The organism is Microcystis sp. MC19, assembly GCF_003019735.1.
In the GTDB taxonomy this organism is placed as follows: Bacteria; Cyanobacteriota; Cyanobacteriia; order Cyanobacteriales; family Microcystaceae; genus Microcystis.
In genome coordinates, this window is record NZ_CP020664.1 from 1,087,672 (window position 1) to 1,143,449 (window position 55,778).

Here is a 55,778-nt window from a genome sequence, read left to right on the forward strand (position 1 = left end):
GGCAGCGGCTCGATAACCTTGTTCTAGGAGAGCTGCAATTAAATCTTCCCTTTTGGGTAGATCTAATTTGCCCCTTCTACCAATTTCCCCAAAGCTATAAAAATAGGGAGGAAAATCGTTTTCTTCCCTCATTATTTCTAACAATTTAACTACCTTTTTCCACTGCCATTGATCGGCTAAATCTGCCATTTTTTCTAGATAAAAGCGATCATGTAAACTGCCTAACCACAAAGGTCCAGTTAAGGTTAAAGGTTGCCCGTCCCCAGAACAAACTATTTTGCCTAACTTTGGCCAAGGCACTGATTGATATTCCCCGCAGCTATGACAATAACCGAGAAAACCGTAGTTATGACTATTTAATTGTCTATTAGCCGTTAACCGCACCATCACCCGATAACTTTGACCAAAAAAGAAGGAAAAAATCGGCGTAATTCCTAAACCTAACCGGGCCGATTCTAATTGCAAACCGGCGATAATTAATCTTAATCCCTGTTCGTGGGCAGCCGGATGATTGCGAGCAGATGCTCCATAATCAGCTAAACTATTTTCTAGATTATGACCCGTCAACGTCCGTCCATCGGTATTAGTCAGATAAATTAAACCCCCGATTTTAGTGGCTAAAGGAATAGCACTAAACAGAGATGCAGGGGAACCAAAAGCATCAATATCAACTAGATCATAATGGTCTTTTTCAAGATAACATTCTAGGAGAACTTCTTGAGCAGATTTATAGGTTATCTTCCCTTTTTTCTGTTGTAATAAACTCTCTAAGTTAGCGTCTAAAGTTGGCTTAATTTCTGGATTACCATCATTAACCCACAGCCAATCCGCACCACTTTCTAACCAATACCTGAGCGCTCGCACACCAGAGCCGCTCATTACTTCTAAAACGCGCAAACTGCCCCGCTCTTTTTGGGCAATTGCCGCCCCTAAAACTCCTAAATCTCGGACGATTTTACTCTCTGGTCGATAAAAAGTATTGTTGATATTAAATATCGCTTTTTCTTCCTGCATCGCTCATCTCATAATTAGGGTTTGCTGAAAAAGTTTTTCTTGGGGGCAGGGTGTGGCCCCCCAACCCCCCCGACATCGGGGGGGCAGGGTGTGGGGTGTAGGGTTTTACCGATTTTGAAGGGGTCAATTACCTAATTTTCAGGGAAAAAGTCCCTGAATTTTCCCCCCGATCACTCCCATATCTGGTACTTTTTGATTTACAAAAACTCTAAAAGTCTTAACCCACAAGGGTTTTACCATTATTCAGCAAGCCCTAATTAGCACTCGATCGCCTCTTTTGTATTTTCACGATTCCCTAGGAGAGGAAAGGGTCAACCACTGCCAAAACCGATCAGACATCAAGATAGCAGATAAATCTAAAGATAGTGTGAAATTAGCAAAAATTGCCGATTTTTTTAGTATTATATCCCTGAAAAGCTGATAGTTTCCCTGTGAGAACGGCAAATTAAAGGTAAAAAAACAGTTATTTTTTTACATCTTATAAGTAGTTAAGTAGGTAGGCACAATTATTTGTAGGATGGGTTAGCGGTAGCGTAACCCATGCGGGCGTTGGGTTTCATGCTTCAACCCAACCTACGTTCATTTTATATTTAATTCCACCCACCTACTTAGATGTTAAAAACTATCAGTTCCCCCCTTATCAAGGGGGGATTAAGGGGGGATCGAACCCAACATCTATCTTAGATGCCCAGAGTTACCGCTAAAGTTTGATTGCTTAAAGAGTCAAGTGCTGATGGCGATTCCTGTGGGGTCGCTATTTTTTTCCTCCCCACCGACAAAATTGAGGAGCGCTCCTCGTCCCTGAGCGCCTCGATCGAGTAAAGTAATCTCTAGATAATTTTCCGGCAAAAAAGTTAAACGTTCTGACCATTCGATCGCCACTATCCCTAAATCCACCTCGATTCCCTGCCAATAATTTTCTAGGTACAGGGCCTCGATATCTTGACCCTGCAAACGATACAAATCCAAATGATACAAAGGAAGGCGGCCTTCGCTATATTCGTTAACGAGGGTGAAGGTAGGACTAGCTATAGGCTCTTGAATGCCCAATCCTAGGCCAATTCCCTGTACTAAGGTGGTTTTTCCCGCTCCCAAATCACCTTTTAATAAAATTACACTGCCGGGGGCCAAGGTTTGCCCCAGTTTTTCCCCTAAATTGACAGTAGCTTCTCGATCAGGCAAGTCGATAATCATTTTTTCCCGCTAGGATGCCAATTAACCACTGATTTTAATATAGCGATCAGAGCAGCTTTCTGACATCCTTGGCTCTGGGGGGCAAAATTTGGTCTTTTGATCGAGAAAAATAAAAGCAGTTAAACTAATCTCTTAAGTAGTCGTGCAAAATTAATTTCCTAGTGAAGATAGGCAAGAGGCAAAAGGCAATAGGCAAGAGCGGGGTTAGATATGTGTAATTAATTTTGCTTAGGTACTTATCTCTTAGTCTTACCTTTGGTCAAATGGTCGTTATCAAGACAGAGATAAGCGATCGGCGAAACCTTCTGGTAGATTAGACTAAATGGGAGTTGGTTAACTGCTTTTATAAAATTGATGGTTCCCTAACCATCAGCATTGTCTAGGGTCGAAGGTAATAAAACAACCGAAGTTTAGGACTTTAAGCTAGAAGTTAAGAAAAACAGTGAAATTATTATTTTTGAGTAATGGCCACGGTGAAGATGAGATCGCGATCCGGATTATCAAAAGACTGCAATCATCTCCCCACTGTCCGGATATTACTGCTTTACCCCTAGTGGGTAACGGTTATGCTTATACTCGTCTGGGGATTCCCCTTCTCGATCGAGGTCAAAAAATGCCCTCTGGGGGTTTTATCACTGGGGATGCGAAACAATTATGGCGAGATCTGCGGGAGGGATTATTAGGATTAACCTCCCGTCAATACCGTCTGGTCAGAAATTGGGGCCAAGAAGGAGGAAAAATTGTCGCGGTGGGAGATATCTTACCCCTTGCCCTTGCTTGGTTGAGTGGGACAGATTATGCTTTTGTGGGAACGGCTAAATCGGAATACTATCTCCGGGATGAGCAGGGATGGTTAGATAGTAGCTCGATGATCGATCGCCTCTGGGGTTCCTACTATTATCCCTGGGAACGCTGGTTAATGGCTCATCCTCGCTGTCGGGGGGTTTTTCCCCGGGATAGTTTAACTAGCAAAATTTTACAACAGTGGTCAATTGCCGTTGTCGATGGGGGTAATCCGATGATGGATGACCTTTTACCCGCAATAACGGGCGATTTTCCCCAAGATTGCCTAACTATTCTGCTACTACCCGGTTCGCGCTTTCCCGAATCTCTCCACAATTGGCAGCAAATTCTCGCAGCTGTGGCGGCCATTATCGGCCGTTTTCCCGATTACAAGCTGGAATTTTTGGCGGCGATCGCTCCTTCTCTCCCCCCAGAATCTTTTACGGCTGCTTTAACTTCCCAGGGTTGGGGAGAACATAGCACAAATAAGTTTATTTGTCAAGAGGTATTTATAACTATTTCTCAAAGGGACTACGCCGAATATTTAGGCCGTTGCCATTTAGCGATCGCCATGGCGGGAACTGCCACGGAACAGTTCGTCGGTTTGGGTAAACCGGCGATCACAATTGCGGGATCTGGACCACAGTTTACTGCTCATTTTGCCACACTGCAACAGCGTTTATTAGGCTGTTCAATTCTCTTGGGCGATAGTGCCGAGTCAGTGGCAGACAAGTTAGAATATTTATTACAAAATCCCCCAAAGTGGCAAGAAATCGCCTTTAATGGTCGTCAGAGAATGGGAGCGGCCGGTGCCTCCGATCGCATTGCCCAATGGTTACTAGGCAATTTTTGCCCTTAAACGAAAGTATCGGTCTGATTTTCGCCGCTAGTGGGCCCCTCAAAAATAGTTTCTAGGGCAATTTTTTGGGCGCTTGGTTGTTGTCCGTAGCTGAAAAGATAGGGAATTTCTCCGCTTTGTTGACGAAACCACTGGAAAACGTAGGGACTACCATAAATAATCAATGCTTGAATTTGTCCAGTTTTCAGCAAAGCTTGATAGATAGCTTTCGTTTCGTCGCTTAATCCGGCACTACCCCGAAAAGGATTACCACGGATAAATACTTGTAGGAGAGTCGTTTCTGGGGAGACGAGGGACTGATTAAAGGTACTACGGTCGATTATTTGGGTTTGATAACCCCATTGTCGGGGAATTGTCACCGCCGGACAAGAGCGATCGAGAAAGTCACAGTTGAGTAAATCATCGATAATGATTAAATTGCGGCCTTGAGTGGCTTTAATCGGTAAATTACCGCTAACTGTTTGGGAATCTTTTAAAATATCCCTGACAATCTCTAGAGCTTGCGGTGCCGCTAAACTGCTTAAGGATTCTAAGAATGGCTGTCTTTGCCCTAATTTCTCTTTTGCTCGTTGAATACGCTGCCAAGAATCATTAATTCTCGCTTCGCTAATTGTACCCGCTTGCACGGCACTATACACCGCTTCGATCGCTTCGATCGGATCGGGAGGCATTAACAGTATATCGGCCCCCGCCTGTACCGCCCTCACTGCTAGGGCGGCAGCGCTGGCAATTTTGGTTACTCCTCCCATAATCAGGGCATCGGTGACGATTAAACCCTGAAAACCGAGATTTTGGCGCAGTTTTTCCCCGAGAATTTTCGAGGAAAGAGTGGCGGGAAATTCGGCATCCCAAGCGGGAATTAACAGATGGCCTGACATAATACTATCAACCCCCGACTCGATCGCTGCTTGAAAGGGCGGCAATTCGATCGCTTCTAGGCGATGATGATCGTGGTTGATGATGGGAAGATCGAGATGGGAGTCATTGCTGGTGTCACCGTGGCCGGGAAAATGTTTGGCCGTGGTCAAAACTGGATAGGAATTCGCCCCTAAAATAAAAGCTTGAGCCAGATTAGCGACGATTTCGGGAGTTTCAGCGAAGGAACGAATATTAATAACGGGATTGTCGGGATTATTGTTCACATCGACAATTGGGGCTAAAATCCAGTTAATCCCGATCGCTAGTGCTTCCTTAGCGGTAATTGCTCCCATTTCTCTAGCATATTCTGTGGCTTTTGTCAAGCTTTTTTCGGCTATTTTTCCTAAAGCCATCGGGGGGGGAAACCAAGTAGCGCCGGAAAACCTTTGGCCGACTCCCTCCTCGATATCGGCGGCGATGAGGAGAGGATTATCGCCGGACCAACTTTGTAATTGTTGGCTGCGGAAAGCGATTTCGGCGGCGCTGCCTCCTAAGAGAATCACCCCACCGAGGTGGAGGGTTTCTAACCAATGTTTCAGGGTGGCGTTGACGGGTTCCCAAGCAGGATAGCGGATTTGTTGGTCAAAGAGATAGCCGGAAGCGCGGACTACTATCATCTGACCAATACGTTCTTTTAGGGATAAAATGCGATCGCTCACTATTCAGTTATCAGTTATCAGTTATCAGTTATCAGTTATCAGTTATCAGTTATCAGTTTCTGAAGGCAAGAGGCAACAGACAAGAGGCAAAAGGCAGAATCTGGCAATTCTCCTAGCTAAAAAGAAAGTTAGAAACTAAGCACATCAGAGATTTTAGCCTAACCAATTAGGTTTTAGTTTCTGGAAATTTATCAGGTTTAAGTTTTAAGTTGCCAGTTTTGCCTAAATTTAGTTATCCTCTACTGATCACTGTTCACTGGTCACTGATATCGGAATCGTCATCTTCTGGGGGTCGATCGCTTTTAATATGATCAAGAAGGTGTAACATTCGATCGCCGCGTTCGAGGGAAGAATCTTCTAGAAAGACCACTTCGGGGGTACGTCTCAGACGGATACGTTGGCCTAGTTCACGCCGGACGAATCCCGCGGCAGCTTTTAAACCGGCCATAGTTTCGGCCTTTGCATCTTGGTTGCCGTAGATAGACACGAAAATCCTAGCGTGTTGTAGGTCGTGGGAGAGATCCACATCGGTAACGCTCACCATACCGGCACCGACGCGATCATCTTTAATTTCCATTAATAACATTTGGCTGACCTCGCGCTTAATTAGCGAGGACACGCGAGATACTCGACGGTCGTTAGCCATAATTTTTGTCCCCTAAAAACAGCGAAACCCCTACCATTGTATCAAGCTAATCCGAGCATGGCTTTGAGGGTGAAATAAAGAAAGGCGAAAGTTCCCCCCAGAAAACCCACAAGTGCGATCGCTGTGAGGGGATTTTTTAATAAAGGGGCTAACCAGCCGAAAAAGGCGAAGAAAATCCCTAAACTAAAGCTAATCAGATAGCGGGGGTAACGGCTCACGTTATCAAAAAAGTCGCCCATAAATTTTGTTTATTATCTTTGTCCGTAAGTAAGTATAGCAGTAAGCTTCGATCCTGAGCTACCATTACCAGTAAACTTAAAATCCTATCTCTCATTAATTTCTCATGATTTCCCCGGAGATATTTTAAGGGAGTAAATCAAGTATGTGTTAAGTATTGAATTAATTTTCTACCATTTGAGGAATTGCCAAGGCTGATCACTGATATTGAAGGCGTAAGTCGGGATTCTCCTCTTTTCTCGGTCGTTGCTTAGAGCGCATTTTCACTGACTCACCTCCGACTTCTCCGTCTGGTTTTACCGTTTTTTATTTCCTTTCTCTGGGATGATCAGCTACTCTTGATAATTAAGCTTCTTGCTGAAGTTGACACCAATGACTGCCTTCCTCCTATCGTAGCTGAGGAATGCTATGATCAAAAATTAATGATCTTGAGATGGTAATTTGCGTGATCTTGCCTGTTTTGCTACCCATTGCCCAAACTCCCCCTAGTGTAGAAATAATTCGACCGGCCCAGGTGCGTCCTTTACCGAATCAACTAGATCAAGTTCCCGTTTTTAATAGCAATAGTCCCGAATTATTGCTAGGAGAAGGGATTTTACTTTCCACTTTTCCCCCCCAAGAGAAAAGTTTTCCCTCGGCCCATTTAAATTATGCTTTTCAGGGACGCTTTGATATTTTTGCCCACCATGTAGCTAGGGGGAATTTCCCCGATAATTTACGCAGCCTTTATTTGGGGATATTACTCCACAATCCTAGTTCTAATCCAGTCACCGTTAAAATTCTGCAAGGGGCTAGTTATTTGAGTCAACCGGATGCAGCTTTTATCGATTTACCTGCACAAGTGGAAAATAATCAGGGGACGGTTTTTGCCGGTCCAGGAAGTCGGGTAATGGGGGATATTTTAATGGGGCAGCGTCAGGATATTTTTCCCGATAGGATTATTATTCCCCCTGGGGAGAGTTTTATGGTCTTAAATGCGGCGATTCCCGTGCGCGATTTGACTCCACCCTTAAACGGTAGATCCACTTATCTCCGTCTGGAAAGTGACGGTCTTCTCTACGCTGCTAGTTTAGCTCTTTATGCAGCCCTAGACGAAAATGGGCAAGAAAGACCCCCAAATCTGACAGAATGGGAAAATCTGCTGGAAAAAGGCGATTTATCGACTCCGCGCGATCGAGCGCCCACTCCTCCCAATAGTCAAGGACAGATAATTTATGGACGGGTAGCGGGGGTGTCCCAAGGTTCAGCCTGGCCCGCCCGATTGGTCGATCGAGCTTCTTTATGGTTAAATATTCCTGATTCTGGTCAATCTATAGCCTATGGGATTAGTACCCTACCCGGAGGCAAACTGGGAACGGAACAAAATCAAAGTGCTAGTATGTTAGTTCGCTATCCCGATACGGCCTATCAAGCTCATGGTAATTACGGTGTGGAATATAGGTTAAGTTTACCTCTATTTAATCGAAGTGATGAGGCGAAAACGGTGACTATTGCGCTAGAAACACCGATTAAAGAGAATGTTATCGGTCAGGGTTTGCGTTTTCTCGATCCGGCTGCCCCACAAGTGTTTTTTCGGGGAACAGTAGCCGTCAATTATAGCGATGACCAAGGACGGGCAGAAAGCAGATTTTTCCATCTCGTCCAAAGACGCGGACAAGAGGGAGAATCTTTAGTGACTCTGACTATTCCTCCGGGGGATTGGCGTGTAGTACAGGTAAATTTTTTATATCCACCAGATGCCACTCCTCCGCAGGTTTTAACGATTAAGACCGAGTAGAACAAGTTTAAAATTGGCCGTTAACGATGGCAATATTCCATTGACCGTCTTGGTTGGTTTCAAAGGCAATTTGGCGACCATCACCGCTAATGGTGGGATTACGCACGCTTCCCCGCAGGTTAGCGGTTAATAGGGTTGCACGGGACTGGGAACGATCATACACCATGACATCACTTTTACCGCGTTCGCTGGAGATATAGGCAATTAAACGACCGTCAGCATTCAGAGATGGCTGATCTTGGCTAGAATCGCCACGATTTAGGTTAGGAAGATTAACTAGGCGCTTTTCTTGCAGATCGAATAAATATATACTACGACGACCTGAGCGATCGGAAGCGAAGGCTAAATAGCGACCATCAGCACTATAACTGGGAAATTGATCGGGGGCAAAACTATTTAAACCACCGACGGGAACTTGAGGAGTAATCAAAAGAGGGGAATTACAGCCACTTATTCCCGATAAAAGTCCAAAAGAGGCCAAAAATCGCCCCAGCCAGATAAAAAATTTTTTTTCTTTCATCTTGACTTTTGACCCCAAATGTGCTAGTAACTTTCTTCCTTGCCGACGGTTTTGAGGGTAAGTAGTTGATTGCCTTGACTGAGACTATCGGCGATCGCTTCTCGAATCGGCAGGTCAATACTGGTTTCAGCGAGGATTTCTTGGGCTTTTTGTCGCAAATCTGCTCCAGTATCGGCATCTACTTGGTCTAGATCGAGTAATTCCTGCGATAGCTGTTCGATCGAATTCGGGTTAGTCATAGCTCAGGCTCCCAACAAGCTTAATTACAATCCCATTGTAAAGAGGGTTCGGTCCCTAATTGGGGATTTTTTGGCTTTAATTCAGTATTGATAAGCTGTTCGTAATTTAAATTGCTTGTTGAGATCAGGCGGTCGGCAGGAGGCAGGAGATTATTTTTATTTATTCTCCCCACTCCCCTCTCCCCCCGCAACGGCTCGCAGTGGTCTCCCCCCACTCCCCAATTCATAATTCCTCCTCTCCCCACTTCATAATTCATCATTCATAATTCATAATTCCCTCTCCCTCAAAAAAATTTTCCTGGAGGTGCTTGACATAACCCTGATGATGAAGTTACAATCAGAATTGTCGCAAAAATGGGATTGTAGTTCAATTGGTTAGAGCACCGCCCTGTCACGGCGGAAGTTGCGGGTTCGAGCCCCGTCAATCCCGTAGAAATCTAGATTAGAGTCGCTCAAGGCTGGTTATCCTGTGGGCAGTAGGATCGATGAAGACGCTCCCACTGCCTAGATTGGTTCTAATTTACCGATAAACCGGCATTAGCTTGAATATAATCGGGTAATTCAATCTTTACCGGTTGTACCCGCCAGATTTCCTCGCAGTATTCCCGAATCGATCGATCGCTAGAGAATTTACCCATGCGGGCTACATTAAGAATCGCTAAACGACTCCAATGTTCTTGATCTTGATAGGCACGACCGACTCCTTCCTGACAATCGATATAGGACTGATAATCGGCCAGTAACATATAGGGATCATTGTAGATAAGATTATCCACAAGCGGGCGGAATAAACTACTATCACCCCGGCTAAAAAATCCCGAACCAATGAGGTCTAATACTGCCCGCAATTCTTCGTTATGGTAATAGTATTCTTGGGGATTATAACCGGCGGCTTTCTTAGCATAAACCTCCTCGGTTGTCAATCCAAAAAGAAAGAAATTTTCCGCCCCCACCTCTTCACGAATTTCGATATTTGCCCCATCGAGAGTGCCGATAGTTAAAGCCCCATTCATAGAGAATTTCATATTACCAGTTCCCGAAGCTTCTTTCCCAGCCGTGGAAATTTGTTCGGACAAGTCGGCAGCTGGATAAACCCGTTGACCGAAGGTGACATTATAATCGGGGAGGAAAACCACTTTTAAACGTCCTCCAATCGTCGGATCATTATCGATCACTTCCGCCACAGAATTAATCAATTTAATGATTAATTTCGCCATAAAATAACCCGGGGCTGCCTTCCCACCAAAAATAAAGGTACGGGGGGTAATATCGAGATTGGGATTATTTTTGAGGCGATGATAGAGAGTGACGATATGTAAGACGTTGAGATGTTGCCGTTTATATTCGTGAATGCGTTTTACCTGCACATCAAAGAGGGTACTAGGATCAACTTTAATGCCGACTTTTTTATCGATATAATTGGCTAAATCTGCCTTAATATCGTATTTAATTTGTCGCCAAGAGTCCCGAAATCCCCCATCATCCACATAGTTTTCTAAACCGCGTAAATCCTCCAGATGTTTAATCCAATTTTCGCCGATTTTTTCGGTAATTGCAAAAGTCAAGCGGGGATTACTAGAAACTATCCAGCGTCGGGGAGTAACCCCATTGGTTTTGTTGCTAAACTTTTCGGGAAAGAGTTCATAGAAATCGCGAAGAACATCTTTTTTTAGTAATTCTGTATGGAGAGCTGCCACCCCATTAATTGCCTGGGAACCCACACAGGCGAGGTGAGCCATACGGACGTATTTTTCGCCGCTTTCATCGATTATAGACAAACGGGACATTTTGCCATCATCATGGGGATAAATAATGCGAATTTTATCCAAGAAACGATGGTTAATTTCGTAGATAATTTCCATTAATCGCGGTAAAAGACGACCAAAAATACTCAAAGGCCATTTTTCTAAAGCTTCTGGCAAAAGAGTATGATTGGTATAAGCGAAGGTATTTTGAGTAATAAACCAAGCTTTATCCCAATCGAAATGATGTACATCAATTAACAAGCGCATTAACTCAGCTACCCCCACAGAAGGGTGAGTATCATTCAATTGTACCGACCATTTTTGATGAAAATTATCGAGACTGGGGTTCTCATGTAAGTGAATACGAATCAGATCCTGTAGGGAACAGGAAACAAAGAAATATTGCTGTTCTAAACGCAGTTCTTTGCCTTGAATTGGTTCATCGTTAGGATAGAGAACTTTACTGATATTTTCCGAGTGAACTTTATTATCCACCGCGCCATAATAATCGCCACGATTAAAGCGACCAAAATCAAAAGATTCACAAGCTTCTGATTTCCAGAGACGCATGGTATTAGCGGTGTTAACTCGATAGCCGAGAATTGGGGTATCGTAGGGAATTCCTTTGACTACATAATCGGGAATCCAATGACTGCGATAATTACCATTTTCGTCGATGTAGGATTCGGTATAACCGCCAAATTTTACCTCTACCGATGATTCCGGTCGGGCAATTTCCCAGGGATTTCCATACTGTAACCACTTATCGGTTATTTCCACCTGCCAACCGTCGTGAATTTCTTGATCAAAGATACCAAATTCGTAGCGAATACCGTAACCAATAGCTGGAATTTCTAGGGTAGAAAGGGAATCGAGATAACAGGCCGCTAAACGACCTAAACCACCATTTCCTAACCCCGGTTCTTCTTCCTGAGCAATTAATTCTTCTAGTTTTAATCCCGATTCGCTGACAGCTTTCTGCACTTGTTCGTAGATACCGAGATTAATTAAATTATTAGCCAAATGGGGGCCGACTAAAAATTCGGCCGAGAGATAACAAACGGTTCTGACATCTTTTTTTAGATAGGTTTGTTGGGTGGTTAACCAACGCTGCAATAAACGATCGCGGATGGTATAAGCTAGGGCCATGTAAAGATCGTTTTTGCTGGCTAATTCCGGTAATTTACCTTGAATATAGAGTAAATTATCCCTTAAAGCCCGTCGGATAGTTTCTGTGTCTAATCCTGTTCTGTCGTCTTCGATGATAATCGGACAAACAAAACTCGTGTCTGAAGATGTATCCATAGGAGTGTTTTTACTGAAGATTGGCTGCTCTTAGTTTAAGATAACCAGACCCAAAATTATATCAAGAAAAGCTTAAATCTTGACTAAGATTAAGGTATAGTAATAATAAAGTTAAGGTGATTAAATGTCAGTTACCGATAGGAAGCGAAAATAGGGGAAAGTTTGAGCAATGCGTGCTTTTGTGACGGGTGGAACGGGTTTTATCGGGGCGAATTTAGTGCGATTGCTTTTAGTCGAAGACTACCAAGTGCGCGTCCTCGTCCGTCCCCACAGTAATCTCAGAAATTTGTGGGGTTTAGATATCGAAATTGTCTGGGGTAATTTAAATGATGAGAACTTATTTAAATTAATGGTCGGATGCGAAGTTCTCTTTCATGTAGCGGCACAATATTCTCTCTGGCAAAAGGATAGACATCAACTCTACCAAAACAATGTTTTAGGTACAAGAAATGTTCTAGAATCGGCGCATCTAGCGGGAATTACCAGAATAGTTTATACCAGTTCCGTGGCCGCTATTGGAGTGGGTAAAAAGGGTGAAAGTGTCGATGAAACTTATCAAAGTCCCGCCCATCAATTAGTGGGTTATTATAAAAAATCGAAGTATTGGGCAGAACAGGAAGCATTGAAAGCAGCACAAAGAGGACAGGATATCGTTATAGTTAATCCTAGTACGCCCATAGGAGCCTTTGATATTAAGCCTACACCCACCGGCGACATTATTCTCCGTTTTTTGCGACGAAAAATGCCCGCTTATGTGAATACGGGATTAAATCTAATTGATGTGCGCGATGTGGCCTGGGGACATTTATTAGCTTTAGAAAAGGGCAGAACTGGCGAAAGATATATTTTAGGTCATCAAAACACTTCTTTAAAAACTTTGTTGACAGAATTAGCCAAAATTACCGGCATAAATGCCCCGAAAATTGTTTTACCTTTTTGGATTCCTTTACTAATAGCTTGGTTAGATGAAAAAGTTCTTCCTGTCCTCGGAAAATCCCCCTCTATACCCCTTGATGGCGTGAAAATGTCAAAACAGTCCATGTACTACGATTCCTCGAAGGCAGTGCAAGAACTAGGCTTACCCCAATCGCCGATTAGACAAGCTTTAGCCGATGCCATCGATTGGTTTCAAACCAATGGAGACATTACTTATTAACACTGAGTAGGAAAGGAAAAAAATGGTCTCAATTGTGCTGAGATGCTTAAGTAGTTAGGTGTTAAAAGTTGTCAGACATCCCCCTTATTAAGGTAGTAGGGTTGATTCATGAATCAACCCTACTATGAATCAACCCTAGGGGCAGGGCTCTCCCAGCTTTGGTGGGTAAAATGTATTCTAAGATACATTTCTCAAGAGCGAGGGGGTGGAACGAACCACAAAGACACAGAGGACACAAAGATCGATCGATCCTATGTCAATTAAACTTATCACACAGAACCTAGAAGAGCCGGGGCAGGGGGCATCTGATGCAAAATCTATTTAATAACTCATCTAGGAAACCCCGTTCTTGCTAAAATAACTCCAATTTTAAGCGCCATCATCCCCCCAAGAACACTGCCCAACCAGTAAATTAAACTGAAAGTCACGTTTCCCTGCTCTAAAAACTTGTTAACCTCCAAACTATAGGCGGAAAAAGTTGTATAGGAACCACAAAAACCCGTGGCAATCATCAATCCTAATTCTGGGGCAATTATGCGAATATTTTCCTTAACCATAGTAAAAATATAGGCAATAATTAAACAACCAGAAACATTGACAAAAAATGTTCCCAAAAATCCCCATTCTTGACCGAAAATACTGTCAATTAATTCTCCGATATAAAAACGACTCAAAGCCCCAAAAATAGCCCCAATCGCCACGAATAAACTATAACGTCCCCTGAAAAAATTCATGCTGTCTCTCCTGTCCTTCAATAGTCAATAAATTGGAGAATTAAGTAGCTGGTTATAATTAAATTTAAAATGGATTTTAGGTTCGATCTCCCCTTAATCACCCCTTGATAAGGGGGGGCATCTGATAGTTTTTAACGCCTACCTACTTAACCTAGAAAAAATTGGGCAATAGCTGCCCCGATTCTCACGGCAATCAATCCGAAAATGATACTAGCAACGGCAAAAAAAAGACTGAGAAAATTTTGCTGATTGCGCCAGAGGATCAATATATCTAAACTATAGGTAGAAAAGGTGGTATAAGCTCCTAAAAATCCCGTTCTCACCATTAAATCTAGTTCGTGGGAATAAAAGGGAACACTGGGTAAAATAGCCCAAAAAAAGCCGATAGCTAGACAGCCAGTTAAGTTAATAATAAAGGTTCCAGATGGAAAGCGCAAGCCGAATTTTGCTTTTGTCCATTCGGTAATATGATAACGAGATAACGCCCCCGGAACCGCTCCGGCTACAATTGCGAAAACATCGTTCAAATCTGACATTGTATCTAATTTTTTTGCTATCTTTGTCTAGGCTCTATGATAATTGATGCGGTTATTGATCGCATGGCCCATATTTTCAGGGGTGTTATTGTCGAGGACAACCCTCTGACTTTAAAATAGAGGGATGAAAATTCAACCGCGTAAACGTTTTGGACAACATTGGTTAAAAGATGAATCGATACTCGATCGCATCATCGGCGCTGCTAATTTACAATCAGAGGATCGGGTATTAGAAATCGGCCCTGGTACAGGCATTTTAACCCGTCGTCTTCTCGATGGCGCTCAATTGGTTGTCGCTGTAGAAATCGATCGAGATCTATGGACAATTTTAAATAAAAAATTTGGCCAACAAGATAACTTTCATCTCATCCCGGGGGACTTTCTTAGCCTTAAACCCGAGCAACTGCCGCCAGTTAATAAAGTAGTGGCTAATATTCCCTATAATATCACCGGTCCGATCCTCGAAAAGCTGCTCGGTTCGATCGCCCATCCCTTCACCCCCCCGTACCAGAGTATTACCCTCTTAGTCCAGAAAGAAGTCGCCGAAAGATTAGTCGCTGTCCCCTCCAGCAAAGCTTACAGCGCTCTCAGCGTCCGCATTCAATACCTTGCTGATTGTCAATGGATTTGTGACGTACCCCGGCGGGCCTTTTCTCCACCTCCCCAAGTGGATTCGGCGGTAATTCAGCTTTTACCCCGTGTTTTGCCTAATAATGTCAGTAATCCGGCTTTTTTATCCACTTTAATTAGCTGGGGTTTTGCCAACCGGCGCAAAATGTTACGCAATAATCTAAAAAATTGTCTAGATAGCGATCGATTAAGCCAAATCCTGACACAATTAGAAATTAATCCCCTCGCTCGCGCCGAAGATCTCAGTTTATCGCAATGGATTGACTTGGCGGAAAAATTAGGTCAATTGCCAAAATTTTAGATTTTTTTCCTTGACAAATGCACAGTTATACCCTTCTAGCCCCCGCTAAAATTAACTTATATCTAGAAATCGTTGGCGATCGCCCTGATGGTTTCCACGAGTTAGTCATGGTGATGCAGACGGTGGGATTATGCGATCGCATCACTCTCCGGCCGAACGGATTGCAGGAATTCCGTCTCTTTTGCTCTCATCCCCTCGTCCCCCAAGATAGCAGTAATCTCGCCCATCGGGCTGCCACTTTGATGGCGAAGGAATTCCCCCGCGTCTTTGCCAATTACGGCGGCATCGATATCACCATCGAGAAATATATTCCCGTGGCTGCCGGTTTAGCGGGGGGTTCCACCAACGCGGCGGCGGTGTTAGTCGGTATCGATTTAATCTGGGAATTAGGCTTAACCCGTCCGGAATTAGAAACTTTAGCGGCAAGATTGGGGTCCGATACTTCCTTTTGTGTGACAGGAGGAACGGTTATCTGTACGGGAAGGGGAGAAATTCTCGATCCGATCGCTCCTCTAACCGGATTATGGGTTATTTTAGCTAAATACGATCATTTATCCGTTCCTACACCCTGGGCCTACCAAAGCTATCGGCAAAAATTTCAGGATACCTATCTGTCTTCTCCAGAGGACTTTCATCACCGTCGTCAGCAGGTGAGTTCCGGGGCTTTGGTACAAGCGATCGCACAGAAAAAACCAGCCGCTATCGGCAAATTTATCCATAATGACCTCGAAAAGGTGGTTTTACCCGAATTTCCCCTCGTAGCCGAGTTAAGACAGGTTCTAGGGGATTTAGGCGGCTTGGGAACGATGATGTCAGGCTCTGGCCCGACGGTTTTTACTCTCTGTTCATCTCAGGAAGTGGCGGAAACTATCGTTAAAGAGGCCCGGGAAATTCTCGTCGCTCCCGATCTACAATTTTGGATAGCCCCAATCACCGATACAGGCATTCAAGTGACTTGAGAAAATGACAATTAACCGCCTTTACCAAGATAACCAAACTCGCGGAATAATTGCCTCTCGATCGCTTATTTCTCGTCTTAAAATTTGCCAAACCTGCTGAAACCATTGTCGCACCTCACCGCTAGAATTGCCCCGATAACGACATAAAAGACCATCTCCTAAAGTGCTAGTAACTCCCATCTCTCCTTCTAGGGAAAAATCTCTCACTTTCTCGATTAAATTTCTTCCCACCGGTTGACCGATATAAACTAAAGTACCGATCATGGCACTATTATTTAAACCAGAAAATCCCTCGATCATTTTACCACCCAACAGGAAGGATCGATCAATCCATAAAGGTTGTCCCGATCGCCAAATTTCCCAATTAGAATGCCATTCTCCCGCTAAAAATTTCTCGCCTCGCGCACTGCGGCCAAAACGGGTAATTTCCCATCCCAGCCAACTGCTATTTTCCCCTAAATCCACTCGTAAATGTTGGCGAAATGCTGCACCATTAAAGATAATTGTTTCTTGGGGTAGCCATTCTAACCCGGCATTGTCATCGATTTTAATCTCGATTAATTGCTGTGCCATCTGACCGTTACTCTGGTAAACTTTTCCAGCAGAAGCAGTGGTAATCAGGGCATTAGTAGCGGCTTGGAGATGAATTTTTTGTTGCAGAACATCACCCCCAACTATTCCCCCCGCCGTGTGTAAAATCACCGTATGACAAAGGTTTTTTCCTTCGGGATAAAAAGGTCTTTGTACTTTTAAAGGGGCGGTAGCATAGACGTGATTAATCTCGGTTGCGAGATTTTTTTGCTTGTAAATTAGTTCTAGGTTTCCCTGCCACATTATTTATTGATCCTCGGTCATGGTTTCTAGAAATTGCCGATAATTTTCGGGACTGAGATTAATTTTAACTTCTATTTGCTGTTCTTTATCCCTGATCAGTAAAATATATTCACTTTCCGCTTTTTTGCCGACTAGGAGAGGATTTTTTAGCTCGAATTTTTGATAAACTGGATGGGGTTTCGTCACCCGAATAACTAAACTAGGTTGGGATTGAGGATAAATGTCTAATTGCTCCCGTTCCCGATCTAAAATTAATTGTTTAGGTGTCATGCTTCTTTCGTCAGCAAAAGTAGATTTATGCCAATAGAGGGTAATCCCCCGAATTTGAGGCATTTGGATGCTAAACTTTTCATCAAAACCTTGCTGCTCCCAATTAATATCTTCCAGAGAGCCAGTATCGGGAATTAAACGCTGTTGCCAGAAGACTTCCTTAAGATTTAAATCTTGCCACCATTGGCTAATAATTTGGAAATTCTCCAGATTATCGGGGTGGGGATTGACACTTTGCCAGAGGAGAGGAGTAAGCATTTTGGGGTAATTTTTGCGCTGGGAAAATCAGGTTAATAGTCTTCGCTGGAGTTAAGGGATCATTAATCTCAATTATCATCGATTCTTGAGCTGCCGATCGGGCCATGGTATTAACTCTCGATCGCATTTTTATTTTATCCTAAATTATCGAGGGAAAAACTGCTAAAAGTGGTCTTCAGATGCGATCGCCAGCCACCAGCCCAGAAAACTGAGGGAAGATCAGATAGATTGGATATAATTAACTAATAAAGCCCTGTATAGTCCCAAAAACTAGAATTGTTTTAATATGAACCAGCCTAGACTATTATCTTTTACCCTCGATGGTTGGGGTGTGCTAGGTGGTCCAGTTTCCCTATCCCTAGTTAACCAAGTTGGGGTATTAGTGGGGAGAAACGGTGCGGGGAAATCCGCTATCCTAGAAGGATTTGAAGCCATCTCATCCTGTGCTATCGGTAGATCGATCGGCTCTCGGATGATTGATAGTGATAGCATTCCCTCAATTTTGCAGGTTGAAATTCTAACACCGACTAACCGGCGCTTAGGATACAGGTATGAGCTAATCATCCCCTTTTCTATGGACGATCTAGATACAGACATAGATGATACCACTAACGATAATTCCTTGGAAAATTCCTTTTCTTGGAATGATTATTGTCAGTATATTGATGGAGATCAAGAACTTCTCTGGAAAACCGAATTTGGACTAACAAGCTTTAATAATAATGGTGAGCCAATATTTGCTATTCTTGGCAATACTACCTCGCTGCGACAGTCAAATATACCTGGAAATTCATCGCTAAATTTACCTCCAGAAATGCAGTGGGTTTATGCTATTTTCAAAGGGATTCGTCTTCTTGGCAAAGCTCCTATCCGTCGCACATCAAGACGACAGCCTTCTTTATTAAAGGTGACAAGTAAGAAGATTTCTGCCAGTCGATTTGATCTAGCAGATACTCTAGCTCGGAGAATATTTCGTTGGGTGGGTACGGATGATTTTGATGAACTAGAAAATGTTTGTCAACGAATAAGACTTGCCAAGAAAATCACTGTGCAGAAGTTTGTTTTGAGTGAGCATTCTGGACAGACAGTCCAAGGTAAAGACGAAGAGTACATCGCTTCAGTATTATTAGATGGAGTCAATATTGGATTACTCTCCGATGGCACCTTGCGAGTTTTATCAATTCTGATCGAAATAATTGCTCACCATCCTAATGCAACAACCATAATTGAGGAGCCAGAAACACAAATACATCCCGCAATGTTAGCAAAATTATTAAATGAAATTAAATCCTATACTTGGGATGAAAATTTAATTATATCAACTCATTCACCACAAGTAGTAGCTTGGACAAAGCCAGAAAATATTAGCTTAGTTTATCGTAACCAGGGACGGACAAGTGTTAGGAAACTAGAAGAAGGAGAGATTGAAAAAGTTGTCGAGTACCTCTGTGAAGAAGGAGATTTAGGAGACTGGATTTACAGTGGTATTCTCGATGAGTAGTAACTTGATCGCCATAATTGCCGAAGATGAGACGGACTGCGATGTGTTTCGTCAAATTATCCATCGCGTGCTGGGGACAAATACTAGGACAAAATCTTGGGCATCTAAATCCTCTAGTACATTAAAGAGAAAACTGTCAGCAAAACTTAAAGTGATGACAAGGGAAGGATGTGATGCTTTTATCATTGTTCATGATTTAGATCGTAATCCCAAGAATAACTCTCTTAACGATGAAAAACGATTGCGAGATCACTTAGAATTAAGCTGTTCTAATATTAATGGTATCAGGAAATATATCTGCATCCCAATAGAAGAATTAGAGGCTTGGTTTTGGTCTGATCCAGAAGTTGTTAAATATGTGGGACGAGGCAAGGGAAAAGCTCACCCAAACCCTCACCTAATTATCAAACCGAAAGAAGAATTGATCAAATTGTCAATCGGTGAAAATAGAAAACCCCGTTATAGTACCAACATGAATCTTGAACTAGCCCAAAAGCTAAATTTAGAACTTTGTGCCACTTGTTGTCCTTCTTTTAAAGATCTTCTCGACTTTCTGCAATCTCTGTCAAGAGGATAGCAAACCATTAACCCGTCCATCCCAGCCAAGGTATCTGCGACCACTACTGACTTGACACTATTCTAAACCCCAAAAAAGAGGGATTTTATGGTAAAATAGTCGTACAAATGGGCATATTCTGCACATCAAAAGGGTAAAAACCCGACTTTTAGCGAATTTAATCACAAAAACGCTTTTTTTGCCTTGTTATTGGAGTTAACCCCCCTATGACCGCCGCCCAGGATCATGTCGTCCCCACAGACTTAAGCAATGAAATGTCCCGTTCCTACCTAGAATACGCCATGAGCGTCATCGTCGGGCGAGCCTTGCCCGACGCTAGGGACGGACTGAAACCCGTACACCGGCGCATTCTTTACGCGATGTACGAACTAGGATTAACCCCCGATCGCCCCTTCCGCAAATGCGCTAGAGTCGTCGGGGAAGTATTAGGAAAATACCATCCCCACGGGGATACTGCTGTTTACGATGCTCTCGTCCGCATGGCCCAGGATTTCTCCATGCGCGATCCCCTGATTAACGGTCATGGTAACTTCGGATCGATCGATAACGATCCCCCGGCGGCCATGCGTTATACCGAGTGTCGTCTGCACACCCTGGCCACCAACGCCCTACTACAGGATATCGAGTCAGAAACCGTCGATTTCGCCGATAACTTCGATGGTTCCCAACAGGAACCCGTGGTTTTACCCTCTAGAGTCCCACAACTGCTAATTAATGGCTCATCGGGGATCGCCGTCGGTATGGCCACCAATATTCCCCCCCACAACCTGGCCGAGATTATCGATGGAACCGTTGCCCTCATCCATAACCCGGATCTCACCGATACGGAATTACAGCGTTATATCCCAGGGCCGGACTTTCCCACCGGGGGGCATATCCTTGGCAGAGACGGCATTCAGGAAGCTTACACCACCGGCCGGGGTTCCATTACCCTGCGGGGAGTCGCCTCCTTTGAAACCATCGAACAAAGGGGAAGACCCGATCGAGATGCTATTATCATCACCGAACTGCCCTATCAAACCAATAAAGCGGCATTAATCGAAAAAATCGCCGATTTGGTCAATGATCGCAAAATAGACGGTATTTCCGATGTGCGGGACGAAAGCGATCGCGACGGCATCCGGGTGGTGATCGAACTGAAACGAGATGCCTATCCCCGCGTCGTCCTCAACAATCTTTATAAACAAACGCCCCTCCAGTCGAATTTTGGGGCGAATATGTTGGCATTAGTCGATAACGAACCGAGATTACTGACTTTAAGGGAGTTTCTTCGGGTTTTCCTCGATTTTCGCCTAGAAGTTATCACCCGTCGTACCCGTTATGAACTCCGCAAGGCCGAGGAAAGGGATCATCTCCTTCAGGGTTTACTAATTGCCCTCGCTAGTCTCGATGCAGTCATTGCCCTAATTCGCAGTGCTGCCGACACAGCTAGTGCAAAAGAGGGATTAGTGCAGAATTTTGGTCTTTCAGAGGTGCAAGCGGACGCAATCCTACAAATGCAGCTGCGACGGTTAACCGCCCTAGAATCGGAGAAAATTCAGCAAGAACACGGGGAATTACTGACAAAAATCGGCGATCTTCAGGATATTTTAGCCAGAAAAGAACGGATCGACAGCATTATCGAGGAAGAACTGCAACAGATCAAAACGATTCACGCTACCCCCCGTCGCAGTCATATTGAACAACGGGAAGGAGAAATCGCCGAAACTGACCTGATTGCCAACGAACAGGCCTTAATTCTCGTCACTGAACAGGGTTACATCAAAAGAATGCCCGTTAATACCTTTGAGTCCCAAAATCGGGCGACAAGGGGCAAAGCTGGCGCAAAAATGAAAGAAGACGACGGCATCGATCACTTTATCACCTGCCGCGATCACGATAGCGTCCTCTTTTTCACCGATCGCGGGGTTGTCTATAGTCTCAATGCCTATCATATCCCCACCGGTTCCCGTACCGCTCGCGGCGTTCCCATCGTGCAACTGTTAGAGATTCCCAAAGGGGAGAAAATTACCTCGGTGGTGGCAGTCAGCGAGTTCAGCGAGGATAATTACCTGATTATGCTCACACAAAAGGGATTTATCAAGAAAACCGCCCTCGCTGCCTTTAGTAATATTCGATCAAACGGTTTAATCGCCATTTCTCTCGAAGACGGTGATCAACTACGTTGGGTTCGCTTGGCTAAAGAGGAAGATAGCGTCATTATCGGTTCTCGTCAGGGGATGGCAATTCATTTTAAGGCCGATAGTCAACAATTGCGCTCCTTGGGAAGGGCAACTAAAGGCGTAAAATCGATGAAATTGCGCTCAGGTGACGAATTAATTAGTATGGACATCCTGCCTAGTCAAATTGTCGCCCAAATCGCTGAATCTAACCAAGAAGAAACCGAGGACGAAAGCGAAGAAATTAACCCCGAAGTGGCTAATAATGGCCCCTGGGTGTTAGCGATTACCATGGCAGGACTAGGAAAACGGGTTCCCGTTACCCTCCTACGTCTGCAAAATCGGGCGGGATTAGGAGTCAGAGTGATTAAATTCCGCAAAAAGAACGATAAATTAGCGGCTCTGCACGTTGTTAACCCCAACGAGGAATTTATGATTATCACCGAACGGGGCATTATCATCCGTCAATCCGTCGATGCTATTACTCCCCAATCGCGATCGGCCGGAGGTATCCGGGTACAAAAACTCGATGAGGACGATGCGATCGCTGCTGTCGCCCTAGTTCCCCCTAGTGATGCGGAGGAATCTGAAGACATTTAGATTTGCAGGGAAGTGGGGAGTGGGAATTATGAATTATGAATTATGAATTATGAAGTGGGAAATGGGGAAGTGGGAAATGGGGAAATGGGGAAATTGAACTAAAACCCCAAAACCCCAAAACCCCAAAACCCCAACCCCCAACACCTAAAACCTGTCTCCTGTCTCCTGTCTCCTTTCCTGAGTATTTGGGATTAAAACTGGAAAAAGTGCATTAATTGGGAGATTTCCTGAGCGTCTAGGGATAAACGCCCTTTAAAATCCACAATATTCTTAAATAATCCCTGTTCTTCTCTGCTTTTAATAATGGCAGCTGCTAAATTATCGCCGATCAGGGGTAAGGTGGTTAACTGCTCGATCGAAGCGGTGTTAGGATTGATTTTAGGGGGTGCGAGGTGACTTTCGGGACTATAATAGGCAAATTCTAGAATCGGCTCCCAAGCTTTCAATCTAGCCACAGGAACACTCAAAGCAGCGGCTAGATCTTCAAGACAAAGCAATTCTACCCCCATACCCGACAATTCCACCAACATTCGCGCTTGATGGATGGATATCCCCGGCAATCGCAGCCAATCATCCACACCCGCTTGACTGACATTAATTTTAATGCCCAATTGTGCCGCCATAGCGATCTCATCGAGGGAACGAAAGCGATAATAGGGATCATTGCTAATTTTGGCTTTTAAAGGGTTAAAAGTGCGTCCTAACCAGTTTTGCGGTGTCATTGTAGTAATTGTCGCCGTTTTTCTTCAAATTCGTACTCAGAAATTAATCCTTCTTGCCGGAGGCGCTCTAATTCCCTTAAAGCTGCCCCGATCGCCTCTACTTGTTTAGGCTCTAAACTGGGGACAGTGGCAGCAGCGGTGGCAGTGGGAAAATAGTTAGCCAAAAATTGGTTATCTTGGATTAAATACCACACCGCATCGATCGCGCAAGCCACCCGGGGAATCGGAGTTTGCCAGAGGAGAAGATAAATAATTCCCCAGAGAGGTTGACCGAGATAGAATTTATGAATACCAGCGATAGGAAAGGGTAAAGCGAGAATGCTACCGATAAAAGCCAAAAAAATCGCTAATTTACGGCTTTTGGGCTTACTTAATAATTTTTCCACCAGAAGCATGAGACCTGTTCGAGATTGATTTTAGCCTGATCTGAACCTTCTATTCTAAAATAAGTAGGGAGGCACAATTATTTGTAGGATGGGTTAGCGGTAGCGTAACCCATGCGGCCGTTGGGTTTCATGCTTCAACCCAACATACGTTCATCTTATATTTAATTCCACCCACCCACTTACTCTTTGGTTCTAAGTAGGGAGACACAATTATTTGTAGGATGGGTTAGCGGTAGCGTAACATAATCTGGCGTTGGGTTTCATGCTTCAACCCAACCTACGTTCATCTTATATTTAATTCCACTCACCCACTTAACATAGGGATACGCGATGACTACCAGAATCAAGGAAATCTTTCAGACAGGACAACCGGATCAATCCGTCACCGTGCAGGGTTGGGTGAGAACAAAACGAGAATTAAAAGAATTTACTTTCCTGGAAGTTAATGATGGCTCATCCCTGGCCAACTTACAAGTTATCCTCGAACCGACTTTACCCGATTATGAAAATGTACTAAAAGCAATTAGTACAGGAGCGGCGATCGCTGTTTCGGGAAATTTGGTTCCTTCCCCGGGTAAAGGGCAAAATATCGAGTTAAAAGCGGCCGAAATCACCCTTTATGGTGACTGTCCTGCGGATTATCCCCTACAAAAAAAACGTCATTCCTTTGAATTTCTGAGAACCATTGCCCATCTGCGAGCAAGAACTAACACCCTAGGAGCAGTAATGCGGGTTAGAAACGCTTGCGCTACCGCTATCCACAGTTTTTTCCAAGAAAAGGGCTTTATTTGGGTACATACTCCCATTATTACCGCTAACGACTGCGAAGGTGCGGGAGAATTATTTACTGTCACCAGTTTAGATTTAAAAAAACCCGCCAATTTTGCCGAGGATTTCTTTGGTAAACGGGCCTATTTAACCGTCAGTGGACAATTACAAGCGGAAGTAATGGCCATGGCTTTATCTAATGTTTACACTTTTGGCCCGACTTTTCGCGCCGAAAATTCTAATACTTCCCGTCATCTGGCCGAGTTTTGGATGGTGGAACCGGAAATGGCTTTTTGTGACTTGGAAGGGGATCAGGATTTAGCGGAAGCTTTTCTCAAATATATCTTTAAATTCGTTTTAGAAAATTGTCCCGAAGATTTGCAGTTTTTTAACGAACGTATCGATAAAACGGTGTTAAGTACGGCCGAGAATATCGTTAATAGTGAGTTTGGCCGGATTACCTACAGCGAAGCGATCGAGTTATTAGAAAAAGCCGATCGTCAGTTCGAGTTTCCGGTAGAATGGGGCTTAGATTTACAGTCAGAACACGAACGTTATCTAGCGGAGGAACTATTTAAAAAACCCGTGATTGTCACTAATTATCCCAAGACAATCAAAGCTTTTTATATGCGTCTAGATGACAATAATAAAACCGTTTCCGCTATGGATATTTTAGCGCCCAAGATCGGCGAAATTATCGGCGGTTCCCAACGGGAAGAACGATTAGATGTATTAATCCAAAGAATGCAGGAACAGGGAATGAATCCCGATGATTTGTGGTGGTATTTGGATCTGCGTCGCTACGGTTCCGTTCCCCACGCCGGTTTTGGTTTAGGATTCGAGCGTCTGGTACAATTCATGACGGGAATGACCAATATTCGCGATGTGATTCCTTTCCCCCGCACCCCTTTAAGTGCCGACTTTTAGGTTGATGTCTAGGATCGACAGGAGAAAGGAGGAATGTAGATATTTATTAAATTGTAGCTTAGGCTACAGACTTGGAGTAGAAAATGTTTGTTGTTTCACTGTCCCCCTCTACGTTCTTTGTCCCCTTTCTCCTGTAACAGTCCTTGATGGGTTTGTCTGAGTTTAGCCTGATTGATAATGATAGCGAGCTTGTAAAAAATAAACCTTATTTCCTGTGACTTTATAAACCAAACGATGCTCTAAATCGATCCGTCGTGACCAAGTGTCGGCAGCAATATACTTAAGAGGTTCGGGTTTACCCAATCCTGTAAACGGATCGCCATCCAAAATATCTGCTACTAAGTCTAAGATTTTATCGCCTTTTTTCGGTTCGTTCCGATACCACCAAGCTAAATCTGCTTTGAAATCAGGACTAAAAACGGGCAAATAACCATGAATAGGATTGTTTTTAGGTTTATCTGGCTTATTTTCTCTTTTAGGACTCAATTCCTAACTCCTCTTTCAATTCAGCTAATGTTTGAGGAGTTGCATCTTCTGTCTGGGTCCATGCTAAAGAGCGAAATAAGCGTTGGGCATTTTCTGGCGATCGCAGTAAATAAACACACTCTAATAAACTGGAAAGCTCATCTTCAGCAATTAACGCCACATTTTTCTGATTGCGACGCTTAATGACGATAATTTGAGATTCGTCACACACCTGATCTAAGATACTGGCTAAATTCATTCTCGCCTGAGAGTAGGTGGTTTCTTTGCTTAACATGATTTTTAGGGAAGACTTGTACAACCTTATTGTACAAGTCCAAGCTCTTGAACTCCCCAAAAACCCCAAAATCTGAAGGGAGAGGAATGCAAAGATTTATTAAATTGTAGCTTTTGATACAGTTGTCGGGTAGTATGTGTGAATGTGTCTCTTGGTGTTGGGTTGCGTTGTTTTGGTTTACCCTTTTTTGAAATTACTTTCAACTAGCTCACCCGTGATATATTTGTGCAGGATACTAGAGATAAGTGTCTGATAGGGGATACCTTCCTCTATTGCTTTAGATTGAAGAGCATCCAGATCAAGGGAAGACAAACGCAAAGTAACTTTCTTATCCTTATTTAGGGTAGCTTTCCCATAGGATTGTATCTCGGTGATTCTCTCTGGTGTGGTGACAGAAAGCCACTCATCTTTTTCATAAGAATCGAGAATTTCTTGTTCTTCTTGATTAAGCTTAGTCATTATTTTTCTGGAGTCCAAGATATTTCTTTGTCGCTTTTCTTGAGGGAATAATTGTTTTGAGAAATAGTTCTGATGGCGAATCTATATAGGGAACCAGAAAAGCATAACTACCAATTCTTACCACCATCATGCGCTGGTTAGGATATTTAGTAACATTGGGATGGACGAGATCTTCTAGGACATTTCCTTGTTGTATTGCTGTAACGACCATCTCAAATGTTAGCCCTCGTTCTTGTTGAAGTTGTCTGTTCTTTTCTTGACTCCATCGAATTGTTTTTATGCCCTCATTTTCTGACATTTTAGCTAGAGTGTCAATCAAATCCCCAGATCACTGAAAATCCTGATGCTGTCAAGGGAGTAGTACAGATACCAGCGTAAGCCATGAGGGACAGGAATGTAAAGATTTATTAAATTGTAGCTTTTAATACAGTTGTGGGGGGGGGAGTGTATTGTTGTTTTTAGTTTCCTTTATGGTTGGGTTAGGTTGTTGCTTCACCTAGCTGCGAGGGGGCGAACACTTATGTACTGAGTAGCGAATGGTGATGAAAAAAGGATTTTTCAGATGGCTACCAATTTTAGCCTTAACTACAGCTTTATCTTCTAACTTCTATCAGAATCACGATGATATTGCTCAAGCCCGTAATTCGAGACGTGTAAGCAATGGTTTTGCTTTCGAGATTCAGAATTGTAATAAAGACAATAATTCTGTAGTTTGTACTTTTATGGTTGCAAACTTAGGGGAAGTCAGAGATCTTTATTTTTATCCCAAAGACTCTATCATCATTGATTCTACCGGCAAGCAATTGAAGGGATCGCGGTGCATTATTGGAGCAATAAGTCCAGGTGATCAAGCATATATGACAGATATGCCTTCTAGAGTCCCCATTAACGGAAAAATTCTCTTTAAAGGAAATTTGCCCGGAAGAATCGTTTATCTGCGATTAGTAGGTTCTAATTTCTCAGTTGAATGGAGGTAATATATTACCTCGGTTAACTGTTAACTGTTCACTGAATAAAGACTCGTAGGTTGGGTTGACGCAAGGAAACCCAACAACTTCCTGGAATATTTTCACAATTTTTGTTGGGTTTCGCCTTTTGAGCCGATTGGTAATACCTGAGCAATAATGATAGCTCAACCCAACCTTGTATATTGAGAGAGGTGGTAGACCGTCCCAACCTTGGTCGGAAAAGACCGCTTCGTAGCAAGGGTCACCACCATAATCTCCCTGACAAAACTCGAACAGTCGCCGGGGTCGTGGCGAAAACAATCAATTGTTAAGCTAAGAGACCGTATCGGGCAAGGATGAGTAAAATCAAGGGGATGCTCTCCAAAAGAACCATTAATCCCGCCAATTTCTCAGGTTTAATCATGGAAAATATCTCTCAATGGGTAGGCATTGACATTAGTAAAGCGACCCTAGATGTTTACCTTCGTCCCCTCAGTAAAGCGATGAAAGTTGCTAACACAAAGGAGGACATATCTAAACTGGTCGAAACCCTAAAATCCTACACTGTCAACCTCATCGTTCTGGAAGCAACAGGAGGTTTAGAAACTGAACTGGTGATTCAATTACAAGAAGCGGATTTACCTGTAGCCTTAATCAATCCCCGTCAAGGAAGAGACTTTGCTAAAGCCACTGGTAAATTAGCCAAAACCGATGCCATTGACGCTCAAATTTTAGCTCATTTTGGCGAAGCAATGCAACCGCAAATATTAGCGGTTGAGTCGGAAGAATCTCGTCAATTGGGCGACTTAATTAGTCGTCGCCGGCAACTTGTCGAGATGCGGACTGCCGAAAAAAACCGACGGGAACGCGCTCGCGGTAAAGCTTTGGTCGATATCGAAGCCCATCTTGAGTATCTCGATAACTGCCTCGAAAAACTCAATCAAGAAATTGAGGAATTGACCCAAGCTAACCAACAATGGCTCGAGAAAGTCAATTTACTCAAAACCGTGCCGGGGATTGGTCAAGTAATTTCTACTACTCTCGTCTCCGACTTACCAGAACTCGGTCAATTAACCGCCAAACAAATCTCTCGCTTAGTCGGTGTCGCACCGATTAATCATGATAGTGGTCAACATAAAGGTAAGCGAATGATTCAGGGAGGTCGCGCTCAGATTCGGGCGACTCTTTACATGGGAGCGGTGGTAGCTATGCGTCATAATCCGGTGATTAAAACCTTTTACGAACGCCTAGTCGGACGCGGTAAATCAAAAAAACTGGCTCTGACTGCTTGTGTGCGGAAAATCTTAGTTATTCTTAATGCAATGGTTCGCCAAAATCAGCCTTGGCAGCTTGCTGACAATTTACCACCTTGTTCCTAGAGATTCACACTTTTTGTTATCTCTGATCAAGGGTTGCGCTTGCTTTGGTTTAACCTGAGCGACTTAGTTTTTGCTGCGCTTTTTTCTGGCTTGAGATTTTAGGTTCGACAGCAACTCCTTGATTGTTTTTTGAGTTACCCCTTGACAATCAAGACAGTCGCTACGGCTCGATTAATTAATAAACTTATTCAGGAATGATAGTTATGGCAATCAGAATAAAACTTTGGGCAGATTATGGAAGTTACCCACTTTGGGGAGTAGATGAAATTGATAACATTGCTCCTGAAGAATTGCCATTAAGTCAAGCAACTATTCAGCGTTTAAACCCATGGCAGGATACTTACGATAAGACTTTAAATCAAGACTATCCACCTTTATCAGATTTTCCTAATCAGCAAGCTGAAATGGATTTTAAACAAGAAGGAATTAGTTTATGGAAACAGTTACGTCTTGAACTGGCCCCGGATTATGAAGTTTTCTACCAAAATGAAGGTCAATTGTTCAGACATCCTAAGGAAATAACCAAAAAATCTACAGTACAAAAAATAACAGTTTGAGTATCATCACCTTCGGCTCTAGCGCAGCTTCAACCCTTAAGCGCAAACTAAAACCATCCAAACCATCAGAAAAAGAAACCACAAAAGTAGGCTAAATTGCTTCTAAAAATACCATAAATACCCCTTCATTCAATCTTGAGGGGGTTTATTTTTTTCTTCATCAACAATCTGTAAAACACTGCTGTATAAAGGTGCAGCCACCCAAAATCCTGCTTGATCAATCAAAGCGTCTAGCAAGGGTTTCACCTCAGAGATTAACCCTCGATTCTTCGCCTCAACTAAAATGCCCAGAATTCCTGTGTATCGAAGATTAAGTCTAGCAGCAATTCTACGACCACGACGCTCATCAATCAAAACTTGATCTGCTCCCAACTCAAGTGCTAAAGCAATAGCCTCAGCTTCTCCCTTATCTAGTTCATCTGCAAGAGCTTCAATCACTGTGCGGTTAGTTACCGTTCGAGTTTGAATCCAATCTAAGGTTTGTACCTCTATTGAACCTGCTACCGGAAAATCAGGCTCAGTTAATTCTCGATAAACTGCTTCGGGAATAAAAACTATTTCGTAAAGTTGTTGTAGCAGATGAAGTTGATTAATGGCGGCAAGATTGTTGATAGGGGATGTATCACTGACAACAATCACAATCTTCCCATCTCCCGTAAGTTCTTAATATCCTGTTCAAAATCTTCGACATCGTAGTGTACCGGAATTTGACGACTTGCAAGTAGGTGTTGAAAAGCAATACGATTCATTCCTGCAAATCGACTCGCTTGAGCAAGGGTGAGCTTCTCTTTTTGAAAGAGCATGACCGCAATTTCCTGCCTCATCTCAGCTTCAGTCATGCGTGTTGCACTGAGAATTTCATCGGAGATATCAATACTCATGGCTATAACCCTATCTATCCCTTCCTATTGGAATGATATCATAACCCCCTTCATTTAGTCAGTTGAGCAGGTTTATTTTTTGCGTCTCTTCCCCTTACACATTTTACACATTAAGAATCGGTTTTATGCTATTGAGTTACCAAAGCCAATAGAAGAGGCTTTATTATCAGTTGCCAACTAAAACCCTCTAAATCCACTGAAAAAGCAACCACAAAAATAGGATAAATTGCCTCTAAAAATACCATCAATACTCCTTCAATCAATCTTGAGGGGGGTTTGTTTTTTTTATATCTCTTTTTTGGCAATAGATGCTATAATAGAAGGCCACTCTTTAAGATTGCTTGATCGATCGTGGACTTTGAGATTATCAGCGATATTACGAATATCGAGATTATTGCCACAGGAACAGGAATTCGTAATCGGGAACGGTTGCAAAAACAGTATGGCAAAGGTAAATGGAGAAAATTAAAGGGCATAGCCCAAGTTCAGCTTGCCAATGGTATAGTAAGGTTAGCTGAAGTCCATTGGTATGAAGCTCATGGCATCGGCAAAAAAGAATTTAAGCTCAAGTTACCGTTTCTAGATTGACCATGAACATAGAGTCATCTCCAACAAATCAGTTCGTAGTTTGTCTCAATAATGAAGGCTACGAAGCTTCACTAGAGGTGGGCAAAATATACCGCGTTATCCCTGATGAGACAGCAGAAATAAACAGTCTAATTCGGGTTATTGATGAAAGTGGTGAAGATTACGCTTTTTCTGTGAATCGGTTTCATGCTATTGAGTTACCAAAGCCAATAGAAGAGGCTTTATTATCAGTTGCCAACTAAAACCCTCTCAATCCACTGAAAAAGAAACCACAAAAGTAGGCTAAATTACCTCTAAAAATACTATAAATGCCCCTTCATTCAATCTTGAGGGGGTTTGTTTTTGGCATCTCTTAATGCTTCTAGGAATTGTCAAATTTATTAATGATATCTCGAATTTGCTGCGCTGGGATGTCTGTTTGTTCAGATTTCGCATAGATGAGGAGCATCAAAACACAACTATTGTCTTTAAGCTGATAGATAACACGATAGCCGCTTAAGCGTCCTCAATATGGAGGCGCAAAACGAATAGTTAAAATGCTTGACAGTTTTGATAATCCTATCGAAGACTTTGAGAACTATATGCCATGAAAATTTTACACTATTTTTCTTTATTCGTGGCAGGCATTTTACTGCCTCTCCCTTTGTGGGAGAGATTTTGGTGGTGACGGCAACTAAGCATATCTGCCATTACTTTAGGAAAATGTTATGACTAATGTTCTCTCTCCTGAGCAGCTTTCTGCTCAAGAATTGTGTGATTTGTACCGTCGAAGATGGCAGATAGAGTCGGCTTTTCTCTTAACCAAGAGATTGTTAGAATTAGGTTATTTATGGGTTGGACATCGCCAGGGGGTACAAATTCAAATTTTGGCTACTCTCATTTTTTATCCGGTTTTAAATCCTTTAGTCGGACAGGTGGCGATGGCTCTTAGTCAGCCCAAAGAAAAAATTTCAGTGGCGATGGTTTTTCCCAGTTTATACTATGTGGCTAAAGCAGTCACTAGAGGGGAAAACCCTGATGTGGTCAGTTATTTAGCCAAGCGAGCTAAACTTTTTGGCTTAGTTAAAGCTGAAAGGAAACGACACAGGGAAAGAGATGCGCTCTCTCAAGAAATTGGGGGGCTATGTCCTTCAGTTGACACCAATGATCGCGTTGGCCGAAAATGTAATAATGTCTGCTTAACCTGGAACGATCAAAGCGTTAGATTAGAAAGAGTCCTTTTTTTAGAGATATTTAAACCTGATGGTCTGGCCTTTTAAACCGAAAACCCGCAAACAAATCGCTCGAATAGAAATTACAGGTGCAATTGCCTCCGATACCCGCAAAAGAGTCTTAAAAGCCCTAGAAATCGTCAAAGAAAGGCAATATCCCGCCCTACTTCTCCGCATTGACTCCCCCGGGGGAACCGTGGGGATTCCCAAGAAATTTATGAAGCATTGAAGCGGTTACAAAAAAACACGAAAATAATCGCTAGTTTTGGCAATATTTCCGCCTCTGGTGGCGTTTATATCGGTATGGGGGCTAATTATATTATGGCTAACCCCGGCACGATTACCGGCTCGATCGGTGTTATCCTGAGGGGGAACAATCTGGAAAGATTGTTGGATAAGGTGGGAGTTTCGTTTAAAGTGATTAAATCAGGCCCTTATAAAGATATTCTCTCCTTCGATCGAGAATTAACTGATGAAGAAGAAAGAATTCTCCAGGATATGATCGATACCAGTTATCAGCAATTTCTGCAAACCGTCGCCGGAGCGAGAAATTTAGATGTCAATCAGGTGAAAAGTTTTGCCGATGGGCGCATTTTTACCGGCCAACAGGCGTTAGAATTGGGAGTGGTCGATCGCCTGGGAACCGAGGAAGATGCCCGACTTTGGGCGCTAGAATTGGCAGGATTACCCCCAGATAAAACTAAATGTCAGACTATCGAAGAACCGAAACCCCTCCTCAGTCGTCTGACGGGTAATCGTTCCCAAATACCCCTAGGGCTACAAACAACCCTACAGCGTCTAGAATTTGAATTGGAAGTTAACGGACAACTATTGTGGTTATACCGACCCTGATGGCCAGATTAAAGTCGAGAAAAAGGGCGCGTTAACCCCTAAAATTGACTCATCAGGATTAGCGGAGGATGACAATCGTGCAGTGGAAGGTTCGAGCCATTCGGGGAGCGACGACGGTAACGGCTAATACTATTGAAGCTATACGAGAAGCAGTAACAGAACTCCTCGAAGCGATCGAAATCCACAATAGTCTCGATCCCGATGATATTGTTAGTGTTATCTTTACGGCAACTCAGGATTTAGATGCGATTTTCCCCGCTGCTATCGCTCGCGAACGTCCCCACTGGCAAAATGTCCCCCTCCTCGATGTGCAACAGATGCAGGTCGCTGGTAGTCTGGACAAGTGTATTCGCGTAATTCTCCACGTTAATACTCCCAAACTACAAGGGGAAATGCAGCACATCTATCTACGAGGAGCGAAAAATCTTCGCCCCGATTGGCAGATTTCTCCGATAACTGACTAGCTCTCTATTTCCGACAGCCAACTCAAAATTAATTGATTAACTTTTTCGGGATGTTCATCGTGGGGACAGTGACCGGCTTTGGCAATCGGATAAAATTGGGTATTATCACCCATTTTAGCTCTTTCTTGGTAAATTACCGAACCAGCGATCGGTGTCCAAGGGTCATCCTCTCCCCAGAGTACCAATAAAGGGCGATCGATTTGCGGTAATAATTCCTGGGGAGAAGGTCCGGGGGGTGCTGTCAACACTGATGCAAACACTCCCCACGCACCCGCATCACAGGAGGGTTGATAGAGGATTTCGACTAATTCCTCGGTAATCGCGGTATGGTCGCGATAAACCTGTTTTAAGGTGTTACGGATGCGATTTTTCTGCCTTACCTGTTCAAAAATAAACTTTCCTGTCACGGGAGAACTAACTAAACCGGTAAAGGCAGCCATGATTAAACGCAAAGGGAAATTTAATTCTTCGGGACGATGGTTTAATCCTCCGGCACAGTTGATAATTACTCCTCCAGCCGTGATTTCGGGAGATTCTGCCATCAGCATTAAGGTAATCAGTCCCCCGATGGAGTTACCGATAAATACCGCCGGTCTTGCCATTTTTTCCCTGCAAAAGTCCTGTATTTGCCGCTGCCAAAGGTTGAGACCATAATCTAAAGCGGGCTTATCCGCACCCCCAAATCCCAAAAGATCTAGGGCATAGACTTGATAGCCATTTTCCGCTAAAACCGGGATATTTTTGCGCCAATGACCGATAGATGCCCCAAAACCGTGAATTAAGACTAGGGGTTGTCCTTCTCCCCGCACGGTGTAGGGGATGGTGTGACCTTGCCATGTCCAAGACAATTGTTCTAAGCTAGTACCAGTGAGCGGCGATTGTAGTGCCATTGTATGAAGTTTTATTAAGTGATATTTAAATTATAGATTAAAAATCAGCCGAGAATTTATGCCGCAACGCCAGACTTTTACCAATAACTCGATGGCAATTTCCTATTTACAATGGAGCGATCGAGGTATGCCTCTACTATTATTGCACGGCATGGCGGATCATGCTTTGGTTTGGTCAAGTTTGGGCGATTATTTAAGCTCAAATTATCAAGTTGTTGCCCCAGATTTGCGGGGACATGGGGAAAGCGGTAAACCGGCAACCGGTTATCACTTTCAGGATTATATCGGCGATTTAAGGGCTTTAATTAATCATTTAGGTTGGACACAAGCACATATTTTAGGTCATTCTTGGAGTGCTAAAATAGCGGCAATTTGGGCAACTCAACAGCCGGAAGTATTTAAGAGTTTAATTTTAGTCGATCCCTTTTTTATCGATAAAATGCCCGGTTGGATTAGGATAACTTTTCCAATTCTCTATCAGGTTTTGCCCTTTTTAAAGATTACTCGTTCCTTTGATAGTTATCAGAGCCTAGAAGCGATCGCTCGTCAATTAAAACAATATAAAGGTTGGTCAAATCTACAGCAAGAGGTGTTTAAAAATGCCATCGAACAAAAAGCTGATGGCAGTTGGAGCAGTAAATTTACTTTATCGGCACGGGGGGAAATTTTTGAGGATGTCATGGGGTTTGCCGGATTAACTAAAACTTTAGATATTCCCAGTTTATTAGTCCTTCCCCAACAGGGATTAAATCGCACTGCTTGGCAAATTCAATCCTATAAAAAGTATTTAACTTCTCTAGAGATTAAAAAAATACCGGGTAATCATTGGGCATTTTTAGGGGAACCTGAAACTTTTAATCAAGCGGTGGCCGAGTTTTTATCGGTTCGGGAAATTGTATTGTAAAATATGATTAGCGGAGAGAACGAATCTGCAATTGGTAATAATCCTCGTCTAAACCTTGATTCTGCTTGTTATTAACCGAATTAAGCTGTTTTTGCAGTGCCAAAATCCGATCGCCTGTGGCAGGATGGGTGCTGAGAATTGTCGGGGTAGAACCGCCTTGTTGTGCTAATTTTCCCATAAAGGAGATCATGGCCGTGGGGGCATAACCAGCCTCAGCTAGATTGTTTAAACCCAGTCGGTCCGCTTCTAATTCATCCTTGCGACTATTGGGCAGATTATAGGCGAGATTGACTCCCAATTGTACCCAAGTTTTTGTGTCCAATCCCGCCGCACTGAGAAGTCCTTGGGCGAGGGCAGTATTGCGTAATTGGGTGATAGAATGACGACCGACGATATGGCCAATTTCATGGGCAATCACACTGGCTAATTCCGCCTCATTACTGGCAGTTTTAATCAATCCCGTGTGTAAATAGACAAATCCGCCCATAGTAGCGAAGGCGTTAATGCTATTGTCGCGCACCACTTGAAAAGTGTAGGGAAGATCAGGGCGATCGCTAGTTGCCGCTAATCGCTGCCCGATTTCTTGGACATATTGGTTAATTCTGGCATCTTTGGCCAGTTTTATCTTACCTGATTCTAGTAAACCTTGATTAATCTGCCTACCGAGGGCGACTTCCTGCTGAGGGGAAATAGTCGAAAGTTGAATAACCTGCACACCGCGAAAAAGTAAATCCATCCACGAGCGCCCGAAACTAGGTTGGGGATCGATAATCCCGATACTCAGAGTGAGCAGCAGGGAAATGATTGTTAGTAGCCAAAAACGGTAGAAAATAGGGCGCATAGACGATTCGATCCCATAAAAACCTCATTCCCATTCTAGACAGTCAATGTCACCCTTTGCCTGTTACTGTCCCCGATTGGTTTGATAGACGTAAAAGTTAAATAAATCGAATAAACTGCCAACAAAAGCAAAGGTGACAGCGATGGTGAACATTCCTTGTAGGGGATAACCGCCGCCGAAAATGGTTAAAAATTGCAGGATTTGGCTAAAACCGGTCTGAGAAACCCAAGTAAAGCCGGGGACGTGACTGGTGGCCAATAAAGCAGTTAAAATGGAACCCACCAGGAGGACGGGGGCAACAAAACTTAATAGGGTGGAAAATAGCAGGGAACGGAGCAAAGTAAGCATGAATGCTGATCTCCAGAGAATTAGGGACCGATCGAACGGGAATAGGAATCTATACTCGCTCCCCTCTAGGATATACGTTCATCTCAGCTAGGGGCGGTTTGTTAAAAAATCTTAAAATATCATTAAGATTCTTGGTTAATAAGGATTAAGTGGTACACAAAAGTCAACCCGATAATTGCTGGGTCAGCCTTTTTCAGTGATCAGTAAACAGTGATCAGTAATCAGTCAGGGGTGGGGAAGTGGGGAAGTGGTGAAGTGGGGGAATTTCAACTAAAACCCTAAAACCCTAACACCCCAAAACCCCCCGCAACGCGCAGGCAGTGACCACCCCATCACCCTGTCTCGGAGTCTCCTGTCTCCTGAATACTGACTCCTGAATACTGATCACTGGTAACTGATAACTGGAACTAGCTGAAGCATTGATCCCCGTGGTGTGGTACTGTCAATTCAGTGTGTTTATCGGCACTGGCTTAAGATTTGTCGCTATTGTCCTCCCCTTCTCCTGTCGCTGTTTTTGAGGCTTTCTATGACCGACATTCCTTTCACCCTAGACCAACTGAGAATTCTCAAAGCGATCGCTGCTGAGGGAAGCTTTAAACGGGCGGCAGATACCCTGTATGTATCCCAACCGGCAATCAGTCTTCAGGTACAAAACCTCGAAAAACAGCTAAATGTGCCGTTATTTGACCGAGGCGGTCGGAAAGCCCAATTGACGGAAGCGGGACACCTACTCTTAAGCTACGGCGAAAAAATTATCAGTCTCTGTCAAGAAACCTGTCGGGCGATCGAAGATCTACAAAATCTGCAAGGGGGAACCCTAATCGTCGGCGCTTCCCAAACCACGGGAACCTATCTTCTTCCCCGCATGATCGGTCTGTTTCGGCAAAAATATCCAGAAGTATCCGTACAGCTACAAGTTCATTCCACCCGTCGCACCTCTTGGAGCGTTGCTAACGGTCAAGTGGATTTAGCCATTATCGGGGGGGAAGTTCCCGCCGAATTACAAGAAACCCTGCGGATTATCCCCTACGCAGAAGATGAACTGGCTTTAGTCCTGCCGATTTTTCATCCTCTGTCTAAGGTAGAAATGATTCAAAAAGAGGATTTATATCGACTAAAATTTATCACCCTCGATTCCCAATCGACGATTCGCAAAGTCATCGACAAGGTTTTAACTCGTTGCGAGATCGATACCAAACGCTTAAAAGTGGAGATGGAACTTAACTCGATCGAGGCGATTAAAAATGCCGTCCAATCCGGTTTAGGGGCGGCTTTTGTCTCGGTGACAGCGATCGAAAAAGAACTACAAATGGGCGTGATCCACGCTACCCGAATTAAAGACGTGGAAATACGACGCACTTTGTCGGTAATTATTAACCCGAATCGCTATCGATCAAAAGCTGCCGAAGCTTTTACCCTAGAAATACTACCCCAATTCTCCACCTATCCAGAATATCTGGCTGACGACCACAACTTTGAACCGATTCCTAACTCGCAACCCGCCGAAATTATGAGCAAATAAGTCGCTCGATACGGGCAAAATCTCCCTCCGAACATTGAAGCTATCTCTTAGGAAAATTACTGCCCCGATAAATTACTTTTTTATCGACTTTAATCCAATGGAGACTTTCTAAACGACTTCTAAGATTAGTAATAGTTACTCCCAACTCGTCGGCGATCGCATACAGATGTCCCCATTTAGTTAAGTCACGGCCCTTGATGACTTTCTCTAACTCACTCATCGCCATTAGTAAACAACTGGCAAAATATTGGGCTTGCCATTCAATTCTTTGGCTAGAATCAACTGTACGACACAGAAAAGGTTGAATTGTCTCTAGGGAATCTCCCTGATTGATTCGATCCAAAAAATTAGAGACGGCTGTTTGATTAATATGAAGGACAAAATGACCAATTTCATGAGCTAAACTCGAATTTTTAAAACCTTCTTTTGCTAGGGATGAATTTTGAGAATCTTTTAAGAATTTTACATCTTCATTGAGAATAATTTTCTTTTCTGTGGGAATAATCATCGCAGCGATTTCTCCCTCTTTATCTGCCTTTATATCCATCCATTCAATAGCCAAATCAAAATGATCGGCCGCTGCTTCCGCAAGATCGCAATTTTTTAAGGGACGACGACGATGAGCTTTTACTTTCTTCAGAATATCGTCTGCCTGAGTTTCAATCACTGCTTTGGGAATAAAACTATAGGGTTTAATAATATCCAAGATATTTACTCCTCTGGTTCTAATTTTGTCGCCTCAGAAATAATTTTTTTGGCAAAATTGGGATTGTCTTTCATGCGACGCAATAAAATCGGCATTTGTTGATATTTTTGAACTAATTCTTTGAAGACTTTTTGATCATCTGAACTAATTCGTCCTGCCAATTCCCCTAAGGTTTGAGCATTTAATTTTAAATGAGTCGCTAAGGACTCAATCACCTGCTGACTAGGAGGATAACCCACATGATCATTTTCTAGCTTTGATAGATAGGTATAGTCCACCCCAATCAACTTAGCTAGTTCTCTCTGACTATATTCCTCCTCTCGACGAGCTTTGCGGATAACCTGTCCAAATGTTTCTGACACTGCTTTTCTCTCAATCGCTCAAAAAAAATTATATCAAGGGTTGACTATTTCAGTCAACATAGGCTAGAGTTAGTTTATTGGCGTTGATTATTTTAGTCAACACTAGAGCAAACACTGCCGTATCATCCTAGCATTATCCTGACCGAGGGGAAAAATCGTGTCCTGCCAGTTTCCCAAAAAGCCTTGGTATCCTCCGATGAGCTATCTTCTTTGGCGCTCGCTTAAACCGGCGATGGGCCATGAGAATTGGCATTGTCAGACAAAACGGGGGTTTGAAAAAGCGCGAAACAAAGAACCAGAAGTTCAAAGATTACTATCACAAGATAATCAGTCGCAAAAAATTGGTAAGTTGGCACAACGAGGAGTTTTTGAGTTTCATCAAGAGCCAGCGAGATTATCCAGTTTTGATGGGGTGGAACAAGTTGCAGAAATCCTGCAATTAAATCAAGAATCGCCAGAAATTCAAGCTAGGGTTTTAGTAATTTTAAACAATTACTATCAACAACCAATTTTATTAAATCAAGAGATTATTAATTTATCTAGAGGCGATGAAGGTTATCCAGAACCTATTGTTATCGAGCAAGGTAACTATCGGTTTAATTTGTACGCTGCCTTTGATTGTATTTTTAGAGAAGCTGATGACACTATACATATTTTAGATTTAAAAACTGGTCAATCTAATTTTGATCGTCGTCAGGCTCATGTTTATTTACTGGCGGCTAGTTACCTTTATCCTCAGGAAAAAATTGTCGCTTCTTTTTACAATTTAGAAACCCAAACAAGCTCAGAAAATATATCCCTGTCTTCCGAGGCAATGGAAGCAGTTAAAATCGAACTAGTTTTCCTGTCCAAAAAACATCAGCAACAACTACAAAAATATAAAGATCACCACGAAGATTTTTATCATATTTTCCCGCCCCAAAGTGGCTATGCCTGTCGTTATTGTCCTTTTACATCGATTTGTGATTATGCAAATAAGGAGGTTTAGATCATGAATTACACAGCAGCTAACACAGCCAATTTCCCGATTTTTTTGAGTGAAATTAGTTTCTTGACTACCAATAATATTTGTTTGAATTGTTTTAAGCTTAATTATCAAGTTACTAGAAAAATAGGTAATCGTTTTAGTTGGCAATTCAGTCGGAAGTTTCCCGATGTGGTGGTTATTTTTGAAGATAATTGTTTTTGGGTATTAGCTAAAGATGAAAAATTTTTTCCCTCTCCACAACAGTGGAAAGAAGCTTTATCAGATATTCAAGAGGTTTTACGAGAAGATATTGGCGATCACTATTATTCTATTTATTGGCTAAAAGACTTTCAGATAAAAGCTTTAGTTACAGCACAATTAGCAGTTAGAATTCTGAAAATATTTGGTAAATTTTCCTATCCAATAGTTTTTCCCAAAGATAGTCAGATAAGTGAAAACCAAGTACAGGTAAGGAGAGAAGTTGATTTTTGGGCAGAAATCATCAATGACACTAATCCAGCTATTTGTTTAACTGTTGACAGTAGTATTGTCTATAGTGGAGATTTAGAACAATTTTATGAAAATCACCCCTATAGACAAGATGCTGCGAAATTATTAGTAGGTTTAAAGGTTAAAACTATAGAAACCAATGGGACAGCTAAAATTATTAGAATAGCGGGTACAATTGGGGAAAGAAGAGAAGATTTATTAAAAAAAGCCACAGGTTCAATGAGTCGAAGAAAATTAGAAGAAGCTCATCTGGAGCAACCAGTGGTTGCGGTACAATTTGGCAAAAATCCCCAGGAGTATATTTATCCATTAGCAGCTTTAAAACCCTCTGTAACAGATGAGGATGAGAGTTTATTTCAAGTCAATCATGGAGACTTATTAAAGGAAACAAAAATCTTATATGCTGAACGACAAGAACTATTAAAGTTATATAAACAGGAGGCACAAAAGACTTTAAATAACTTTGGTTTTCAGTTAAGAGAAAGAAGTATTAACAGCCAAGAATACCCCGAAGTCTTTTGGACTCCTTCTATTTCTCTTGAGCAAACTCCTATCTTATTTGGTAAGGGAGAAAGGGGAGAAAAAAGAGAAATTCTCAAAGGATTATCGAAGGGTGGTGTGTATAAACGTCATCGAGAATATGTCGATACTGCTCGTAAAATTCGTTTAGCTATTCTGAAACCAGCTAATTTGAGAGTGGGAGATTTTAGAGAGCAATTAGAAAAGCGATTAAAACTTTATAAATTTGAGACTATTTTGCCACCAGAGAATCAAATAAATTTTTCTGTCGAAGGTGAAGGCTCTGAAAAAAGAGCTAGACTGGAAGAAGCAGTTGATCGATTAATTCGAGGAGAAATTCCTGTAGATATTGCTTTAGTATTTCTTCCCCAATCTGATCGCAATGCTGATAATACTGAAGAAGGGAGTTTATATTCGTGGATTAAAAGAAAGTTTTTGGATCGTGGAGTTATAACTCAAATGATTTATGAGAAGACTTTAAATAATAAGAGCCAATATAATAATATTCTCAATCAAGTTGTCCCCGGAATCCTAGCCAAATTAGGAAATTTACCCTATGTTCTTGCTGAACCTCTAGAAATTGCCGATTATTTTATTGGTTTAGATGTGGGAAGGATTCCTAAAAAAAATCTTCCGGGGAGTCTCAATGTTTGTGCAAGTGTGCGACTATATGGAAAACAGGGAGAATTTGTTCGCTGTCGGGTAGAAGATAGTTTAACCGAGGGAGAAGAAATTCCTCAACGGATTCTGGAAAATTGTTTACCGCAAGCTGAACTAAAAAATCAGACAGTTCTCATTTACAGAGATGGTAAATTTCAAGGAAAGGAGGTTGACAATTTACTGGCAAGAGCTAGAGCAATTAATGCTAAATTTATTCTCGTAGAATGTTATAAAACTGGCATTCCTAGACTTTATAATTTTGAGCAAAAACAGATAAATGCTCCCTCCAAAGGATTAGCTTTAGCTTTATCAAATCGGGAAGTTATCCTGATAACGTCCCAAGTTTCTGAAAAAATTGGTGTTCCTCGTCCCTTGCGCTTAAAAGTTAATGAATTGGGAGAGCAAGTAAATTTAAAACAGTTAGTTGACACTACGTTAAAATTAACTTTACTTCACTATGGTTCTCTCAAAGATCCCCGTTTACCTATCCCTTTGTATGGAGCGGATATTATTGCTTATCGACGCTTACAAGGAATTTATCCTAGTTTATTAGAAGATGATTGTCAATTCTGGCTTTAGAGAGGAAAATTATGTAAGTAGTCGTGCAAAATAAATTTCCTAGTGAAGATAGGCACAAGGCAAGAGGCAAAAGGCAAAAGCTTGATCGAAATGTGTAATTAATTTTGCTTAGGTACTTAGTAATTTCCCTAGCAATCTACACCATCTAGATGAATTAGTCAGTGATTTAGTTAACCAAATTAGTTTACCGACGGCAGAAAATCGGGACATTAAAGAAAGATTAGCCTATCTTGAATGGGACTTGCATCGAGAAAATGGTTGTTTACAAGCCGAAAATTTATCTCTAGGTCAAATTGCATAGCTGGTTTTTTGGGGGGAGCAAGCTTTAGATTTTTTTCTTATTTCCTCGATCAAAAAATGTCTATTATCAAAGGCGATATTATTCCGCCAATTTATGTTACCAGCGATCGGTCAAAATCATCCCCAATCTGGTAATTATGCGCCCTTAGATAGCCATCTCTGGGCTGATGCCACCTATCCCCTGGGGGCGCATTATCGGAGCGATAGTGTCACCTTTGCCGTCTATTCTAGAAATGCCAGTCAGATTCTTCTGGAAATCTACGATCGCCCGACGGGAGAAAACGCTAAGTATGATTACTGGTTGACAAAAAACCCAAAGGATGATATATGGCGGGCAAAAATCGCTGGTATTGCCCACGGCAGCTACTACGCTTTTCGCTGTTGGGGTCCCAATTGGCAATTTGATCAAAAATGGCAAAGAGGCCACAGTAACGCCGGTTTTCGGGCAGATGTGGACGATTTTGGCCATCGTTTTAACCCCAATAAAGTCCTCTTCGATCCCTACGCGCGAGAACTTTCCCACGACCTAGAAACCCCGGCCATGGTCGCGGCCGGAGAAAATGTTGGAATCTATGCCACAGGAGGGGGGGACTATAAAGGAGTAATCCAGCGGCAATACGATACGGGTAAATGGTCGCCCAAAGGCATTGTGATCGCTCCAGATGGGACTTCTACCGGGATTCGTCCCCGTCTGGGTGCCGAAAAAGCGATCATTTATGAGGCCCATGTACGCGGTTTCAGCAATCACCCCTCCGCTAGTCGTTTAGAAGATATTCTCAAGGGAATTAGGGGTTTTGAGGAAGTGGCCAACGTTCCCGACCAGTACAGGGGAACTTATGCGGGAGCCGGCTATATGGCCAAATACCTAAAAGCGCTAGGATTTACCACGATCGAACTCTTACCGGTCCAGGAAACCGCTAACGATAATAACCCCGACGATCGCCCCGGTGGTAACTATTGGGGTTACATGACCTTTGGTTATTTCGCCCCCGATCGCCGTTATGCTTATGATCGCTCCCCCGGGGGACCCACCAGAGAGTTTAAGTCCATGGTCAAAGCTTTCCACGACCAGGGTATGGAAGTTTATCTCGATGTGGTCTATAATCACACCGGAGAAGGGGGCAATTGGGGCAGCAACGATGTCACCCGATTGGTTAGTTTTGGTGGTTTTGATGTGGTGGAATACTATCAACTCACCGACGAACATTATCTAGTCGATGGGGCCACTGGCTGCGGAAATCAATTAAATTTTTCCCATAGTGTCACCTGCAATCTGGTTCTTGATTCCCTCACCTATTGGTTAGAAACCATGGCAGTTGATGGTTTTCGTTTTGATCTGGCCCCCGTTCTCGGTCGAACTCCTTCTAGTCATGAACGAGAAGATCGGGGCAAACAAAAACAATTTTTTCCTAAACATCCTTTGTTAGCAAAGATCAAGAAATTAGGCAAGAAATACGATGCGGAAATGATCGCCGAAGCTTGGGATCGCTGGGGTTACGAAGTGGGGAATTTCCCGACAGGTTGGGGAGAATGGAATGGCCGTTATCGCGATGCAATCCGGCGTTTTTGCAAGGGGGATGGTAATACTTTTAAATTCATCGAACAGGTGAACGGAGATTATCGCAATTTTAATGACCAAGGCGGACCACAAAAATCGATCGATTTTATTGTTGCCCACGATGGTTTTACCCTGATGGATTTGGTCAGTTATAACCACAAAAATAACCTCACTCCCTGGCCCTTTGGTCCTTCCGATGGCGGCAATAATAATAACGATTCTTGGGATTCTGGGGGTGATCAGGCTTTACGTCGCCAAAGATTACGCAACTTTTGGACGATTCAATTTTTATCTCGCGGTGTTCCCATGACTGTCTGGGGTGATGAATTTGGCCGCAGCCAAAATGGTAATAATAATCCCTACAATATTGATAGTGTGGCCACTTGGAATAATTATGATATGATTGCCACCCGTTCACCCCATCTACTGCCCACCGGTTATCGGGAAGCTTATCACAATAATTTTGGCACGGGAACTAATCAAGAAGAACGCAATCCTTTATTTATTTTTGCCGCTTATATTGCTCACTTAAGACAGAATCATACAGCACTTAAACAGCACCGCTATGGGGATCTGGTTCTCGATGCGGGCAATGATGTCACCTATTTATTTAAAAAACCCGATGGGGTTAGCGAGTTAACTGCCGATGATCGCTGTATTTGGTTTTTAATTGATGGTAGTGCCGTCGGTGATCACGATTTTCTGGTGTTAATTAATATGTATCATCTGCTGGTGGATTTTCGTCTTCCCTCCCCATCCAATAATTATCGTTGGGTAAGAATTATTGACACGGCAGCTTGGGCAGAAACCAATTATAATTGTTGGTCTGTGGATCAAGGGACAGTAATTGCCGATAACTATAAAGTCAATGGTTTTTCGATCGTGGTTTGCCAGGAGATTAACTGAACTACCCAAACCGATATCGGGGGTAATTTGGGGACGGATCGGGCAGCCGGCTAATATTGAGATCGAGAGCGATTCTTAGTCGATTTCTGCTATATTTTTGGCAATAGGGAAATATAGCCCCTAGCTGCATCTTATGTTTTGCAACCCGAACTTAGCCCAAAATTGCCGTTAAATGTCTAAAACTAAAAGTAGTGTTATTATCCTAACCATAATTTGTATTATCGCCACAGCGATGGGAGTTTATCTGCTCGGTGGTATCGACTCCCAACAATTACAGATCTGGTTAAAACAAATGGGAATTATAGCCCCCATTTTGTATATTATTCTCTATACGATCGGGACAATTTTAATTCTGCCTTCTACCCCCTTAAACCTCAGTGGTGGGGCGATCTTTGGGGTAGTTATGGGAACAGTTTGGACAACGATCGCCGCTTTGGTGGCCGCTATAGTTGCCTTTGCTTTTACCCGTACTATCGGCCGGGAATATACCGCCAAAAAATTTCAGGGAAAATGGCAAGCGATCGATGCAGAAATGCAGCAAGGCGGCCTATTTTATATGTTTGCTATCCGTCTATTACCGATTATTCCCTACGGTATCGTTAACTTTGTTGCGGGATTAACTTCTATCCGTTTTCGCGATTATTTCATCGGTACTTTATTAGGCACTGTCCCCGGAATTTTACCCTTTGTCATGATGGGTGCGGGTTTAAAATCTTTAGGAAAAGGCGATATATTGCCCCTGATGGTGGCTTTTACCCTTATTGCTCTGTTAGTAGCTGTAGGAACTTGGTATCGTCGTCGTCGGCAATTTCCCTTTCAGTGATCAGTTATCAGTTATCAGTTATCAGATTGGAGTTTTAAGTAGATAGTGTTAAGTGAAAACTTTGGCACTTTATTTTCACTGATCACCGGTTACTGGTTACTGTTCACCGATCACTGATCACTGATTCAAGCCTGACAACGATAAAATTAAGTTAGATTAGGAATATTCCGACTGAATCCTCATTGCTAAGGAGATAGCGTATCGATGCCTGCCGCAGATTATAAAGATTATTATGCCGTTCTGGGAGTAGGTAAAACTGCCAGCGCTGAAGAAATAAAAAAAGCTTTTCGTAAATTAGCCGTCAAATATCATCCCGATCGCAATCCTAACGATAAAAGCGCCGAAGAACGTTTTAAAGAAATTAGCGAAGCTTACGAAGTCCTCTCCGATAGCGAAAAACGCCAAAAATACGATCAATTTGGACAATATTGGCAACAGGCCGGGCGATCAAATTGGCCGGGTAATGGGGGGGTTGACTTTGGTTCGGACGGTTTTGACTTTAGCCAGTACAACACCTTTGATGATTTTATCAATGAACTGCTCGGTCGCATGGGGCGCTCCGGCGGTACTCGCCCCGGTTCCCATTCCTACGGGACTCCGGGGAGAGGATTTGGCGATTTTAGCAATTTTAACGACTTTGCCGGCTCTCGTACTGCACCGCAATCCGTCACTTCTGGTATCTCCACCGCTAAACTGCGTCTGACTTTTGCGGAAGCTTTACGAGGAGTACAAAAACGGGTTAATTTAGCCGGAGAAATGATCGATATCAAAATCCCCCCAGGAACTAAAACCGGTAATCGTCTCCGGGTACGGGGTAAAGGACTAATCGATCCCTTGAGTAAACAACGGGGAGATCTATTTCTCGATGTGGAATTAGAACCCCATCCTTTCTTTGCTTTTGAAGGCGATAATTTAACCTGTGAAGTGCCGATTACTCCCGATGAGGCGGTTTTAGGCACAGCGATTGAAGTTCCTACCCCCGATGGCCTGGTGACGGTAAAAATTCCCGCCGGTATTCGTTCCGGTCAATCCCTGCGCTTACGAGGCAAAGGTTGGATCGATAATAAAGGACAACGCGGCGATCAATTAGTCAAAATTGTCATCGATACTCCCAAAGAGTTAACGGCGATCGAACGGGAATTATACGAGAAAATTAAATCTCAGCGTAGCACCGATCCCCGTCGTCATCTCAGACAGGTGCAAATTTAGTCCCTAGCTAGGGTTTGCCGAAACAGTTTTTCGTGGTGGCAGGGTCTGGGGTGTAGGGTTTTAAGCTAAGACCCATTTTAACCCCTTATCTTTAGATTAGCTGAATCTCCCCCGCCCCCCCTTGCCCCTAGCGTAAATTTACTAAGCTGTTGACTATCTAATCCTAAATCCAGTTATTAAAGACTGATTATCTATTGCCCCTTTAGAACTAAGCCCAAATCTTTTCTCACTTTTAGAGGAGGTTTTACCAACAGTTATTCCCCTAGAAATCGAGCAAGGAGGTCAAAGTTTGCCTATTTTCCCAGTCGAGCCGATAGATAAGCTAAAAAATCGGCTCTTCTAGGTTCTGTGTGATAAGTTTAATTGACATAGGATTGATCGATCTTTGTGTCCTTTGTGTCTTTGTGGTTCGTTCCACCCCCTCGCTCTTGAGAAATGTATCTTAAAATACATTTTACCCACCAAAGCTGGGAGAGCCAAAAATCCAGAATTGAATCGATTACATGAGATGATTAAAAGCGCAACGGATTCAGAACTCACTCGCCTAGAACTTATGATTCGCAGAGAGGAAAGAAAACCACGATGAAGTACATTGTCAAAGGAGAGGAACCAGAAGTATTTAAAGAATGGAAAGCACAAAATAACGAAAACTGGCCACCTACCTTTAACTACATCTCATAATAAATTCGGTGATAATAGGCTGAGTGCAACTGATTAAGCTAAGACGTATTTAAACTGCTTATTCTTCGATTAGCCGAATCTCCTCCAATCTCTTTACTGTTGCCTCTTGCCTCTTGCCTCGTCTCAACAAGCAATTTAAATTACGAACAGCTTATCATTGGACAATGCCCAATTTACTATCATGTCTAAACAAGCAAGAAAAATTAAACTTAAAAATCTAGGAATATTAAAACAAGCTGAATTTGAGCTTGGTGATTTAACTATTATTTGTGGCAATAATAATACTGGCAAAACCTATGCTACTTATGCGCTGTTTGGTTTTTTGTATTTTTGGAAAAAAAGAATAGTATTTACAATACCAGACAAATGTATTAATCAATTACTCAGGGAAGGTTCTATTAACTTAAATCTCTTGGATTATTTTAAAAACTATCCTGAAGCTTTATCAAAAGCTTGTCAAGAATATTCAAAAAATCTATCTACCATTTTTGCCGCCAGTATTGATAAATTTAAAGGGGCTAATTTTGAAGTTGAACTCTTGATTAGTGAATCAGATTTTATTAGTAAAAAATACGAGAGTCAGATTAGTTCTGCTGGCTCAATTGCGGGAATTTTTGCCCGACAGAAAAGCAAGAGACTATAAAATTTTATTTGAGTTAATTGTAGATGATGCAATAGTTAAACCTAGTACAGGTGATCATGGTAAGAAGCAGGTCATTTTAACAGAAACTGATGACAAAAACTCTTATTCTGTTAAGATTCACTCTATCCCTGATACTGTATCTGTATTTGTTGTTAAATCGGATATTTTTCCTCCACCTAAAGCAATTTTTAAAAATAACAAGAATGAATGTAAACGCGCTGATTATATTCTTTTAGTAGAACAAGAGGAAGGTAAATATCAAGGTAAATATGTTATTTTCCTAGAGCTAAAATCAGGCAAGGATAGTAATAGTGACATTATTGCTCAACTTAAATGCTCCTTAGGCTTATTCAAGTATTGTCGCACAATTGGTAAAATATTTTGGGAGGAAGAAGATTTTTTAAAAGATTATAAATTTTGCTTTGTTACCATTAAAAATATTCCAGCGCACAGACAAAGACTTAATAAAAAGCCAACAAGAATTGATAAAGAAAGCTTATTAAAATCAGAATCTATCGAATCTTCTCTCTCTTGGATTCCTCGTAAACTGATTATATTTTGCTATCAAAACGAATTCTATTTTAATCAATTTTTTCATGGCATCTTAACTTGACAATGTTAGATTTAATTTGTCGTTACCATTTGGCTAGGAACTAGAGTTATGGGCGCACGCAATGCGCCCCTACGGAATATTTTTGGTTAACAAAAAAAAGAAAACCGCAATTACAATTCATGGAACAAAATCGGTTAAAATCTCATCTGGTTCGTCATCTATGTCATCCTCATCTAATTCCCCAATAAAATCGACAGCAGCGGAAAAATTAGCAGCAGCTAATGTTAAAGACTGCTGAGATTGCAGGGGCGACAGGAGTTGTTCGAGATTGTTTAAGCGAAATGATAGAGAATCAACCTCTTGTTTGAATTGATCAATCTTATTAATTTTAGCTTGCAATAACTTCAATTCAGCTTGAATAATCTGCAATGAATCAGTTGCAGTAGGTCGATTCTCTGCCAGATCAAGATATTGATTTAAAGCCGCCAGCATCAATTGAGAAATTGACTGATTTTGCGCCTGCGCTAACCCATCAATCTGCGCCAGTAATGCTGGTTTAACCTTGGTTTTGATGACAATTTTTGTGGATTTGCTCATGAATATTAAATCTAATCGATTAAAACATCTTCTTCAGATTGCGAATTTTGACCAGATTGTGGGAAAACCTTGGCCAACTCTGGATTCTCAACTCCTTGGTTAACAGGCGATCGCTAACAAGAAGCTCTCCCAACCGATGGACTGGGTTTTATCTCAATCTACTTAACCGGAACTCAGGTTAATAAGAAGTAAAACCTCGAAACATATAACCGACAATCAAACCGATTAATAGGGCCCATGCTTGCCCAGTTTTGACAAAATTTGAGAAGGATTTCTGGAAATTCCCGATGATATCCACGTCTTGCTCCGAAATAGTCATCAAGACATTGGTAAGAGGCGAAAAATCGATCGAGACAGATAGATGATGGAAGATGTCGATCACGATGGCATTCCTCAAAGACGAAAATCTACAGAATAAGTTAACATGAAAAGGACTAAATTAAAACCACTTTTGCACCCCCAGCGGTGAGTTGGAAAGGAGGTCACTTTCAAGATGATTGCAATTGCCAGTAATAGGATAACAATAAATTGCCCGCTTTTGCTAAATCTTGACCAAAGGCGATAATTCCTTCTTCATGACCACTCATCACTAAAATTTGTTGCTCCTCTAGACGATCTTCTTGGCATAAACGGATAATTTCTGCGGCCATTTCTGGGGTTCCATAGGCAATATTTTCTTGAGTGGTCGGCACTCGATACATCAAATTTTGCCACAGCTGGCGATGGTGAATATGAATCACCCCATTAATCTGGGGATTCGCTTCATAAATCGCTCCATGGGTGAGAGTTTCTGAAGAAGCGGCGATTGTTCCCCGACAAGTGACCCGATTTTCTCTCCAATCGTAGTCTATAACCGTGGTGTAATGGGATTCATTTAATACGGGGATTCCCCCGGTGTTAGTGCCAGAAATAATGATTTCTTTGTCTATTTTTCCTCGTTGACTCACATTACCAAAACCGATTCCGTTATCGTATTGACCGATTAATCCCAGTCGATAGAGACGATTGCGCCAATAATTTAATTCCGCAATCTCTGAGCTTATTAAGGGACGGTCAGGAATCCAAGTACAATTGTATTTAACGTAGCCTTCGTCAATCATAGATTTTTCTGAAAATATTCGGGATAATTTTGACAAACTTTCTGCACAAAGTCCTGGAGAGGATAGGAAATATTAGCGATATAATTATCTTTGATAACTTGGGAGAATAGGGGTAAAACTTCCGTATCTAAGGCGGGGTTAAATAAGTCCATCGGCAGGATTAAATCGGAACCTTCCCGTACATCAATTGTCTCAAAATTATCGGATGAAATTAACCAAAGAGGACGCACCCAAAGAGCCGAACGACTTTCGATCACCTGAATTACTTCTCCGTATAAAGTTCGATTTTTGCAGAATAAACTAACAATTTGATGGGTAGTAAATGTGTTCATAGACAATTCTAGGTTTCCTTGATACTATAGCAGTTATCTTAATGGTGAAGTACAAAGTTTTTCTTTTCGGGAACGACGGAACTGCGGAACAGTTTAGTGATCGTATTTTGACATAGATTAAACCTCTTGCATAATTAATTTTTCAGGGTTCAAAAACGGCAAAAATAAGGATTAAATGGCATAAAGTCTGTAAATAGACCATTTAACTGATTATTATTCATTCTTAATTCTCCTGACTACTGACTACTGGCTACTGACTCCTAACCCTAACAACAATTTTTGATTTTTACAAGAGGTCTATTTGTAATAAACTGACAAATTACTTAAAATAATTTAAGCTTTTTTCCGAAAAAATTGTTAAAAACTTGACATAAATACTAATTTACCCGTGATTGAATAATACTAATTGGGCGTAGGGAATGAGAGAAAATGAATGTATTAGGAGAGACAAGATTTGAGCAGGGAGTAATTAATATGTCCTTGTCAATATCTGCGATCAAGATAGCTAAGTAGGTCAAGAACTAGGCAAGGTTTGCCAGGATTATCAAGAAGAAAACCAAGAAGCGATCAGCAATACTTGGCGGGACTCCTATCAATTTATCATATACGTTCCCCATCCCGACCAGCAACAGGAAGAAATCAGCCTAGAAGCAGGTTTAAGTTGCGGTTACAACGGGGGAGTCCAGCCCATGATCAACAGAAGTCAAATTCCCGATAAAATTCCTGAAGGGGGGCATTTTGTGGTGGTGCTTAAACAGGTAAAATTAGCAGGAGAATTTAAAATTGCCGCCACGGGAATATTTATTTTAACCCAGATTATCGTCGTCCCCACTGGAGGGAAGTCTATCTAGGTGCCACGGGATTTAGTGGTTTTTAAGGCATTGGCTAGGGATTCGGTAGCATTGATGATGGTGACTCTCCTGACAAATATCTTTTCTTCACCACCTAATTTTGTTTCCCACTTGCATCAGTGATCAGTTATCAGATGTAAGCTTTCAGTTGACTGATTACTGTTTACTGATCACTGAAAAAAGCTCCCCGCTCCCTTGCCAGATTGGGGAAAAACTCCGTTAGAATACGGGAAGCCGTTAACAAAACGATACAAAATCATGACCGTTGCTTACCCTCGTAAATTCAAGAAGACGATGAGCGCTCGCGACATCATGAAGCGTGTCATTAGCGATCGCGAAATTCATCTTGTCACCCTCAATCGTTACCGCTACAACGAACAACGTAGCTGTAAAGACCTGACCGAACTGATCGAAACCTTAGACGGACAACCAAAAGAACTGATCCAGGAGCTTTCCCATCACGTCGCCGATGAGGCCCGCCATGCTTACTGGTTAACCGATTTATTAATCGAATTGGGGGCCGATGTGGGGAAACCGCCGGGGTTGTCCTATATCGACGAATTTGAACGTCTTCTCGATCAAGACCAATTCCAAGGCGAAGAACAAAGGGAAGATGGACTGATTGCGGCCCTAGCGGCAATTAACGTCACGGAAAAACGGGGATGCGAATACTTTGCCGCCCATATTTATGCCCTCAAAGCAGGGGAACAAACCCCAGAAAATCTGAAAATTCGGGACACGATCGCCAAAATCTTTCCCGAAGAAGCGGGCCATGTGCGTTGGGGTAATCGTTGGTTAGCCAAAATTGCCCAAAAAAGCCCCGAACATCGGCAAAAAGTCGAAAAAGCTAAGGCTAAATACTCGGCGATCGAACAGGCCGCCTATGAATCGGGTATGGATATCACCCTGGGGGCAGAATTGCGCCGCTTCGGTCATTTAATGGAAATCGCCGCCACTATGCCGCTCTGGCAACGTCCTCAATATCTGATGGAACGTTTACCCCAATCCCTTCTCGACCCGAAATTGCAATTATTCCGGGTAGAAGCGGCCCGAAAAGCCTGGAATCGGGATCCACAAATGTTTATGGAACGCTTTTTGCCGATGTTTTTTAATGCGGACGGCAATATTGGCAAAAAAGAGGGCTCTCCCAGGTTTGGTGGGTAAAATGTATTCTAGGATACAGTCCTGCTGGCGAGTGAGTGGAACGAACCACAAAGACACAAAGGACACAAAGATTGATCGATCATATTGTAAGTTAAACTGATCACACAGAACCTAGAAGAGCCAAAAGAGAAAGTCAACTAATTTAACCTTGATTTTCTTCGGCAATCATTCAGCGATCGCTGAAGAAATGTTCAGCGAGGATCGAGAAAATCAGCTATTGTTTTAAATAGGGGTGAGTTCTCGGCTTTGGGGCCAGAGAAACACCACTTTTTTACTGTTTATTTTAGCTTTTCTCTTTTAGATTATGCGTCTTTTAGCTGCCTTCGATCGCTATCCCGATAGTGTATCGTTAACCCTAGAACCAGTAGCCACCGACTCGCAAAAATTTGATTTATATTTAACTTTACACCTACAAGCTCAAATTCAATCTCTCCTGGCTGGGGAAATCAAATGGGGACTAAAAGGAGGAAAATTAGATTTTGTTTTAGTTAATTGTCACCTAACACCAAATCCTCTTTCTAGTCAAGAGTTATACATAAATTGTATTAATAATCATCAATGGCGGTTATCGTTCAAAAGTCCTCAGTCAATATTTACAGGAGCGCTCGAAAGAATTAACCTAGGAACCGTGAGTGTGGAGGAAGAAACTTATCATCTGACGGTGCAATTTTCCCTGACGGCTGCCGATATCTGTATCACGGAAACATCGGGATTATGGAAACATGATATAAGTCCCAATAAACATAGTATTTTAGAGCGAAAGTTAGCATTTTTCCTGATGGAAAATCAATTTGATGCTTTTTTGAGTCGTATTTCTTTAGGGTCATCCCAAGTAGAATTAGATACTGTTCTAGTTGAACCGCAACCAGCAGCATCAGAAAATTTCGAGAAATTGCAGACACAAATCGAGGGAATTTATGCTGCTGTTACTGATGATTTTCGGGAATTAGCCCAATTAGCTGAACTCAATCCCCTGACGGATTTTACTGGGGCAAATCTTCTAGCAGCGGAATTAAGTGGTATATCTTTAGGCATGGCTAATCTCTATCAAGCGAATCTGCGGGGGGCAAATTTAACCGATGCTGATTTAAGTGAAATTAACGGCAGTCATGCTAGTTTTAAGGGAGCGGATTTAAGCGGAGCCTTATTAGCTAATGCCGATTTAAGTTATGCTGATTTTTATCGTTCTAGTTTGGCTTTAGCTAATTTAATCGGCTCCAATTTAGAAGGAGCTAATTTGGTTGAAGTCAATATCACTCAAGCGAATTTTAGCGGGGCAAAAGTGAAGGGGGCAAAGTTTGCCGATAACGTGGGTATGACCGAGGAATTGCGGCAAAATTTACGCTTGCGCGGAGCTTTCTGCGATTAGTCAACTATTCAGCCTCTAAATGACACCAAATACCCTCACCTTTCACCGAAAATAGCGTTATTAAATAACAAAAGGAGATTAGAGATTTTCCTCGGCATCTATGCCCAATTCCCGCAGTTTAGCCGCTAATTTCGCCGCTTTTTGCTTTTCTTGCTCGACTTGGTTTTCTGCCTCCACAGCCCGATTTTCTGCCTCTAAAACCCGATTTTCTGCCTCCACAGCCCGATTTTCTGCCTGTTGTGCCGCTTCTGCGGGAGTGGGGACTAATTCTCCTTCGGGGGTAAAATAGCGCAATTTATTGGCGGATAAACCCAAATATAAGCCTAATTGTTGACTCCAGAGCCGTCCCTGATGATTGGGGGTAATCGGTTGATATTGACCGCTAATTAGGGTAAATCCTTCAAATTCTAGGCTTTCTGGGTCAAACCAAAAATAATCGGGAGTGCGAAATATATCTTGATAAATTTGTTTTTTCTCCTCTCGGTCAACTTTGGCGGTACTATCGGAAAGAATTTCGATAATTAAATTGGGATATTTGCCCTCTTCTCGCCAAATTACCCAACTTCTGCGGTTGGGATTGGGATTTGTCCCCAAAACGACGAAAAAATCAGGACCACGGAAGAATTCTGACTTTTTCTGGTTGGGACTGTAATAAATGGTTAAATTGCCGGCGGCAAAATAATCTTCTCGCTCGCGCCACCACCATTCTAAACACTGAATTAGTAAAATAATTTGTTGTAGATGTAGGTTACTTTCCAAGGGTGGTTCATCACTCCAAAATTCGCCTTCTGGGAAGATTATCTCAGGGTTGACATGGGAATCGACTAGGGGTAAGCTTTCAGCGATAGTCATGGTTTGTCCAACAGAGATAGGTCGATCAATTATTATAAATTATTCAAGGGATTTTTTGAGCAATTGTAGCAGTAGCAATTGAGGTAGAATATTCCTGTGGGTAAATCGCCATTTTCTCCTTAAACAATACCGGATCGCAGGGCAATGACGGCCGCTTGTACTCGGTCGTCCACGGCTAATTTATTCATAATTCCCCGCACATGGGTTTTAATCGTATTGGTGCTTAAATAAAGTTGTTCGGCGATTTCAGCGTTACTTTTGCCTTCAACAATTAACTTTAAAACTTCCATTTCTCGCTCCGATAAAAGTGCTAGATTGGGATTAGGTTGCACTGCTGGCGGTTTGAGATTATCCATGACTAAACGGGCAATTTGAGGGTCTAAATAGGTGGCCCCGTCCTTAGCTGCTTCAATAGCGGCCAAAAGGCGATCGAGACTCGCTCCCTTGATACAATAGGCATCAGCACCACTGGCCAGAGCTGCGATCACTTCCTGTTGGAGAGTGTGGGAAGTGAGCATGACCACATGAACATTAGCTAAACCCTCCTTAATCTGTTTGGTTGCCGCAATGCCATCGAGACGGGGTAAACCGATGTCCATGACCACTAAATCGGGCCGTAGGGATAGGGCTAATTGTACCGCTGCCAGACCATCACTAGCTTGACCGACGATCTCAAAATCCGGCTGTTCACCGAGCGCTTGTTCTAAACCTAACTGCATT

The 55,778-nt window shown here is 42.5% G+C and carries 60 protein-coding genes, 1 tRNA gene and 2 pseudogenes (2 of these 63 only partly in view); 31 read left to right on the top strand and 32 right to left on the bottom strand.

The features are described from left to right. Positions 1-1,014, bottom strand: partial view of a tRNA (guanine-N1)-methyltransferase gene (locus tag B5D77_RS05580; protein ID WP_106908440.1) — the 5' portion only. Its footprint begins 72 nt before the window's first position; only the first 1,014 of its 1,086 coding nucleotides appear in the window; its start codon is at positions 1,012-1,014; its stop codon lies beyond the left edge, outside the window. A 723-nt stretch (positions 1,015-1,737) separates the two neighbouring features. Beyond that, positions 1,738-2,208 carry a tRNA (adenosine(37)-N6)-threonylcarbamoyltransferase complex ATPase subunit type 1 TsaE gene (gene tsaE / locus B5D77_RS05585; protein ID WP_106908441.1) on the bottom strand — a complete coding sequence of 157 codons (471 nt, stop codon included), beginning with the start codon at positions 2,206-2,208 and terminating at the stop codon, positions 1,738-1,740. 442 nt (positions 2,209-2,650) lie between these two features. On the opposite strand from tsaE, the gene B5D77_RS05590 reads away from it, so the two are divergent. Beyond that, a complete protein-coding gene (locus tag B5D77_RS05590; protein WP_106908442.1) occupies positions 2,651-3,850 on the top strand; it encodes a lipid-A-disaccharide synthase-related protein in 1,200 nt (399 codons plus the stop codon). Here B5D77_RS05590 and B5D77_RS05595 read toward each other — a convergent pair. Beyond that, positions 3,847-5,427, bottom strand: a complete 1,581-nt coding sequence (locus tag B5D77_RS05595; RefSeq protein WP_008205212.1) for a glycoside hydrolase family 3 N-terminal domain-containing protein — start codon at positions 5,425-5,427, stop codon at positions 3,847-3,849. The genes B5D77_RS05590 and B5D77_RS05595 overlap by 4 nt on opposite strands. Here B5D77_RS05595 and B5D77_RS26160 point away from each other — a divergent pair. After that, positions 5,414-5,566, top strand: a complete 153-nt coding sequence (locus B5D77_RS26160) for a hypothetical protein (RefSeq protein ID WP_172969731.1) — start codon at positions 5,414-5,416, stop codon at positions 5,564-5,566. The genes B5D77_RS05595 and B5D77_RS26160 overlap by 14 nt on opposite strands. A 114-nt stretch (positions 5,567-5,680) precedes the next feature. Here B5D77_RS26160 and rbfA read toward each other — a convergent pair whose 3' ends face one another. Both rbfA and B5D77_RS05605 read right to left on the bottom strand, forming a co-directional pair. Then, positions 5,681-6,073: a 30S ribosome-binding factor RbfA gene (gene rbfA, locus B5D77_RS05600; RefSeq protein ID WP_106908443.1), complete on the bottom strand. Its 393-nt coding sequence runs from the start codon at positions 6,071-6,073 to the stop codon at positions 5,681-5,683. A 41-nt stretch (positions 6,074-6,114) separates the two neighbouring features. Next, complete coding sequence (locus B5D77_RS05605) at positions 6,115-6,312, bottom strand: DUF751 family protein (protein WP_002737592.1); 198 nt, start codon at positions 6,310-6,312, stop codon at positions 6,115-6,117. Positions 6,313-6,743: 431 nt separating this feature from the next. On the opposite strand from B5D77_RS05605, the gene B5D77_RS05610 reads away from it, so the two are divergent. Then, positions 6,744-8,087: a DUF3370 domain-containing protein gene (locus B5D77_RS05610; protein WP_008205215.1), complete on the top strand. Its 1,344-nt coding sequence runs from the start codon at positions 6,744-6,746 to the stop codon at positions 8,085-8,087. A gap of 7 nt (positions 8,088-8,094) precedes the next feature. On the opposite strand, the gene B5D77_RS05615 is transcribed toward B5D77_RS05610, so the two are convergent. Together B5D77_RS05615 and B5D77_RS05620 are read right to left on the bottom strand one after the other, a co-directional pair. After that, the gene (locus B5D77_RS05615) at positions 8,095-8,607 is read right to left on the bottom strand and encodes a TolB family protein (RefSeq protein WP_008205217.1); all 513 of its coding nucleotides are present in this window, start codon (positions 8,605-8,607) and stop codon (positions 8,095-8,097) included. Between the two features lie 23 nt (positions 8,608-8,630). Continuing rightward, positions 8,631-8,846 carry a hypothetical protein gene (locus B5D77_RS05620; RefSeq protein ID WP_002737387.1) on the bottom strand — a complete coding sequence of 72 codons (216 nt, stop codon included), beginning with the start codon at positions 8,844-8,846 and terminating at the stop codon, positions 8,631-8,633. Positions 8,847-9,202: 356 nt separating this feature from the next. On the opposite strand from B5D77_RS05620, the gene B5D77_RS05630 reads away from it, so the two are divergent. Then, positions 9,203-9,276 (top strand) — tRNA-Asp (locus B5D77_RS05630). Between the two features lie 85 nt (positions 9,277-9,361). Here B5D77_RS05630 and B5D77_RS05635 read toward each other — a convergent pair. Further along, a complete protein-coding gene (locus tag B5D77_RS05635; RefSeq protein ID WP_106908445.1) occupies positions 9,362-11,896 on the bottom strand; it encodes a glycogen/starch/alpha-glucan phosphorylase in 2,535 nt (844 codons plus the stop codon). Between the two features lie 169 nt (positions 11,897-12,065). On the opposite strand from B5D77_RS05635, the gene hpnA reads away from it, so the two are divergent. Next, positions 12,066-13,052 carry a hopanoid-associated sugar epimerase gene (gene hpnA / locus B5D77_RS05640; RefSeq protein ID WP_106908446.1) on the top strand — a complete coding sequence of 329 codons (987 nt, stop codon included), beginning with the start codon at positions 12,066-12,068 and terminating at the stop codon, positions 13,050-13,052. A gap of 329 nt (positions 13,053-13,381) precedes the next feature. On the opposite strand, the gene crcB (B5D77_RS05645) is transcribed toward hpnA, so the two are convergent. Together crcB (B5D77_RS05645) and crcB (B5D77_RS05650) are read right to left on the bottom strand one after the other, a co-directional pair. After that, positions 13,382-13,786, bottom strand: a complete 405-nt coding sequence (gene crcB, locus B5D77_RS05645) for a fluoride efflux transporter CrcB (protein ID WP_008205224.1) — start codon at positions 13,784-13,786, stop codon at positions 13,382-13,384. Between the two features lie 146 nt (positions 13,787-13,932). Then, on the bottom strand, positions 13,933-14,322 hold the full coding sequence (crcB, locus tag B5D77_RS05650) for a fluoride efflux transporter CrcB (protein WP_106908447.1): 390 nt from the start codon (positions 14,320-14,322) through the stop codon (positions 13,933-13,935). A gap of 124 nt (positions 14,323-14,446) precedes the next feature. On the opposite strand from crcB (B5D77_RS05650), the gene rsmA reads away from it, so the two are divergent. Continuing rightward, positions 14,447-15,253 carry a 16S rRNA (adenine(1518)-N(6)/adenine(1519)-N(6))-dimethyltransferase RsmA gene (gene rsmA / locus B5D77_RS05655; RefSeq protein ID WP_008205229.1) on the top strand — a complete coding sequence of 269 codons (807 nt, stop codon included), beginning with the start codon at positions 14,447-14,449 and terminating at the stop codon, positions 15,251-15,253. A gap of 17 nt (positions 15,254-15,270) precedes the next feature. Beyond that, positions 15,271-16,212, top strand: a complete 942-nt coding sequence (gene ispE / locus B5D77_RS05660; RefSeq protein ID WP_008205231.1) for a 4-(cytidine 5'-diphospho)-2-C-methyl-D-erythritol kinase — start codon at positions 15,271-15,273, stop codon at positions 16,210-16,212. 21 nt (positions 16,213-16,233) lie between these two features. On the opposite strand, the gene B5D77_RS05665 is transcribed toward ispE, so the two are convergent. Together B5D77_RS05665 and B5D77_RS05670 are read right to left on the bottom strand one after the other, a co-directional pair. Then, positions 16,234-17,046, bottom strand: coding sequence for an urease accessory protein UreD (locus B5D77_RS05665; protein WP_008205233.1), 813 nt, complete (start codon positions 17,044-17,046; stop codon positions 16,234-16,236). A 3-nt stretch (positions 17,047-17,049) separates the two neighbouring features. Then, the gene (locus B5D77_RS05670) at positions 17,050-17,574 is read right to left on the bottom strand and encodes a hypothetical protein (RefSeq protein WP_106908448.1); all 525 of its coding nucleotides are present in this window, start codon (positions 17,572-17,574) and stop codon (positions 17,050-17,052) included. Between the two features lie 286 nt (positions 17,575-17,860). Here B5D77_RS05670 and B5D77_RS05675 point away from each other — a divergent pair, with 286 nt between their 5' ends. The 3 genes from B5D77_RS05675 to gyrA all read left to right on the top strand — a co-directional run bounded on the left by B5D77_RS05675 (position 17,861) and on the right by gyrA (position 22,411). Next, positions 17,861-19,075 carry an AAA family ATPase gene (locus B5D77_RS05675; RefSeq protein WP_106908449.1) on the top strand — a complete coding sequence of 405 codons (1,215 nt, stop codon included), beginning with the start codon at positions 17,861-17,863 and terminating at the stop codon, positions 19,073-19,075. Next, positions 19,068-19,652 carry a DUF4276 family protein gene (locus B5D77_RS05680; RefSeq protein ID WP_002751824.1) on the top strand — a complete coding sequence of 195 codons (585 nt, stop codon included), beginning with the start codon at positions 19,068-19,070 and terminating at the stop codon, positions 19,650-19,652. The genes B5D77_RS05675 and B5D77_RS05680 overlap by 8 nt, the downstream gene beginning before the upstream one ends. A 206-nt stretch (positions 19,653-19,858) precedes the next feature. Further along, positions 19,859-22,411, top strand: a complete 2,553-nt coding sequence (gene gyrA / locus B5D77_RS05685; RefSeq protein WP_008205242.1) for a DNA gyrase subunit A — start codon at positions 19,859-19,861, stop codon at positions 22,409-22,411. 191 nt (positions 22,412-22,602) lie between these two features. Here gyrA and B5D77_RS05695 read toward each other — a convergent pair whose 3' ends face one another. Together B5D77_RS05695 and B5D77_RS05700 are read right to left on the bottom strand one after the other, a co-directional pair. Beyond that, complete coding sequence (locus B5D77_RS05695; RefSeq protein ID WP_008205245.1) at positions 22,603-23,133, bottom strand: ComEA family DNA-binding protein; 531 nt, start codon at positions 23,131-23,133, stop codon at positions 22,603-22,605. After that, positions 23,130-23,528, bottom strand: a complete 399-nt coding sequence (locus B5D77_RS05700; protein WP_002788179.1) for an NINE protein — start codon at positions 23,526-23,528, stop codon at positions 23,130-23,132. Before B5D77_RS05700 ends, B5D77_RS05695 begins: the two co-directional genes overlap by 4 nt. A gap of 321 nt (positions 23,529-23,849) precedes the next feature. On the opposite strand from B5D77_RS05700, the gene asnS reads away from it, so the two are divergent. After that, positions 23,850-25,214, top strand: coding sequence for an asparagine--tRNA ligase (gene asnS, locus B5D77_RS05705; RefSeq protein WP_106908450.1), 1,365 nt, complete (start codon positions 23,850-23,852; stop codon positions 25,212-25,214). 162 nt (positions 25,215-25,376) lie between these two features. Here asnS and B5D77_RS05710 read toward each other — a convergent pair whose 3' ends face one another. The 4 genes from B5D77_RS05710 to B5D77_RS05725 all read right to left on the bottom strand — a co-directional run bounded on the left by B5D77_RS05710 (position 25,377) and on the right by B5D77_RS05725 (position 26,731). Next, a complete protein-coding gene (locus B5D77_RS05710) occupies positions 25,377-25,700 on the bottom strand; it encodes a Txe/YoeB family addiction module toxin (protein ID WP_002771556.1) in 324 nt (107 codons plus the stop codon). After that, on the bottom strand, positions 25,690-25,974 hold the full coding sequence (locus B5D77_RS05715) for a type II toxin-antitoxin system Phd/YefM family antitoxin (RefSeq protein ID WP_012264090.1): 285 nt from the start codon (positions 25,972-25,974) through the stop codon (positions 25,690-25,692). The genes B5D77_RS05710 and B5D77_RS05715 overlap by 11 nt, the downstream gene beginning before the upstream one ends. Before the next feature lie 177 nt (positions 25,975-26,151). Further along, positions 26,152-26,433 carry a hypothetical protein gene (locus B5D77_RS05720; protein WP_002779898.1) on the bottom strand — a complete coding sequence of 94 codons (282 nt, stop codon included), beginning with the start codon at positions 26,431-26,433 and terminating at the stop codon, positions 26,152-26,154. Next, complete coding sequence (locus tag B5D77_RS05725; protein ID WP_002779895.1) at positions 26,426-26,731, bottom strand: hypothetical protein; 306 nt, start codon at positions 26,729-26,731, stop codon at positions 26,426-26,428. The genes B5D77_RS05720 and B5D77_RS05725 overlap by 8 nt, the downstream gene beginning before the upstream one ends. A gap of 238 nt (positions 26,732-26,969) precedes the next feature. Here B5D77_RS05725 and B5D77_RS05730 point away from each other — a divergent pair, with 238 nt between their 5' ends. The 3 genes from B5D77_RS05730 to B5D77_RS05735 all read left to right on the top strand — a co-directional run bounded on the left by B5D77_RS05730 (position 26,970) and on the right by B5D77_RS05735 (position 29,316). Continuing rightward, on the top strand, positions 26,970-27,410 hold the full coding sequence (locus B5D77_RS05730) for a hypothetical protein (protein WP_106908451.1): 441 nt from the start codon (positions 26,970-26,972) through the stop codon (positions 27,408-27,410). A 392-nt stretch (positions 27,411-27,802) separates the two neighbouring features. Further along, positions 27,803-28,759 carry an IS110 family transposase gene (locus B5D77_RS26485; protein WP_216362947.1) on the top strand — a complete coding sequence of 319 codons (957 nt, stop codon included), beginning with the start codon at positions 27,803-27,805 and terminating at the stop codon, positions 28,757-28,759. A gap of 203 nt (positions 28,760-28,962) precedes the next feature. After that, positions 28,963-29,316: a hypothetical protein gene (locus B5D77_RS05735; protein WP_106908452.1), complete on the top strand. Its 354-nt coding sequence runs from the start codon at positions 28,963-28,965 to the stop codon at positions 29,314-29,316. A gap of 129 nt (positions 29,317-29,445) precedes the next feature. Here B5D77_RS05735 and B5D77_RS05745 read toward each other — a convergent pair whose 3' ends face one another. Beyond that, complete coding sequence (locus B5D77_RS05745) at positions 29,446-29,955, bottom strand: DUF3368 domain-containing protein (RefSeq protein ID WP_008205259.1); 510 nt, start codon at positions 29,953-29,955, stop codon at positions 29,446-29,448. After that, on the bottom strand, positions 29,952-30,197 hold the full coding sequence (locus tag B5D77_RS05750; RefSeq protein ID WP_002748168.1) for a UPF0175 family protein: 246 nt from the start codon (positions 30,195-30,197) through the stop codon (positions 29,952-29,954). Before B5D77_RS05750 ends, B5D77_RS05745 begins: the two co-directional genes overlap by 4 nt. Before the next feature lie 351 nt (positions 30,198-30,548). Here B5D77_RS05750 and B5D77_RS05755 point away from each other — a divergent pair, with 351 nt between their 5' ends. Together B5D77_RS05755 and B5D77_RS05760 are read left to right on the top strand one after the other, a co-directional pair. After that, positions 30,549-30,785 carry a hypothetical protein gene (locus B5D77_RS05755; RefSeq protein WP_072926254.1) on the top strand — a complete coding sequence of 79 codons (237 nt, stop codon included), beginning with the start codon at positions 30,549-30,551 and terminating at the stop codon, positions 30,783-30,785. 2 nt (positions 30,786-30,787) lie between these two features. Next, positions 30,788-31,027: a hypothetical protein gene (locus B5D77_RS05760; protein WP_008205265.1), complete on the top strand. Its 240-nt coding sequence runs from the start codon at positions 30,788-30,790 to the stop codon at positions 31,025-31,027. 119 nt (positions 31,028-31,146) lie between these two features. Here the strand turns inward: B5D77_RS05760 and B5D77_RS27975 are convergent. After that, positions 31,147-31,290, bottom strand: a pseudogene (locus B5D77_RS27975) (type II toxin-antitoxin system RelE/ParE family toxin); the annotation flags it as partial. 202 nt (positions 31,291-31,492) lie between these two features. Here B5D77_RS27975 and B5D77_RS05775 point away from each other — a divergent pair. From B5D77_RS05775 to aroH, 3 genes and pseudogenes are all read left to right on the top strand, one after another. Next, the gene (locus B5D77_RS05775) at positions 31,493-32,044 is read left to right on the top strand and encodes a hypothetical protein (RefSeq protein WP_008205267.1); all 552 of its coding nucleotides are present in this window, start codon (positions 31,493-31,495) and stop codon (positions 32,042-32,044) included. Continuing rightward, a pseudogene (gene sppA / locus B5D77_RS05780) lies at positions 32,028-32,848 on the top strand (signal peptide peptidase SppA). The gene B5D77_RS05775 and the pseudogene sppA overlap by 17 nt, the downstream one beginning before the upstream one ends. Before the next feature lie 68 nt (positions 32,849-32,916). Beyond that, positions 32,917-33,312 carry a chorismate mutase gene (gene aroH, locus B5D77_RS05785; RefSeq protein ID WP_008205272.1) on the top strand — a complete coding sequence of 132 codons (396 nt, stop codon included), beginning with the start codon at positions 32,917-32,919 and terminating at the stop codon, positions 33,310-33,312. On the opposite strand, the gene B5D77_RS05790 is transcribed toward aroH, so the two are convergent. Further along, positions 33,309-34,202: an alpha/beta fold hydrolase gene (locus B5D77_RS05790; RefSeq protein ID WP_106908453.1), complete on the bottom strand. Its 894-nt coding sequence runs from the start codon at positions 34,200-34,202 to the stop codon at positions 33,309-33,311. The two genes, aroH and B5D77_RS05790, sit on opposite strands and share 4 nt — an antisense overlap. 58 nt (positions 34,203-34,260) lie before the next feature. Between B5D77_RS05790 and B5D77_RS05795 the strand changes: the two genes are divergently transcribed. Further along, entirely contained in the window at positions 34,261-35,106 is an 846-nt protein-coding gene (locus B5D77_RS05795; protein WP_008205275.1) for an alpha/beta fold hydrolase, read from the top strand. Between the two features lie 7 nt (positions 35,107-35,113). Here B5D77_RS05795 and B5D77_RS05800 read toward each other — a convergent pair whose 3' ends face one another. Further along, positions 35,114-35,947: a M48 family metallopeptidase gene (locus B5D77_RS05800; RefSeq protein ID WP_008205278.1), complete on the bottom strand. Its 834-nt coding sequence runs from the start codon at positions 35,945-35,947 to the stop codon at positions 35,114-35,116. A 63-nt stretch (positions 35,948-36,010) separates the two neighbouring features. Further along, a complete protein-coding gene (locus B5D77_RS05805) occupies positions 36,011-36,295 on the bottom strand; it encodes a hypothetical protein (RefSeq protein WP_008205280.1) in 285 nt (94 codons plus the stop codon). A 526-nt stretch (positions 36,296-36,821) separates the two neighbouring features. Between B5D77_RS05805 and B5D77_RS05810 the strand changes: the two genes are divergently transcribed. Beyond that, positions 36,822-37,817, top strand: coding sequence for a LysR family transcriptional regulator (locus tag B5D77_RS05810; protein ID WP_106908454.1), 996 nt, complete (start codon positions 36,822-36,824; stop codon positions 37,815-37,817). A 40-nt stretch (positions 37,818-37,857) separates the two neighbouring features. Here the strand turns inward: B5D77_RS05810 and B5D77_RS05815 are convergent, their stop codons facing one another. Further along, complete coding sequence (locus tag B5D77_RS05815; protein ID WP_106908455.1) at positions 37,858-38,523, bottom strand: ImmA/IrrE family metallo-endopeptidase; 666 nt, start codon at positions 38,521-38,523, stop codon at positions 37,858-37,860. 5 nt (positions 38,524-38,528) lie between these two features. Next, positions 38,529-38,885 (bottom strand): helix-turn-helix domain-containing protein, encoded by a 357-nt coding sequence (locus B5D77_RS05820; RefSeq protein WP_008205286.1) that lies wholly within the window; start codon positions 38,883-38,885, stop codon positions 38,529-38,531. A 196-nt stretch (positions 38,886-39,081) separates the two neighbouring features. Here B5D77_RS05820 and B5D77_RS05825 point away from each other — a divergent pair, with 196 nt between their 5' ends. The 7 genes from B5D77_RS05825 (at position 39,082) to B5D77_RS05855 (ending at position 48,853) form a co-directional block, all read left to right on the top strand. Further along, the gene (locus tag B5D77_RS05825; RefSeq protein WP_106908456.1) at positions 39,082-39,873 is read left to right on the top strand and encodes a PD-(D/E)XK nuclease family protein; all 792 of its coding nucleotides are present in this window, start codon (positions 39,082-39,084) and stop codon (positions 39,871-39,873) included. A 3-nt stretch (positions 39,874-39,876) separates the two neighbouring features. After that, complete coding sequence (locus B5D77_RS05830) at positions 39,877-42,120, top strand: Piwi domain-containing protein (protein WP_106908457.1); 2,244 nt, start codon at positions 39,877-39,879, stop codon at positions 42,118-42,120. A gap of 394 nt (positions 42,121-42,514) precedes the next feature. After that, positions 42,515-44,884, top strand: a complete 2,370-nt coding sequence (locus B5D77_RS05835; RefSeq protein WP_106908458.1) for a glycogen-debranching protein — start codon at positions 42,515-42,517, stop codon at positions 44,882-44,884. Between the two features lie 172 nt (positions 44,885-45,056). Beyond that, positions 45,057-45,707, top strand: a complete 651-nt coding sequence (locus tag B5D77_RS05840) for a TVP38/TMEM64 family protein (RefSeq protein WP_008205369.1) — start codon at positions 45,057-45,059, stop codon at positions 45,705-45,707. A 204-nt stretch (positions 45,708-45,911) separates the two neighbouring features. Continuing rightward, positions 45,912-46,916, top strand: a complete 1,005-nt coding sequence (locus tag B5D77_RS05845; protein WP_008205371.1) for a DnaJ C-terminal domain-containing protein — start codon at positions 45,912-45,914, stop codon at positions 46,914-46,916. Between the two features lie 862 nt (positions 46,917-47,778). Next, entirely contained in the window at positions 47,779-48,240 is a 462-nt protein-coding gene (locus tag B5D77_RS05850) for an AAA family ATPase (RefSeq protein ID WP_008205373.1), read from the top strand. Further along, positions 48,212-48,853, top strand: coding sequence for a hypothetical protein (locus B5D77_RS05855; protein WP_039900475.1), 642 nt, complete (start codon positions 48,212-48,214; stop codon positions 48,851-48,853). Before B5D77_RS05850 ends, B5D77_RS05855 begins: the two co-directional genes overlap by 29 nt. Positions 48,854-48,970: 117 nt before the next feature. Here B5D77_RS05855 and B5D77_RS05860 read toward each other — a convergent pair whose 3' ends face one another. From B5D77_RS05860 to B5D77_RS05875, 4 genes are all read right to left on the bottom strand, one after another. After that, positions 48,971-49,390 (bottom strand): ribbon-helix-helix protein, CopG family, encoded by a 420-nt coding sequence (locus B5D77_RS05860; RefSeq protein WP_008205378.1) that lies wholly within the window; start codon positions 49,388-49,390, stop codon positions 48,971-48,973. A gap of 178 nt (positions 49,391-49,568) precedes the next feature. Beyond that, positions 49,569-49,772, bottom strand: coding sequence for a hypothetical protein (locus tag B5D77_RS05865; RefSeq protein ID WP_051011189.1), 204 nt, complete (start codon positions 49,770-49,772; stop codon positions 49,569-49,571). Between the two features lie 106 nt (positions 49,773-49,878). Then, positions 49,879-50,490 carry a class II aldolase/adducin family protein gene (locus B5D77_RS05870; RefSeq protein ID WP_106908459.1) on the bottom strand — a complete coding sequence of 204 codons (612 nt, stop codon included), beginning with the start codon at positions 50,488-50,490 and terminating at the stop codon, positions 49,879-49,881. Beyond that, the gene (locus B5D77_RS05875) at positions 50,487-50,822 is read right to left on the bottom strand and encodes a hypothetical protein (RefSeq protein ID WP_008205385.1); all 336 of its coding nucleotides are present in this window, start codon (positions 50,820-50,822) and stop codon (positions 50,487-50,489) included. Before B5D77_RS05875 ends, B5D77_RS05870 begins: the two co-directional genes overlap by 4 nt. A gap of 689 nt (positions 50,823-51,511) precedes the next feature. Between B5D77_RS05875 and B5D77_RS26490 the strand changes: the two genes are divergently transcribed. From B5D77_RS26490 to B5D77_RS05895, 3 genes are all read left to right on the top strand, one after another. Then, on the top strand, positions 51,512-51,673 hold the full coding sequence (locus B5D77_RS26490) for a hypothetical protein (RefSeq protein ID WP_008205386.1): 162 nt from the start codon (positions 51,512-51,514) through the stop codon (positions 51,671-51,673). A gap of 258 nt (positions 51,674-51,931) precedes the next feature. Continuing rightward, on the top strand, positions 51,932-52,837 hold the full coding sequence (locus B5D77_RS05885) for a ferritin-like domain-containing protein (RefSeq protein ID WP_008205388.1): 906 nt from the start codon (positions 51,932-51,934) through the stop codon (positions 52,835-52,837). Between the two features lie 304 nt (positions 52,838-53,141). Next, entirely contained in the window at positions 53,142-54,206 is a 1,065-nt protein-coding gene (locus B5D77_RS05895; RefSeq protein WP_008205390.1) for a pentapeptide repeat-containing protein, read from the top strand. A gap of 78 nt (positions 54,207-54,284) precedes the next feature. Here the strand turns inward: B5D77_RS05895 and B5D77_RS05900 are convergent, their stop codons facing one another. Then, entirely contained in the window at positions 54,285-55,058 is a 774-nt protein-coding gene (locus B5D77_RS05900) for a Uma2 family endonuclease (protein WP_008205392.1), read from the bottom strand. A 119-nt stretch (positions 55,059-55,177) separates the two neighbouring features. Next, positions 55,178-55,778 carry the 3' portion of a response regulator transcription factor gene (locus B5D77_RS05905; protein ID WP_008205394.1) on the bottom strand. 32 nt of this gene lie beyond the right edge of the window, so the window shows 601 of its 633 coding nt (coding positions 33-633); its start codon lies beyond the right edge, outside the window; the stop codon is at positions 55,178-55,180.

What these genes read in the sequence shown, in the direction of transcription:
- B5D77_RS05615 (WP_008205217.1), bottom strand. Translation starts at nt 8,607, where the DNA reads ATGAAAGAAAAAAAATTTTTTATCTGGCTGGGGCGATTTTTGGCCTCT.
- B5D77_RS05665 (WP_008205233.1), bottom strand. Translation starts at nt 17,046, where the DNA reads ATGTGGCAGGGAAACCTAGAACTAATTTACAAGCAAAAAAATCTCGCA.
- B5D77_RS05900 (WP_008205392.1), bottom strand. Translation starts at nt 55,058, where the DNA reads ATGACTATCGCTGAAAGCTTACCCCTAGTCGATTCCCATGTCAACCCT.
- B5D77_RS05635 (WP_106908445.1), bottom strand. Translation starts at nt 11,896, where the DNA reads ATGGATACATCTTCAGACACGAGTTTTGTTTGTCCGATTATCATCGAA.
- B5D77_RS05885 (WP_008205388.1), top strand. Translation starts at nt 51,932, where the DNA reads ATGACCGTTGCTTACCCTCGTAAATTCAAGAAGACGATGAGCGCTCGC.
- rsmA (WP_008205229.1), top strand. Translation starts at nt 14,447, where the DNA reads ATGAAAATTCAACCGCGTAAACGTTTTGGACAACATTGGTTAAAAGAT.
- B5D77_RS05605 (WP_002737592.1), bottom strand. Translation starts at nt 6,312, where the DNA reads ATGGGCGACTTTTTTGATAACGTGAGCCGTTACCCCCGCTATCTGATT.
- B5D77_RS05695 (WP_008205245.1), bottom strand. Translation starts at nt 23,133, where the DNA reads ATGACACCGCAAAACTGGTTAGGACGCACTTTTAACCCTTTAAAAGCC.
- B5D77_RS05800 (WP_008205278.1), bottom strand. Translation starts at nt 35,947, where the DNA reads ATGCGCCCTATTTTCTACCGTTTTTGGCTACTAACAATCATTTCCCTG.
- B5D77_RS05775 (WP_008205267.1), top strand. Translation starts at nt 31,493, where the DNA reads ATGACTAATGTTCTCTCTCCTGAGCAGCTTTCTGCTCAAGAATTGTGT.
- B5D77_RS05680 (WP_002751824.1), top strand. Translation starts at nt 19,068, where the DNA reads ATGAGTAGTAACTTGATCGCCATAATTGCCGAAGATGAGACGGACTGC.
- B5D77_RS05795 (WP_008205275.1), top strand. Translation starts at nt 34,261, where the DNA reads ATGCCGCAACGCCAGACTTTTACCAATAACTCGATGGCAATTTCCTAT.
- B5D77_RS26160 (WP_172969731.1), top strand. Translation starts at nt 5,414, where the DNA reads ATGCGATCGCTCACTATTCAGTTATCAGTTATCAGTTATCAGTTATCA.
- B5D77_RS05830 (WP_106908457.1), top strand. Translation starts at nt 39,877, where the DNA reads ATGAATTACACAGCAGCTAACACAGCCAATTTCCCGATTTTTTTGAGT.
- B5D77_RS05750 (WP_002748168.1), bottom strand. Translation starts at nt 30,197, where the DNA reads ATGAGTATTGATATCTCCGATGAAATTCTCAGTGCAACACGCATGACT.
- crcB (WP_008205224.1), bottom strand. Translation starts at nt 13,786, where the DNA reads ATGAATTTTTTCAGGGGACGTTATAGTTTATTCGTGGCGATTGGGGCT.
- B5D77_RS05620 (WP_002737387.1), bottom strand. Translation starts at nt 8,846, where the DNA reads ATGACTAACCCGAATTCGATCGAACAGCTATCGCAGGAATTACTCGAT.
- aroH (WP_008205272.1), top strand. Translation starts at nt 32,917, where the DNA reads ATGACAATCGTGCAGTGGAAGGTTCGAGCCATTCGGGGAGCGACGACG.
- B5D77_RS05840 (WP_008205369.1), top strand. Translation starts at nt 45,057, where the DNA reads ATGTCTAAAACTAAAAGTAGTGTTATTATCCTAACCATAATTTGTATT.
- B5D77_RS05845 (WP_008205371.1), top strand. Translation starts at nt 45,912, where the DNA reads ATGCCTGCCGCAGATTATAAAGATTATTATGCCGTTCTGGGAGTAGGT.
- B5D77_RS05675 (WP_106908449.1), top strand. Translation starts at nt 17,861, where the DNA reads ATGAACCAGCCTAGACTATTATCTTTTACCCTCGATGGTTGGGGTGTG.
- B5D77_RS05875 (WP_008205385.1), bottom strand. Translation starts at nt 50,822, where the DNA reads ATGAACACATTTACTACCCATCAAATTGTTAGTTTATTCTGCAAAAAT.
- hpnA (WP_106908446.1), top strand. Translation starts at nt 12,066, where the DNA reads ATGCGTGCTTTTGTGACGGGTGGAACGGGTTTTATCGGGGCGAATTTA.
- tsaE (WP_106908441.1), bottom strand. Translation starts at nt 2,208, where the DNA reads ATGATTATCGACTTGCCTGATCGAGAAGCTACTGTCAATTTAGGGGAA.
- B5D77_RS05735 (WP_106908452.1), top strand. Translation starts at nt 28,963, where the DNA reads ATGGCAATCAGAATAAAACTTTGGGCAGATTATGGAAGTTACCCACTT.
- B5D77_RS05825 (WP_106908456.1), top strand. Translation starts at nt 39,082, where the DNA reads ATGAGCTATCTTCTTTGGCGCTCGCTTAAACCGGCGATGGGCCATGAG.
- B5D77_RS05715 (WP_012264090.1), bottom strand. Translation starts at nt 25,974, where the DNA reads ATGTTAAGCAAAGAAACCACCTACTCTCAGGCGAGAATGAATTTAGCC.
- B5D77_RS05670 (WP_106908448.1), bottom strand. Translation starts at nt 17,574, where the DNA reads ATGCTTACTCCTCTCCTCTGGCAAAGTGTCAATCCCCACCCCGATAAT.
- B5D77_RS05760 (WP_008205265.1), top strand. Translation starts at nt 30,788, where the DNA reads ATGAACATAGAGTCATCTCCAACAAATCAGTTCGTAGTTTGTCTCAAT.
- B5D77_RS05610 (WP_008205215.1), top strand. Translation starts at nt 6,744, where the DNA reads ATGGTAATTTGCGTGATCTTGCCTGTTTTGCTACCCATTGCCCAAACT.
- B5D77_RS05730 (WP_106908451.1), top strand. Translation starts at nt 26,970, where the DNA reads ATGGTGATGAAAAAAGGATTTTTCAGATGGCTACCAATTTTAGCCTTA.
- B5D77_RS05720 (WP_002779898.1), bottom strand. Translation starts at nt 26,433, where the DNA reads ATGACTAAGCTTAATCAAGAAGAACAAGAAATTCTCGATTCTTATGAA.
- gyrA (WP_008205242.1), top strand. Translation starts at nt 19,859, where the DNA reads ATGACCGCCGCCCAGGATCATGTCGTCCCCACAGACTTAAGCAATGAA.
- B5D77_RS05790 (WP_106908453.1), bottom strand. Translation starts at nt 34,202, where the DNA reads ATGGCACTACAATCGCCGCTCACTGGTACTAGCTTAGAACAATTGTCT.
- rbfA (WP_106908443.1), bottom strand. Translation starts at nt 6,073, where the DNA reads ATGGCTAACGACCGTCGAGTATCTCGCGTGTCCTCGCTAATTAAGCGC.
- B5D77_RS05725 (WP_002779895.1), bottom strand. Translation starts at nt 26,731, where the DNA reads ATGTCAGAAAATGAGGGCATAAAAACAATTCGATGGAGTCAAGAAAAG.
- ispE (WP_008205231.1), top strand. Translation starts at nt 15,271, where the DNA reads ATGCACAGTTATACCCTTCTAGCCCCCGCTAAAATTAACTTATATCTA.
- B5D77_RS05860 (WP_008205378.1), bottom strand. Translation starts at nt 49,390, where the DNA reads ATGAGCAAATCCACAAAAATTGTCATCAAAACCAAGGTTAAACCAGCA.
- B5D77_RS05810 (WP_106908454.1), top strand. Translation starts at nt 36,822, where the DNA reads ATGACCGACATTCCTTTCACCCTAGACCAACTGAGAATTCTCAAAGCG.
- crcB (WP_106908447.1), bottom strand. Translation starts at nt 14,322, where the DNA reads ATGTCAGATTTGAACGATGTTTTCGCAATTGTAGCCGGAGCGGTTCCG.
- B5D77_RS05835 (WP_106908458.1), top strand. Translation starts at nt 42,515, where the DNA reads ATGTTACCAGCGATCGGTCAAAATCATCCCCAATCTGGTAATTATGCG.
- B5D77_RS05850 (WP_008205373.1), top strand. Translation starts at nt 47,779, where the DNA reads ATGTCTAAACAAGCAAGAAAAATTAAACTTAAAAATCTAGGAATATTA.
- B5D77_RS26485 (WP_216362947.1), top strand. Translation starts at nt 27,803, where the DNA reads ATGGAAAATATCTCTCAATGGGTAGGCATTGACATTAGTAAAGCGACC.
- B5D77_RS05700 (WP_002788179.1), bottom strand. Translation starts at nt 23,528, where the DNA reads ATGCTTCTGGTGGAAAAATTATTAAGTAAGCCCAAAAGCCGTAAATTA.
- B5D77_RS05805 (WP_008205280.1), bottom strand. Translation starts at nt 36,295, where the DNA reads ATGCTTACTTTGCTCCGTTCCCTGCTATTTTCCACCCTATTAAGTTTT.
- B5D77_RS26490 (WP_008205386.1), top strand. Translation starts at nt 51,512, where the DNA reads ATGATCAACAGAAGTCAAATTCCCGATAAAATTCCTGAAGGGGGGCAT.
- B5D77_RS05870 (WP_106908459.1), bottom strand. Translation starts at nt 50,490, where the DNA reads ATGATTGACGAAGGCTACGTTAAATACAATTGTACTTGGATTCCTGAC.
- B5D77_RS05895 (WP_008205390.1), top strand. Translation starts at nt 53,142, where the DNA reads ATGCGTCTTTTAGCTGCCTTCGATCGCTATCCCGATAGTGTATCGTTA.
- asnS (WP_106908450.1), top strand. Translation starts at nt 23,850, where the DNA reads ATGACTACCAGAATCAAGGAAATCTTTCAGACAGGACAACCGGATCAA.